At 69.2% G+C, this 56269-nt stretch carries 54 protein-coding genes, 2 tRNA genes and 1 pseudogene (2 of these 57 cut by a window edge); 25 read left to right on the forward strand and 32 right to left on the reverse strand.

The genetic code is table 11. The features are described 5' to 3' along the window. The 3 genes from ACQP06_RS18375 to ACQP06_RS18385 form a co-directional block, all read left to right on the forward strand. Positions 1–417: the 3' portion of a fascin domain-containing protein gene (locus ACQP06_RS18375; protein ID WP_433665770.1), read on the forward strand. Its footprint begins 588 nt before the window's first position; the window shows 417 of its 1005 coding nt (coding positions 589–1005); its start codon lies beyond the left edge, outside the window; the stop codon is at positions 415–417. A gap of 10 nt (positions 418–427) precedes the next feature. Next, complete coding sequence (locus tag ACQP06_RS18380; protein ID WP_433665771.1) at positions 428–997, forward strand: hypothetical protein; 570 nt, start codon at positions 428–430, stop codon at positions 995–997. 344 nt (positions 998–1341) lie between these two features. Then, positions 1342–1512, forward strand: coding sequence for a hypothetical protein (locus ACQP06_RS18385; protein WP_433665772.1), 171 nt, complete (start codon positions 1342–1344; stop codon positions 1510–1512). A gap of 174 nt (positions 1513–1686) precedes the next feature. Here the strand turns inward: ACQP06_RS18385 and ACQP06_RS18390 are convergent, their stop codons facing one another. The 4 genes from ACQP06_RS18390 to ACQP06_RS18405 form a co-directional block, all read right to left on the reverse strand. Continuing rightward, complete coding sequence (locus ACQP06_RS18390) at positions 1687–2097, reverse strand: hypothetical protein (RefSeq protein ID WP_433665773.1); 411 nt, start codon at positions 2095–2097, stop codon at positions 1687–1689. Positions 2098–2235: 138 nt separating this feature from the next. Beyond that, a complete protein-coding gene (locus ACQP06_RS18395) occupies positions 2236–3693 on the reverse strand; it encodes a flavin-containing monooxygenase (RefSeq protein WP_433665774.1) in 1458 nt (485 codons plus the stop codon). Next, positions 3690–5270 carry a GMC family oxidoreductase gene (locus tag ACQP06_RS18400; protein ID WP_433665775.1) on the reverse strand — a complete coding sequence of 527 codons (1581 nt, stop codon included), beginning with the start codon at positions 5268–5270 and terminating at the stop codon, positions 3690–3692. The genes ACQP06_RS18395 and ACQP06_RS18400 overlap by 4 nt, the downstream gene beginning before the upstream one ends. Before the next feature lie 45 nt (positions 5271–5315). Further along, complete coding sequence (locus ACQP06_RS18405; RefSeq protein WP_433665776.1) at positions 5316–5957, reverse strand: TetR/AcrR family transcriptional regulator; 642 nt, start codon at positions 5955–5957, stop codon at positions 5316–5318. Between the two features lie 252 nt (positions 5958–6209). Between ACQP06_RS18405 and ACQP06_RS18410 the strand changes: the two genes are divergently transcribed. Continuing rightward, positions 6210–6875, forward strand: coding sequence for a DUF6891 domain-containing protein (locus ACQP06_RS18410; protein WP_433665777.1), 666 nt, complete (start codon positions 6210–6212; stop codon positions 6873–6875). A 185-nt stretch (positions 6876–7060) separates the two neighbouring features. Here ACQP06_RS18410 and ACQP06_RS18415 read toward each other — a convergent pair. The 3 genes from ACQP06_RS18415 to ACQP06_RS18425 form a co-directional block, all read right to left on the reverse strand. After that, positions 7061–7148 (reverse strand) — tRNA-Leu (locus ACQP06_RS18415). Positions 7149–7241: 93 nt separating this feature from the next. Then, positions 7242–7547, reverse strand: coding sequence for a hypothetical protein (locus ACQP06_RS18420; RefSeq protein WP_433665778.1), 306 nt, complete (start codon positions 7545–7547; stop codon positions 7242–7244). Between the two features lie 150 nt (positions 7548–7697). Next, positions 7698–8525, reverse strand: coding sequence for a tetratricopeptide repeat protein (locus ACQP06_RS18425; protein WP_433665779.1), 828 nt, complete (start codon positions 8523–8525; stop codon positions 7698–7700). A 274-nt stretch (positions 8526–8799) separates the two neighbouring features. Here ACQP06_RS18425 and mihF point away from each other — a divergent pair, with 274 nt between their 5' ends. Both mihF and ACQP06_RS18435 read left to right on the forward strand, forming a co-directional pair. Beyond that, a complete protein-coding gene (gene mihF, locus ACQP06_RS18430; RefSeq protein ID WP_357081650.1) occupies positions 8800–9114 on the forward strand; it encodes an integration host factor, actinobacterial type in 315 nt (104 codons plus the stop codon). A 139-nt stretch (positions 9115–9253) separates the two neighbouring features. Continuing rightward, positions 9254–9341, forward strand: a tRNA-Leu gene (locus tag ACQP06_RS18435). A gap of 54 nt (positions 9342–9395) precedes the next feature. Here ACQP06_RS18435 and ACQP06_RS18440 read toward each other — a convergent pair. The 7 genes from ACQP06_RS18440 to ACQP06_RS18470 form a co-directional block, all read right to left on the reverse strand. Continuing rightward, positions 9396–10844: an amidase gene (locus tag ACQP06_RS18440; protein WP_433665780.1), complete on the reverse strand. Its 1449-nt coding sequence runs from the start codon at positions 10842–10844 to the stop codon at positions 9396–9398. Then, positions 10841–11836 (reverse strand): 1-aminocyclopropane-1-carboxylate deaminase/D-cysteine desulfhydrase, encoded by a 996-nt coding sequence (locus tag ACQP06_RS18445; protein ID WP_433665781.1) that lies wholly within the window; start codon positions 11834–11836, stop codon positions 10841–10843. The genes ACQP06_RS18440 and ACQP06_RS18445 overlap by 4 nt, the downstream gene beginning before the upstream one ends. 2 nt (positions 11837–11838) lie before the next feature. Then, the gene (locus tag ACQP06_RS18450; RefSeq protein WP_433665782.1) at positions 11839–13140 is read right to left on the reverse strand and encodes a D-arabinono-1,4-lactone oxidase; all 1302 of its coding nucleotides are present in this window, start codon (positions 13138–13140) and stop codon (positions 11839–11841) included. 80 nt (positions 13141–13220) lie between these two features. Then, on the reverse strand, positions 13221–14174 hold the full coding sequence (locus ACQP06_RS18455) for a LysR family transcriptional regulator (protein ID WP_433665783.1): 954 nt from the start codon (positions 14172–14174) through the stop codon (positions 13221–13223). A gap of 39 nt (positions 14175–14213) precedes the next feature. Next, positions 14214–16313 carry an amylo-alpha-1,6-glucosidase gene (locus ACQP06_RS18460; RefSeq protein WP_433665784.1) on the reverse strand — a complete coding sequence of 700 codons (2100 nt, stop codon included), beginning with the start codon at positions 16311–16313 and terminating at the stop codon, positions 14214–14216. Then, positions 16310–17551 (reverse strand): glycosyltransferase family 4 protein, encoded by a 1242-nt coding sequence (locus tag ACQP06_RS18465; protein WP_433665785.1) that lies wholly within the window; start codon positions 17549–17551, stop codon positions 16310–16312. Before ACQP06_RS18465 ends, ACQP06_RS18460 begins: the two co-directional genes overlap by 4 nt. A 224-nt stretch (positions 17552–17775) precedes the next feature. Next, on the reverse strand, positions 17776–18855 hold the full coding sequence (locus ACQP06_RS18470) for a hypothetical protein (RefSeq protein WP_433665786.1): 1080 nt from the start codon (positions 18853–18855) through the stop codon (positions 17776–17778). A gap of 151 nt (positions 18856–19006) precedes the next feature. Here ACQP06_RS18470 and ACQP06_RS18475 point away from each other — a divergent pair, with 151 nt between their 5' ends. Then, a complete protein-coding gene (locus ACQP06_RS18475) occupies positions 19007–20209 on the forward strand; it encodes a lipase family protein (protein ID WP_433665787.1) in 1203 nt (400 codons plus the stop codon). Between the two features lie 158 nt (positions 20210–20367). Continuing rightward, a complete protein-coding gene (locus tag ACQP06_RS18480) occupies positions 20368–21342 on the forward strand; it encodes an alpha/beta hydrolase (protein WP_433665788.1) in 975 nt (324 codons plus the stop codon). Between the two features lie 10 nt (positions 21343–21352). Here ACQP06_RS18480 and ACQP06_RS18485 read toward each other — a convergent pair whose 3' ends face one another. Both ACQP06_RS18485 and ACQP06_RS18490 read right to left on the reverse strand, forming a co-directional pair. Continuing rightward, positions 21353–22348: a sigma-70 family RNA polymerase sigma factor gene (locus ACQP06_RS18485; RefSeq protein ID WP_433665789.1), complete on the reverse strand. Its 996-nt coding sequence runs from the start codon at positions 22346–22348 to the stop codon at positions 21353–21355. 132 nt (positions 22349–22480) lie between these two features. Continuing rightward, positions 22481–23485, reverse strand: a complete 1005-nt coding sequence (locus ACQP06_RS18490; protein WP_433665790.1) for an NADPH:quinone oxidoreductase family protein — start codon at positions 23483–23485, stop codon at positions 22481–22483. 162 nt (positions 23486–23647) lie between these two features. Here ACQP06_RS18490 and ACQP06_RS18495 point away from each other — a divergent pair, with 162 nt between their 5' ends. Next, positions 23648–24784, forward strand: a complete 1137-nt coding sequence (locus ACQP06_RS18495) for a hypothetical protein (RefSeq protein ID WP_433665791.1) — start codon at positions 23648–23650, stop codon at positions 24782–24784. A gap of 62 nt (positions 24785–24846) precedes the next feature. Here ACQP06_RS18495 and ACQP06_RS18500 read toward each other — a convergent pair whose 3' ends face one another. Beyond that, positions 24847–25977, reverse strand: coding sequence for a glycosyltransferase (locus tag ACQP06_RS18500; protein WP_433665792.1), 1131 nt, complete (start codon positions 25975–25977; stop codon positions 24847–24849). A 302-nt stretch (positions 25978–26279) separates the two neighbouring features. Here ACQP06_RS18500 and ACQP06_RS18505 point away from each other — a divergent pair, with 302 nt between their 5' ends. Beyond that, entirely contained in the window at positions 26280–26501 is a 222-nt protein-coding gene (locus ACQP06_RS18505; protein WP_379099724.1) for a hypothetical protein, read from the forward strand. A gap of 5 nt (positions 26502–26506) precedes the next feature. Further along, a complete protein-coding gene (locus tag ACQP06_RS18510) occupies positions 26507–27583 on the forward strand; it encodes a hypothetical protein (protein WP_433665793.1) in 1077 nt (358 codons plus the stop codon). 45 nt (positions 27584–27628) lie between these two features. Here ACQP06_RS18510 and ACQP06_RS18515 read toward each other — a convergent pair whose 3' ends face one another. The 4 genes and pseudogenes from ACQP06_RS18515 to ACQP06_RS18530 all read right to left on the reverse strand — a co-directional run bounded on the left by ACQP06_RS18515 (position 27629) and on the right by ACQP06_RS18530 (position 31584). Then, positions 27629–28519: an NAD(P)-dependent oxidoreductase gene (locus ACQP06_RS18515; protein ID WP_433665794.1), complete on the reverse strand. Its 891-nt coding sequence runs from the start codon at positions 28517–28519 to the stop codon at positions 27629–27631. Between the two features lie 224 nt (positions 28520–28743). Further along, a complete protein-coding gene (locus ACQP06_RS18520) occupies positions 28744–30198 on the reverse strand; it encodes an FAD-dependent oxidoreductase (RefSeq protein ID WP_433665795.1) in 1455 nt (484 codons plus the stop codon). A gap of 122 nt (positions 30199–30320) precedes the next feature. Next, positions 30321–30443 (reverse strand): annotated as a pseudogene (locus ACQP06_RS18525) (FAD-dependent monooxygenase); the annotation flags it as partial. Between the two features lie 64 nt (positions 30444–30507). After that, positions 30508–31584 (reverse strand): phospholipid scramblase-related protein, encoded by a 1077-nt coding sequence (locus tag ACQP06_RS18530; protein WP_433665796.1) that lies wholly within the window; start codon positions 31582–31584, stop codon positions 30508–30510. 181 nt (positions 31585–31765) lie between these two features. Between ACQP06_RS18530 and ACQP06_RS18535 the strand changes: the two genes are divergently transcribed. From ACQP06_RS18535 to ACQP06_RS18545, 3 genes are all read left to right on the forward strand, one after another. After that, positions 31766–32983 carry a hypothetical protein gene (locus ACQP06_RS18535; protein ID WP_433665797.1) on the forward strand — a complete coding sequence of 406 codons (1218 nt, stop codon included), beginning with the start codon at positions 31766–31768 and terminating at the stop codon, positions 32981–32983. A 120-nt stretch (positions 32984–33103) separates the two neighbouring features. Beyond that, positions 33104–34453, forward strand: a complete 1350-nt coding sequence (locus ACQP06_RS18540) for a M20/M25/M40 family metallo-hydrolase (RefSeq protein WP_433665798.1) — start codon at positions 33104–33106, stop codon at positions 34451–34453. Positions 34454–34472: 19 nt separating this feature from the next. Then, positions 34473–35015: a YbhB/YbcL family Raf kinase inhibitor-like protein gene (locus ACQP06_RS18545; RefSeq protein ID WP_379273245.1), complete on the forward strand. Its 543-nt coding sequence runs from the start codon at positions 34473–34475 to the stop codon at positions 35013–35015. 80 nt (positions 35016–35095) lie between these two features. On the opposite strand, the gene ACQP06_RS18550 is transcribed toward ACQP06_RS18545, so the two are convergent. Further along, the gene (locus tag ACQP06_RS18550; RefSeq protein ID WP_433665799.1) at positions 35096–35644 is read right to left on the reverse strand and encodes a TetR/AcrR family transcriptional regulator; all 549 of its coding nucleotides are present in this window, start codon (positions 35642–35644) and stop codon (positions 35096–35098) included. 131 nt (positions 35645–35775) lie between these two features. On the opposite strand from ACQP06_RS18550, the gene ACQP06_RS18555 reads away from it, so the two are divergent. Then, positions 35776–37077 carry a phthiocerol/phthiodiolone dimycocerosyl transferase family protein gene (locus ACQP06_RS18555; RefSeq protein WP_433665800.1) on the forward strand — a complete coding sequence of 434 codons (1302 nt, stop codon included), beginning with the start codon at positions 35776–35778 and terminating at the stop codon, positions 37075–37077. An 86-nt stretch (positions 37078–37163) separates the two neighbouring features. Here the strand turns inward: ACQP06_RS18555 and ACQP06_RS18560 are convergent, their stop codons facing one another. After that, on the reverse strand, positions 37164–38993 hold the full coding sequence (locus ACQP06_RS18560) for an AMP-dependent synthetase/ligase (RefSeq protein ID WP_433665801.1): 1830 nt from the start codon (positions 38991–38993) through the stop codon (positions 37164–37166). Between the two features lie 247 nt (positions 38994–39240). Next, complete coding sequence (locus ACQP06_RS18565) at positions 39241–40113, reverse strand: GTP cyclohydrolase II (RefSeq protein WP_433665802.1); 873 nt, start codon at positions 40111–40113, stop codon at positions 39241–39243. A 276-nt stretch (positions 40114–40389) separates the two neighbouring features. On the opposite strand from ACQP06_RS18565, the gene ribA reads away from it, so the two are divergent. Next, a complete protein-coding gene (ribA, locus tag ACQP06_RS18570; RefSeq protein ID WP_433665803.1) occupies positions 40390–41043 on the forward strand; it encodes a GTP cyclohydrolase II RibA in 654 nt (217 codons plus the stop codon). Here the strand turns inward: ribA and ACQP06_RS18575 are convergent. After that, positions 41040–42536 (reverse strand): carbohydrate kinase family protein, encoded by a 1497-nt coding sequence (locus ACQP06_RS18575; protein WP_433665804.1) that lies wholly within the window; start codon positions 42534–42536, stop codon positions 41040–41042. The two genes, ribA and ACQP06_RS18575, sit on opposite strands and share 4 nt — an antisense overlap. A 337-nt stretch (positions 42537–42873) precedes the next feature. Here ACQP06_RS18575 and ACQP06_RS18580 point away from each other — a divergent pair, with 337 nt between their 5' ends. The 3 genes from ACQP06_RS18580 to ACQP06_RS18590 all read left to right on the forward strand — a co-directional run bounded on the left by ACQP06_RS18580 (position 42874) and on the right by ACQP06_RS18590 (position 43996). Next, entirely contained in the window at positions 42874–43164 is a 291-nt protein-coding gene (locus tag ACQP06_RS18580; RefSeq protein WP_433665805.1) for a hypothetical protein, read from the forward strand. Then, positions 43161–43448, forward strand: a complete 288-nt coding sequence (locus ACQP06_RS18585) for a hypothetical protein (RefSeq protein WP_433665806.1) — start codon at positions 43161–43163, stop codon at positions 43446–43448. Before ACQP06_RS18580 ends, ACQP06_RS18585 begins: the two co-directional genes overlap by 4 nt. Positions 43449–43591: 143 nt before the next feature. Beyond that, complete coding sequence (locus ACQP06_RS18590) at positions 43592–43996, forward strand: hypothetical protein (RefSeq protein WP_433665807.1); 405 nt, start codon at positions 43592–43594, stop codon at positions 43994–43996. Between the two features lie 62 nt (positions 43997–44058). On the opposite strand, the gene ACQP06_RS18595 is transcribed toward ACQP06_RS18590, so the two are convergent. The 3 genes from ACQP06_RS18595 to ACQP06_RS18605 are packed head-to-tail and all read right to left on the reverse strand — an operon-like array spanning position 44059 to position 46430. Further along, the gene (locus tag ACQP06_RS18595; RefSeq protein WP_433673358.1) at positions 44059–45138 is read right to left on the reverse strand and encodes a quinone-dependent dihydroorotate dehydrogenase; all 1080 of its coding nucleotides are present in this window, start codon (positions 45136–45138) and stop codon (positions 44059–44061) included. Positions 45139–45156: 18 nt separating this feature from the next. Then, positions 45157–45423 (reverse strand): DUF5703 family protein, encoded by a 267-nt coding sequence (locus ACQP06_RS18600; protein WP_213555396.1) that lies wholly within the window; start codon positions 45421–45423, stop codon positions 45157–45159. After that, positions 45423–46430, reverse strand: a complete 1008-nt coding sequence (locus ACQP06_RS18605; RefSeq protein ID WP_433665808.1) for a YncE family protein — start codon at positions 46428–46430, stop codon at positions 45423–45425. Before ACQP06_RS18605 ends, ACQP06_RS18600 begins: the two co-directional genes overlap by 1 nt. Positions 46431–46647: 217 nt before the next feature. Here ACQP06_RS18605 and ACQP06_RS18610 point away from each other — a divergent pair, with 217 nt between their 5' ends. The 4 genes from ACQP06_RS18610 to ACQP06_RS18625 all read left to right on the forward strand — a co-directional run bounded on the left by ACQP06_RS18610 (position 46648) and on the right by ACQP06_RS18625 (position 50091). Next, the gene (locus ACQP06_RS18610) at positions 46648–47004 is read left to right on the forward strand and encodes a hypothetical protein (RefSeq protein WP_433665809.1); all 357 of its coding nucleotides are present in this window, start codon (positions 46648–46650) and stop codon (positions 47002–47004) included. A 101-nt stretch (positions 47005–47105) separates the two neighbouring features. After that, positions 47106–47642 (forward strand): hypothetical protein, encoded by a 537-nt coding sequence (locus ACQP06_RS18615; protein ID WP_433665810.1) that lies wholly within the window; start codon positions 47106–47108, stop codon positions 47640–47642. Beyond that, positions 47594–49744, forward strand: coding sequence for an MMPL family transporter (locus ACQP06_RS18620; protein ID WP_433665811.1), 2151 nt, complete (start codon positions 47594–47596; stop codon positions 49742–49744). The genes ACQP06_RS18615 and ACQP06_RS18620 overlap by 49 nt, the downstream gene beginning before the upstream one ends. After that, positions 49741–50091: a YrdB family protein gene (locus ACQP06_RS18625; protein WP_433665812.1), complete on the forward strand. Its 351-nt coding sequence runs from the start codon at positions 49741–49743 to the stop codon at positions 50089–50091. Before ACQP06_RS18620 ends, ACQP06_RS18625 begins: the two co-directional genes overlap by 4 nt. A 10-nt stretch (positions 50092–50101) precedes the next feature. Here the strand turns inward: ACQP06_RS18625 and ACQP06_RS18630 are convergent, their stop codons facing one another. The 4 genes from ACQP06_RS18630 to ACQP06_RS18645 all read right to left on the reverse strand — a co-directional run bounded on the left by ACQP06_RS18630 (position 50102) and on the right by ACQP06_RS18645 (position 54364). Beyond that, positions 50102–50944 carry a heme ABC transporter ATP-binding protein gene (locus ACQP06_RS18630; protein ID WP_433665813.1) on the reverse strand — a complete coding sequence of 281 codons (843 nt, stop codon included), beginning with the start codon at positions 50942–50944 and terminating at the stop codon, positions 50102–50104. Then, positions 50941–52020: a FecCD family ABC transporter permease gene (locus ACQP06_RS18635; RefSeq protein WP_433673359.1), complete on the reverse strand. Its 1080-nt coding sequence runs from the start codon at positions 52018–52020 to the stop codon at positions 50941–50943. Before ACQP06_RS18635 ends, ACQP06_RS18630 begins: the two co-directional genes overlap by 4 nt. A 326-nt stretch (positions 52021–52346) precedes the next feature. Continuing rightward, a complete protein-coding gene (locus ACQP06_RS18640) occupies positions 52347–53384 on the reverse strand; it encodes a heme/hemin ABC transporter substrate-binding protein (RefSeq protein WP_433665814.1) in 1038 nt (345 codons plus the stop codon). 20 nt (positions 53385–53404) lie between these two features. Continuing rightward, on the reverse strand, positions 53405–54364 hold the full coding sequence (locus ACQP06_RS18645) for an aldo/keto reductase (protein WP_433673360.1): 960 nt from the start codon (positions 54362–54364) through the stop codon (positions 53405–53407). Between the two features lie 263 nt (positions 54365–54627). On the opposite strand from ACQP06_RS18645, the gene ACQP06_RS18650 reads away from it, so the two are divergent. Together ACQP06_RS18650 and ACQP06_RS18655 are read left to right on the forward strand one after the other, a co-directional pair. Beyond that, the gene (locus tag ACQP06_RS18650; RefSeq protein ID WP_433665815.1) at positions 54628–55578 is read left to right on the forward strand and encodes an undecaprenyl-diphosphate phosphatase; all 951 of its coding nucleotides are present in this window, start codon (positions 54628–54630) and stop codon (positions 55576–55578) included. A gap of 16 nt (positions 55579–55594) precedes the next feature. After that, on the forward strand, positions 55595–56269 hold the 5' portion of the coding sequence (locus ACQP06_RS18655) for a histidine phosphatase family protein (RefSeq protein ID WP_433665816.1). The gene runs 66 nt beyond the window's last position; the window shows 675 of its 741 coding nt (coding positions 1–675); its start codon is at positions 55595–55597; its stop codon lies off the right edge, out of view.

A 56269-nucleotide genomic window follows, 5' to 3' on the forward strand; every position in this document is an offset into this window, starting at 1 on the left:
ATCGCGGTCTACTACGAGCCCGGGACCCCATGGACGCAGTGCACGGTGGTGAACGCCGAGGTGGGCCGCAACGACTGTTGCGGAGGCGCCGGATCGGTCGCGCCCTGCAATCAGGCGTGGTGGCTGGATCGGGCGTTGCAGCGGGTCGGGCACTACAACACGATCGTCGGATCCCAGCTGACCACCGCCCAGCTGGGTCTCGAACTCGCGGCCACGCTGCCGGTCGGGACCCGCGTCGGCTGGGCGGGCGGCGGCGGGCATTTCATGGTGTTGCGCGGCCGCTTCGTGTCGAACGGCGTCGAATACGTGAGCGTCGCCGACCCCTGGTACGGCGACTCCGACGTCACCGACGCCACCTACCGCAACGCCTACCAGGGCTCCGGCACCTGGACCCATTCCTACAAGACCAAGCGCTGAGGAGTCCGTCATGCCGTTGCATCTGCCCGAGCCGCCCGCCGACGTCCCCGACAAGGTGAAGGGCCGCCTGCACGCCTTCGCCGACGGCGGCAAGTTCTCCACCAAGGCGCTCAAGGGCGCCCGCAAGGAGAACCTCGACTTGTCCACGCCCCACGAGGTTTTCACCATGGGCCTCGACGACCTCGCCGCCGGCGCCGGCCTCGACCACGCCCAGCCCGTCGGCTGGCGCTACCTCATCACGGACGGCACCCAGATCATCGCCAGCGCCGAAACCGTCCCCGCCCCCGACGGCACCCAGGAGGTCTCCCAGTTCACCGAGGGCCCCTTCGTCCTCGGCACCGACAAAGCGGTCAAAACCCTCCGCAAACTGCCCCAGCTGGAGAAGAAGGGCTACGAACTCCGCCTCCTCCGCATCCCCGCCCTCTACGTGATGGCGTTGTGGCTCCACTCACCGACCGACGACCTCCTCGTCCCACTGGAACCCTCGCCCATCGGCAAGGAAGGCAAACCCGTCCCCACCGCCGACTTCCTCGCCGAACTCTCCGACCTCGCCCGCAACACCACCACCCCACCCGCCTGACCCCCGCCCCGACCGAGAAAGCCGCTGCACCGCAGCGGCTTTCCTCGTGACTGCGCCAACGGCATCACTCGCGAAGGAACTGAACAATTCTGTAGGTGATTTTCCGGCCTACCGGCCCGGCGCTGCGCGAGGTATCGGGCCACTGACGCCGGTGACGCTTCCCGACGCTGGACTACCTCGGCTTTGCCCTGCAGGGTGTTAGCTGACGGCGAGAATGGCGCAATTTGTCATAGGCAAACTGGGCCTATCGGTTTGCTGTCTGATTACCATGCCGCTTGTCGGTTCAGATTGCCAGGGCGCGCAGGTCGGCGCGAACCTGGCACTGGCGGGAAGTGAGCCCGGTGATGGACGTGACCATGAACCTGCTGAGCGAGATCCGGTGCCGGTATGGCAGTTTGGACGAATTTCTCGCGCGACTGCATCGCGCGCTCGACGAACCCACGGTCGAGTTGCCCGCCATGCGCGACACCGGGGCCGCGACCGGAGGGCGGCACCGCATGCGCGCTCGCGTGTGAGGCGTCAACCGACCGCCTTGTCGGACGATACGGCGGCCGGATGGGTGACCGAGAGGACGACGTCACGGCGAGTATCCATGAGCGCCCGCAATGTTCGCCGTCCCCAGGTCCGAAACCCGAACGCGACCACGCGCGTACCGGTTCCCGTCTTTCCTCAGTAGAGGCTGTGCGCCATCACCAGGCCATGTTCGCGTAGCTCGCGAGCATTTCCTCGCTCTCGCGCGAGAGCTTCCAGGTGCCGCCGACGTCCTTCCAGGTCACCGAGAACGGGAAGGCATAGGATCCCAGCCGGCTGTTCAGCGTGGCGGACAGGACGTCACCGTCGACCGAGATCGGCCCCGACACGTCCCAGCTGTACCCCGGAATCCGCTGAATCACCTGATTCACGTTGCCGATCTGGCTCGCGTCGCCGGACTCCAGCTCGGCGGCGGACCCGTTCAGCGCAGCCTGCAGCTTGCCCTGCAGCTCACCCGCGGACGGCGTGGCCGGCGCGGCCACGGCGGCCGGAGCGGTCGCGACGACGGCGACGGCCGGCGCCAACAAGCTGGCGGACAGCATCGAGGCCACGACGAACTTGCGAATCATGAGCAGATCTCCTTCAGGTCAGGTTAGGCTAACCATAGCCTATGGCTGAGGGGTTGTGTCCACTCCTTCGTCGGAGAACGGTCTGTCCGAACGGGATTCGCCAGCTTCGATCAGCGGGTCGCGGCTCGAGCAAAGCCCTCACGACTGCGTCACGACGTAGTCCGCTGGGTCGAAGCGGGCGGTCACCCGACGGAGCCGACGCGCCGACCAGGGCCAGGAGAAGCCGTTGCGGCCGTTCTTGTCGAAGTAGTAGCTGCGGCATCCGCCCGAGTTGTAGACCGTGTTCTGCAGCGCGACCTGGACGTCGTCGTTGAACTGCCGCATCACGTAATCGCGGACCTCGAGCGACACGGCGCCGCTGCGCCGCAGATGAGCCAGTGCCTGAACCACCTGCTGCAACTGGGATTCGATGATCAGGAACCCCGAAGCGACTGCCGAGACGTTCGGCCCGAAGAGGATGTAGAGGTTCGGGAAGCCGTGCACGGTGGTCCCGAGGTAGGCCTGTGGGCTGCCGTCCCAGTGCTCGGCCAGACTGCGTCCGTCGATGCCCCTGACCCTGCCCGCGATCGGCATGTCGAGGATCTTGAACCCGGTCGCCATGATCACGACATCGACCTCGGTCTTGGAGCCGTCTTCACCGATGAGGGTGTTCCCGCGGACCTCCGTCAGGCCGGTCGAGACGACAGAGACATTCGGGCGCGCCAGCGCGGGGTAGTACTCACTCGACATCAGCAGCCGTTTGCAGCCGACGGACCACTCGGGCGTGAGGGCCGCACGCAGTTCGGGATCATCGATGGCCGCGTGCAGGTTCTGCCGTCCGATCCACTTGAAGGCAGCCTGCCCCCAGGGACGGTTGAACGCGATGTTGGTGAGTTCGAGGAGCAGTTCCTCACGCCAACGGTTGAAGCGATGGACCGACCCGAGTCGATGCAGACCCAGGCGGCGGACGACCCGGGATGGCCTGGGCTCCGCCTTGGGCACGACCCACTGCGGGGTCCGTTGCAGGACATGGAGTTCGGCCACCTGCTCGGCGATGCTCGGCACCACCTGGATCGCCGAGGCACCGGTTCCGACGATCGCCACCCGCCGTCCGGTCAGATCGACGTCGTGATCCCAGCGCGATGTGTGGAACACCGGCCCGGGAAAGGCGTCGAGGCCCTCGATCTCGGGCAGGCTCGGCTCGTGCCAGGGGCCCGCGGCGGCAACGAGCGAGCGCGCACGGATCTCGCCGCCGCTGGTGTCCAAGACCCAGCAGCGCTCCACGCTGTCCCAACTCGCATCGAACACCTCGACCCCGAGACGGAGATGCTGACCGACGCGGAAGCGATCGGCGGTCTCGCGCAGATAGGACAGGATCTCCGGCTGCGGGGCGAATTTGCGACTCCAACGGTCGTGGGGCGCAAAAGAATATGAGTAGGCGACCGAGGGGATGTCGACCGCGCAACCCGGATAAGTGTTGTCCCGCCAGACACCGCCGACGCTGTCGGCCTTCTCCAGAATCACGAAGTCGGTGATCCCCGCCTCGCGCAGCTTGATCGCGGTGCCGAGGCCGGAGATGCCGGCGCCGATCACAGCGACCTCATGGATCGGGGTCATGCGTTCTCCAGAACGAGTTGGGCGGCGCGCTCGCCGATCATCATCGAGGGTGCGTTGGTGTTGCCGCCGGGGATGGACGGCATCACCGAGGCGTCGGCGACGCGCAGACGCTCGATGCCGCGCACCTTCAGGTTGGGGTCGACCACGGCTCGCTCATCGACGCCCATCCGACACGTGCCGGTCGGGTGGTATACGCTTGAAATCCGTTGGCGCACATCTTCTCTGACGGCCTCGGGGGTGGTTGCGGCTCGGCCGGGCGCCACTTCGGCGCGGACGTAGGAGGAGGCCCGCGGGTGTGCCATCGCCTCGCGAACGAACTCCACGCCCGACATCAGCACGTCGAGATCCGCGGATGCGCTCAAGTAGCGAGGATCGATCACCGGCGCCACGTGCGGATCGCGCGAGGCCAGCCGGACTGTTCCCGAGCTCTTCGGATAGAGCAGCACGACGTAGACCGTGAAGCAGGCGCCGTCGATGTCGGGGTGAACTCCCGGGATCGTGGCATCGGCGCCTCGGCGACCGAGCGGAGTCGCGAAGAACTGCAGATCTGGAACGGCGTCGGCGTACTCCGACCTGAGGTGGGCTACACCCTCCATGTAGGAGCCGGCCAAGAAGGTCGAGCTCGGCCGGATGCGCTCCTTCGCCATCGCGGTCAGAAGCTTCGCCGGACCGAGAACGGGACCTCGGGTCACGTTGTAGACCACGGGAACAACGGGGTGGTCCTGCAGGCCTTCGCCGACCGGGAGGTCACTGAGTGTCGGGATCCCGTGTCCGGCAAGGTGTTCGGCGGGTCCGATTCCGGAGAGCATGAGGAGCTGAGCACTGCGGAACGAGCCGGCGCTCACGATGACTTCCTGGTGCGCGATGAGCCGCTCCGTGCCTCGCTTGGTGGCGACTTCGACGCCGACGGCGGTGCCCTTGTCGATAATGATCCGTGTGACCTGCGCACCCGTACGCACATGCAGGTTCGGCGGCGCATCGCGCAGGTACGCCTCGGCCGAGCTCTGACGACGACCGCCGGCCGCATTCCACTGGGCGACCGAGACGCCCTCCTGCTCGGCGGCGTTGTAGTCGGCGTTGTGGGCGACTCCCGCGGTCGTGGCGAGTGTGTCGAGGAAGGCTGTCGTCACCTCGGCGAGATCGCGCGCCCGGGTGACACCGATCGGGCCTGAGCCGCCGCGGTATTCGTTCGCGCCGTCCTCGAACGCCTCCATGCGCTTGAAGATCGGGAGAACGTCGGGGTGACTCCAGCCGGCGCAACCGGCGGCCGCCCAGTCGTCGTAGTTCTTGTGGTGCCCACGCGACCAGATCATCCCGTTGACAGCGCCCCCTCCGCCCAGCCCGCGCCCGTGCATCTGCGATACCCGGCGTCCCGCGGCATCCGGCTGGGGGCTGGTGCGAGGCTGCCAGGTGACACTGCGTTGCAGGCGGCCGACCCCGTGCATCGGCCCGACCATGCCCGGAACCCGGACGAGCTGGGAGTCGTTGCGACCGCCGGCTTCGAGCAGCAGGACCTCGGCGCCGGCATCGGCGATCCGACGTGCTGCGGCCGCTCCGGCGCTGCCACCACCGACCACGATGTAATCCGCGGATGTTTCGGGCGGGAAACCTCTAGCCATGGGTCATTTCTCCTTGTCGAGTCGCTCGACGGCGACGGACGGGTAGTCGCGGCGAAGCTCGACAAGGGCATTGATCAGCTCGGTCGCCGCTTTCAAACGGGCGTCTTCGAGTTCGGGTCGCGGGTAGACCTCTCGGAGGACGGCCTCTCCGTCGAACATGTGCACCAGCGACGTGCCCATCAACTGAAGCAACGCGGGAGCGACTCCTGCGCCCGACGACGGCACCACGGCGAGCTCGTCGATGGCGGCGTAGAGCCGGCTCGCCACCGGAGCGAGTTGCTCGCGCAACTCGGCGTCCGTGCGAGCGGCGACCAGCAACTCGAACCAGACCGCGTTGATCTGCGCTCGCGACTGGCTTCGCGTCAACGCGAGCATGTCGCCGACGGGCGCGTCGCCGAGCGCGCGAAAGCCCGCGAGGTTCCGGCGACCGACCTCTTCGGCGGCCTCGACGACCAGTGCGAGTCGCGAGTCGAAGTGGCGGAACAGTCCACCTTTGGATACGCCCGCCCGTGCGCAGATCTCTCCGGCGGAAGCACGGTGGTAGCCGATCTCGGCGATGGTCTCGATCGTCGCGTCCACCAGCGCTGCCTTCGTGGATGCGGTGCGCTCCGCCTGGGTGCGGCGCACACGTGGGTTCTCGGTCACACCGAAGATTGCAACCAATCGGTCGCTAAATGTCAATAGCGCCGATGGGCCGCGGACCGCGAAGCTCACGGCGATGCCCAGGCACCCACGCGCTGATCGAAGTCCAACTGCTGCAACGACATATGTCCCGCCAGCTGCTCGTCGCCGCCCTGGCAGCCGCGCTGCAATCGGGTGCGCTCACGGATCGGCGGAAGCTAGCATCGCCAACGCGGGTGATTCGCACGGTTTCGCTCGTTGTCTGGAGGTTTCGCTGTGAGCGCGTTGTCGAACCCGAACACGTTGCCGCCCTACGCCACACTGCCCGACCTGCCTCTCGATGCGGCCGGTCGCGAAGAGCTGGCCGGGCAGATCTGGGATCAGCTGATCGCCGGCCGAGGCGACGCCGACGATTTCGTGGACAGCTACGGCGAGGACTACGACCTCACCGACGAGCAGCTCGGGGCGGCTTTCGCCGCTCTCCGTGCCGCGCGGCTGCTCCAGCAGGCGGAGATCGGCGCGCACACCTCTCGCACGATCGCCGCGTTCGAGGAGCTCAATGCCAACGGCGTGGTCGCGCGAGCGGACTTCTCCTGCTGCGGCACTTGCGCGTCCGGCGAGATCTGGGACGAACGCGACGACAGCCGCCACTGGAAGGGCTACGTCTACTTCCATCAGCAGGACACCAGCCGTCTCCTCGAGGACGGCGCGACGTACATCGGCTACGGCGCGTTCCCGCCCGAGGACTTCGACGAGGCCGGCTACGACGCGCTCAGCGATGACGCGAAGGCAGACCTCTACACCGCCGATGTGACCCGGCTGCTCGACGACGTGGTGTTTCCGATCTTCCGGCGCCACGGCATCGAGCCGGAATGGGACCGCGACCTGGGCACGAGGGTGCTGCTCGAGAACGCCGACTGGTACGCCCCGATCGAGGCGTAGCGCCCGGCCGATTGGCCCGGTCGATGCGGGATACTGCTGACTTCTCGTGACTGGCAAGCAATCCCGGGGACGGGATCGGCGGCGCCGCTCGCCGCGGCGCTGCCCGCGACCCGATTCCCGGCAAGCTCGGTGGCTGAAACAAGGAACACCCGAATGCTGTGTGGTGCACAGCATTCGGGTGTTCATGGTGTCCGGAGGGGGACTTGAACCCCCACGCCCTAATACGGGCACTAGCACCTCAAGCTAGCGCGTCTGCCATTCCGCCACCCGGACCGGTGGTGCGGGACAAGATTAGCGGAGGGGTTGGCGGAAACGGAAATCGGGGCTGGGCCAGGCGAAATGGGGTGCGCGGGGGAGGGTTTGGGGCTAGTGGAGGATGCCGAGGAGGTTGGCGTTCTTGATGGGGGTGTCCTTGTTGGCCTGGATCTGGCAGAGGCTCTGGACCGCCGCCATGGAGAGGTCGACCTGGGTGCCGGAGGGTTCGTTCTGGGTGCCCTGCTGCTTGATGAACTTGGTGATGGTGACGCGCTGGGTGTCGGCGCTCTGGATCAGGTAGTCGCTGCACTTGGTGTCGCCGCCCTGGTTGAGCGCCTTCTCGACATCCGAGCAACCCGAGAGCAGGGTTACGGCCAGTGCGGCGGCCGCCACGGCCGTCCATCGCGCGGTGTTCATCATGCGTTCCTCGTGGGTCGTGCGCGGGGCCGAGGCGGCCGCGCGATCGACCGCCACTGTAGATGGGCGCGACCGCCCCGCAATCGGGGGCGGACCCGGAGATTCAACTCCGGGTCGGGTGAATTGCGTCACAGCACACGCCGGGAGTCCTCAGCGGTAGTCGGTGGCGCCGGCCGTGCGCCAGGCCTGCGCCTCACCGGGGCTGCCGCGGCGACCGCGCAACTCGGCCAGGCCCGCCATCGCGCGCGGGTCACCGTGGGTGGCGGCCGTGCGCCACCAATGTTCGGCTTCCGGGTAGTCGCCGCGGCGGTAGCGGACCACACCCAGGTCGTAGGCCGCGCCCACATGCCCGAATTCGGCTGCCTGCGCCCATAGTTGGCAGGCCTGCTCCTCGTCGCCGCGGCTCTGCATCGCCACACCCAGCTCGTAGAGCGCGTTCTGGTAGCGACTGGCCTCGGCGGGCAGATCGGGACGCGGCGGTTTCCTGGTGGTGGTGAGCTCGACGACGAGTTCTCCGAAATCGGGCGGTCCGACACCGGTGGAACAGTGCAGGACGGTCATGGCCGGTTCGCGGGTGATGAGCATCCCGTAATTGCCGACCCAGGAGACGGTCGCGCCGCTGTCGTCGACCCAGACGGGGGTCAGCGTGATCGCGGCGTCGGTGTCGGTGGGGCACACCTCGAGGTCGATCCCGCCGTCCATCGCGTCACTCCAGACGTCAACCCCCCTGATCTGGCGGCCACCCAGCAACACATTCCCCCGGTCCACGGCCAGCCCGATGCCGAGGCTGTGCACCCCCACCCGCGCGACGGCCGTCCGCAGGGTCAGCCGGACGGTCGCGGGGGCGTCCCCGAGAGTCTCCGAGTGCAGCGGGTAGACCTGCGCTCCGTTCCAGGTCACGGGGTCCGCGCTGGCGTATCGATCGGCCAGGGACGGCACGGTCGCGGCGGGTTCGGCGTACGGATACGACCCCTGCATCTGCCCCGCCTTTCGCCGGTGCCCGGTGATGTTCGCGCCCACCGTAGTACCGATGCCCGGCGTGGGGTCGGGTATTTGCCAGCTACGTCCGTCAGCAAACTTCTGGTCAGTCGACCGGTGTCGTGGGAGGCTCGAGACGGGCCTCCCGTGTCCAAATTTCGCCGGTCGGTCGACGTGTCGGCCACGTCCACGCGGTGTGTCGTACTTGCGGAGGGCCCACTGTCCTGTTGAATCGTCGGCGAAATACCAGCGAACGAGTGAAAGGTAAGGACATATGGCTCTGCCCACCATGACCCCCGAACAACGCTCCGAGGCGCTGGCGAAGGCCGCGGCGGTTCGTAAGGCCCGCTCGGAACTCATCGCGCAGGTCAAGAAGGGGTCTGTCAGTCTCGCCGAGGTGCTCAAGCGCGCCGACGCGGAGGACTTGGTCAAGAAGACGAAGGTGGCGGCGGTCATCAAGGCGCTGCCGGGTATCGGCCCGGTCAAGGCGGCCAAGCTGATGGACGAGGCCGAGATCCCCGCCGACCGCCGCATCGGCGGCCTGGGCTCCCGGCAGCGCGCCGCGCTGCTGGAGGCGCTGAAGGCTTGAGATCGGGGGGTGGCCTGCCGGGCCGGCATCCGGCCCGGCGGCAACCACTCCCACCGCCTCCTCTTGCTCGGCAAACACGCACTACATCGACCGATTTGGTCCGCGCGGCCCGATCCGATAACCTTGCTGAGCACCACCGGTCCGGGTGGCGGAATGGCAGACGCGCTAGCTTGAGGTGCTAGTGCCCGTATTAGGGCGTGGGGGTTCAAGTCCCCCTCCGGACACCATCACGAGAAGAGCCCTCCCAGCATATGGGAGGGCTCTTCTCGTATGTCGCCACACTATCGACGCAGCCACCACGGATCCGGACGTACCAGGTCCCAGCGCAGCTCCGATTCCAGTTGCGCCGCCGTCGAAATCAGCAGGGGCTCGGAGTTCGCCGGGCCCAGGAGTTGGGCGCCGATCGGTAGGCCCGCGTCGGTGAAGCCCGCGGGTACGTTCACCGCCGGCCAGCCCAGCACATTCCAGGTCCAGGCGTAGGGGCAGCAGCCGGCGATCAAGTGGTCGGTGGCGAAGCTGCCCAGGTCGTCGGGGGAGTGCACCGGGATCGGCGGGGTGGCGGTGGTGGGCGCGAGTACCAGGTCGAATTCGCCGAACATCGCGCCGATCCGGCGGTGCAACAGCGGTTCGGCTCGGCGGGCGGCGGTGAGTGGCGGGCCCGCCAGCAGCCGCCCGGTGCGGACATTGGCCAGGGTGCGGCGGCCGACCCGGGCCGATGGGGGCATCCGTTCGTGCCAGGCCGCTATTCCGGCCAGTGAGCGCGGGAGGAAGGCGGCGGTCAGCAGTGTGCTGTAGGGCAGGTCGGCCTCGACCACCGCGTGCCCCGCCGCGCGCAGCCGGGCCGCGATGCGCTGTGTCGCGGCGTGGATCTCGGGATCGAGCCGGGTCGGAAACCCGGTGAATGGCGCGCGCAGCGACACCGCGACACGCAATCTGCCGGGGTCGCGGCCCACCGCCTCGACGGCTCGGATCGCGGGCGGGCGGTGCAGCTCATCGGGGTGGTTCCCGGCGCACGCGTCGAGCAGCAACGCGGCATCGGCGACCGTGCGGGCCAGTGGGCCGTTCACGGTCAGACCGTTGAACGCCTCCGGCTCCGGCCAGGTCGACACCCGCCCGCGCTGGGGCTTGATACCCACCAGATTCGTCCACGCCGAAGGGATCCGGATCGAGCCGGCCCCGTCCGAGCCCAGCGCCGCGGGCACCAGTCCGCCCGCGACGGCCGCCGCGCTGCCACCCGAGGATCCACCCGGGGTGTGCCCGGCGCTCCACGGATTGCGGGTGTGCCCGAAGGCTTCGCCGCTGGTGAACGGATATTGGCCCAGTTCACAGGTATTCGTCTTGCCGACGATGACCGCACCGGCGGCCCGGAGTCGGCGGACCGCCTCGGCGTCGGCGGAGGCGGGCGGGTGCTCGCCGCCGCAGCCGAATGCGGTTGGCTCGCCGGCGATATCGGTGTCGTCCTTGACCGCGATCGGCACCCCCAGTAGCGGCAACCGCTCTCCCGCGGCGATCCGCGCGTCCGCGGCGGCGGCCTCGACGAGCGCACGGTCGCGGCGGACCAGGCGGAAGGCATTGAGGTCGGGCTGAGCCGCGTCGATGCGACCGAGGGCCGCGGTGACCGCGGTGACCGCGCTGATGCGCCCGTCGCCGATAGCGCGCGCGAGCTCACCGAGTCCGAGTTCGGTTGTCTCCATCGGTGTCTTCTCGTCCCGATCATGTGAACCGGTCATCGCGCGCCGTCCGTGTGCAGGTAGACGATCGGCCCTCCGGCCAACGCACCCCGCCGGTCGAGATCCAGCACCGCGGCCATGGCCTTGGCGGTGTAGACCGGCTCGAGCTCGAGCCCGGCCTGGTCGTGGGCCAGTTGCTGTGCGGCCCGGCCGGATTCGGTGGCATGGCCGTAGCCGGCGCCGAGCTGATCGCGCACCAGCAGCAGCCGGTCCGGGGTGAGGTCCAGCTCGGGCAGTCGTGCGCCGCGGGCCCGCAGCAGGTGTTCGGTGCGCCGGGCCGCGCGCAGCAGACCCGGTTCGTCCAGGCGCAGTTTGTCATTGACCACCACGCCCACCACGCGCGTGCGCAGGCCGGCCATGGTCAGGCCCAGGACGAGCCCGGCGGCGGTGCCGCCGGACCCGATGGCGGTGACGATATGCGACGGTTCGGGCATGGTCCGGTCCGCGACCTGGGCCGCGAGTTCCAGCGCCACCTCGACATAGCCGAGCAGACCGACACGCGACGATCCGCCGGCGGGCAGGAAATAGGGCGGGGTCGTCCCGCTGCTGTGGCGTGCCAGCAGCCACGGCAGGCTCAGCGCGGTGCGCGCCACGGTGTGCGTGAAATGCACCGTGGCGCCGGAGTTCCGGATCCGTTCCAGTTGGGCGCGCACATGCTCGTCCACGGGCTGGTCGACCAGCGCCAGCGCGGTGGCGAACCCGTGTGCCCGCCCGTACAGGGCGGTGGCGAGCCCCCAATTGGTGCCCAGCCCGCCGACGGTGAGGATGGTGCGCCGGCCCCGGCGCAGCGCGTCGGGCAGGAGCCATTCGAGTTTGCGGACCTTGTTGCCGCCCCAGCCACCGTCGCCGAACGCGCCCTCGTCCTTGATCCAGATCTCGGTACCGGCAGCCGGGAGTAGGGGAATCCGGCGCAGCGGGGTCGGGGTCGCGCCCAGGGCCAGGTGCGGCAGAGTGTCACGCAGGGCCGGGTAGTGCTGGTGGAGTAGAGGCACGCTCACTCCCCCAGTACGCGCGAGACATAGGCGTTGGTGAAACGCCGCTGCGGGTCCAGCCGGTCGCGGACCGCTGCGAATTGATCCCAGTGCGGGTATTCGGGAGCCAGGTCGGCTGCGGTGCGGAAATGCCGCTTCCCCCAATGCGGTCGCCCGCCGTAACCGATCATGATGTCCTCGACGGCGCGGAAATACGGCTCCCACTCCATCTTCTCGAATTGATGCACCGCGATATAGCAGCTGGGACGGCCACCGGCGGGGCTGAGGAAGGCGTCGTCGGGCGCCACGAACCGCACCTCGATCGGTACCGGGACATCGAATCGCGATTCCTCGGCCAATGCCAGTACGCGCCGCACCGCGTCCGCGGCGTGCTCACGTGGAATGGCGTATTCCATCTCGGTGATGGGTACGCGGCGGGGCGTGGCGAAGACCCGATAGGAGCGATCGACGGTGCGCGTGGTGCCCGACAGCCTGCTGCACAGTCGATTCAGGGCCGGAATCCATTGCGGCCGGGCGCGTCCCATGCGGCACACCGCCCAGAAGGCGTAGTTGGTGAGCAGTTCCTCGTGAATCCACTCGGCGGATTTCGACCGCGGTCGGGGCGGCTCGGTGGTCCGGTTCCAGGTCTTGGTCATCACCAGGGGGCTGTGCGTGAAGGCGAAGAACCCGAAATGATCGTTGCCGTCGGCCAGTTCGTCGATCCTGTCGAGCACCTCGGCGCGCGAGGCCAGCGTGTCCACGCCCGAGAGCGTGAACGCCGGCACCGCCTGCAGGGTGACCGCGCTGACCACGCCGAGCGCGCCCAGGCTCACTCGCGCGGCCCGATAGGTCTGCGGATCATTGCCGGCGTCGACTTCGATCCGGCTGCCGTCGGCGAGCGTCAACTCGATCGAGCGCAGGCTCGCCGACAGATTCGGCAGGCCTGTGCCCGCGCCGTGGGTGCCGGTCGCGGTGGCGCCCGCGATCGACTGCACGTCGATGTCGCCGAGGTTGGCGAAGGCGAGTCCGCGGTCCCACATCGCGGCGCTCAACGCGCCCAGGGAGATTCCGGCCTCGCACCGCACCAGTCCCGAGCCGCGGTCGATGTCGAGTACCCGGTTCATCCGATTCAAGGTGACGAGGGTGCCGTCGGTGAGCACCGCGTCGTTGAACGAATGCCCCGACCCCGCTACCCGCACGATGTCGCCGTGCTTGTCGGCGCGTTCGAGCACCGCGCTCAATTCCGCAGCGCTGCCCGGGTATTCGATGGCACGTGGGTGGCACACCTGATCGCCCGCGAAGTTCCGCCACATTGATCGACTCATGCGGGCAAACGCTATTGCCCCCGGCAGACGCCGGGGAAACACTCAAAACCCGCTGTTCGACAAAATCAGGTTGTGAATCCTCAGCCGAGCATCGAGGGCGGGGTGCGGTCGGTGAAGTCGGGTTCGGCCAATGCCCGCACCAGATCGGGGCGGTCGTCACGAACCGCCCGCGACAGGTCCACGAACGATCGCACCAAGGCCGAGGCCCGGCCGCGCCGCCAGGCCACCGCCACCCGGCTGGGTGCGGCGTCGGCGATCGGCACGAGCGTCACGCCGGGGAAGGTCAGCCAACGGCAGGCGGCGGCGGTGACCACGAACCCGACCCCGGTCAGCACCTTGTGCATCTCCTCGAGCAAGGTGGTGGAGCGTGACACCACCGGCGCGGGACGTCCGGCGCGGTGGGATTCGAGTTCCCAGAAACCGTTCCAGGTCCGGTCGGCGCAGGCCGAACCCAGAATCGGTTCGTCGAGCAGATCGCTGACCGAGACCGAAGGCCGGGCCGCGAGCCGATGCCCCGACGGCAACGCCGCGACCACGGGCTCACTGAACAGCGGCTCGACCTCGATGTCGGGCGTCGATATCGGCCGCCGGACGAAGGCGACGTCCGTGGTGCCGTCGGCGAGTCCGGCCGAGGGATCGTCGTAGCCGAACTGCCGCAGTTCCAGCTGTACTCCCGGATGCCGCTGCCGGAATGCCGAGAGGATGGGGTCGGTGAGGGTCAATGCCGCGCCCTCGAGGAACCCCAGGGTCAGCCGCTCGTGTTCACCGGCTTGAATCGTCCGTGCACGGTCCACCGCGGCGTCCGCGTCGGCCAGCAGGGCCCGCGCGTCGGCCAGGAACACCGTCCCGGCTGCGGTCAATTCCACGCTGCGCGTGCTGCGCACGAGCAACGTCACCCCCGCGGCCTGCTCGAGCTGCTTGATCTGCGCGCTCAACGCCTGCTGCGCGATGTGCAGGCGGTGGGCGGCGCGAGTGAAGTTCAGTTCCTCGGCCACCGCCACGAAGTAGCGCAGGTGTCGCATGTGCAGGTCCACCGGGAGAGTGTAGGCACTGCCCAGCGGGTCCGCGGTCCGCTATTTCCGGTTCAGCTGCCAGTCCGGCGGCAGGCCTTCGACCCGCGCGTCCATGCCGCAGGCCTCGAGGGTGATCGTGGCCGGGCCCAGCCGCAGGTCCGTCAGCCGGATCGTGCCCGCGCGGTCGGGCAGGCGGGGCGCGATGGTGAGGCTGCGGTTGGGGACGTCGGGCGCGAGGCCCAGGAACGATCGCATGAGCAGCAGTGGCGCCGCGCTCGCCCACGCCTGCGGCGAGCAGGAGGTGGGATAGGGCACCGGGGAACGGAATTCGTCACGCGCGAAGCCGCAGAACAGTTCCGGTGGGCGGGCGCCGAACTCCTGGATGGCCTCGAGCAGTCCGCTCGCCAGTTTCACGCTCAGGTCGAGGGCGCCGGGGATGTGGCCGTAGCGCATGAGGCCGGCCACCGCGATGGCCGTGTCGTGCGGCCACACCGAACCGGTGTGGTAGCCCATGGGATTGAACCGGCGCGCGGTGGAAGACAGGGTGCGCAAACCGAATCCGCTGTTCAGGTCGGCCGCGCCGAGCCGCTCGATCAGTTCGGCGGCGCGCTCGTCGGGCACGATGCCGGTCCACAGGCAGTGGCCGGGATTGCTGGATCCGACGTCGACCGGCTGCTTGGCGCCGTCGAGGGCCATCGCGTAGCAGCCGCTCTTCGGCATCCAGAAGGCCTCGTCGAAACGGGCTTTCAGGTCGGCGGCCTGGGCGCGCAGCCGTTCGGCGAGCGGGTGGTCGCCGGACTCGTCGGCCAGTTCGGCGCGGCCGATGCGGGCGGCGTAGACGTAGCCCTGCACCTCGCACAGCGCGATCGGCGGGTCGGCGAGGCGGCCGTCGGCGAAGCTGATGGCGTCCCAGCTGTCCTTCCACCCCTGGTTGGCCAGACCGCGGTCGGTCTTGCGCCGGTACTCGACGAAGCCGTCACCGTCGAGGTCGGCGTCGGTGTCGATCCACCCCAACGCCGCGTCGGCGGCCGGGATCAGTTCGCGTACGGCCGCGTCGCCGACACCCCAGCGATGGCATTCGGCCAGCAGCATCACGAACAGCGGGCTGGCGTCGGCGGTGCCGTAGTAGACGGTGCCGCCGAGCACCCGATCGCTGCCGGGCCCGTGCCGCCGCTCGTGCATGATGCGGCCGGGTTCCTCCTCGGTGATCGGATTGGTCTCGGTGCCTTGCAGTTTCGCCAGCTGGCGCAGCGTGCCCACGGCCAGGTCCGAATCCAGCAGCAGCGCCATCCAGGAGGTGAGCAGGCTGTCGCGGCCGAACAGCGCCATGAACCAGGGCGCGCCGGCGGCCACGTAGGAGGTGCCGTCGGCGGGATCGTCCAGGCGCAGCGCGCCCAGGTCGGTCTCGGTGCGCTGCAGGATGGTGTTGAGGCCCGCGCCGCTGGCGGTGAGCGTGGTGGTGCTGGCGCGCCAGCGGCGGATCTTGTCCTCGGGACCGTCCTCGTGGCCGTCGTCGAAGTTCATCGGGACGGCCCGGTGGTCCTCGATGGGCTGACAGCGCACCACCGTCTGCCAATTGCTGTGGGCGGGGATCAGGGTCCGCCAGGTCAGCGACCCGGATTGGATCTCGGGCTCCTCGGTGGCGGTGATGACCACGCCACGGCCCTGCAGCGCGCGGTCGGTGATGCGCAGGCCGTGCTCGGTGGCGGTCGTTTCACCGCCACCACTGCCCACGCGGCCCTCCTTGACCGCGAACAGGTCGGCGAAATCGGCCTCGGCGTCGAGGACGATCGTCAGCGCGGTGTCCTCGTCGCCGAGGTTGAGCACGCTGATGATCTCCTGCATGCCCTCGCCGACGATGCGACGGCGCTGGATCAGCACCGTCGCGTCGGCCACCCCGTGCGGTGGCGGTTTGCGCGCCACGAACCGGGCCCGGAACGGCTCGCGCACGACCACCGAAAGCTGTTCCGGTGGAAGACCGTCCACGCGCAGCTCCCAGCGGGTCAGGATGCGCGTGTCCCGGTAGAACAAGCCGTGCGCGGTGCCCGGGTGGATATCGCCGAGCTGATCGGACAGGCAGAAGGTGCCGGCCTCGACGAGGGTGACGACGCCCGCGCCACCCTCGATGAGCACCGGCGGACCGGCGTTGAAAACACTCACGCGCGACCACCCGGCACGTGGGTGCTGAGGATCCGCGGGTCACCGGGCAGTCGCACCCGGACCGAGCCGGCGATCGTGCGGGACTTCGCGAGTTCGATCGCCTTGCGGTAGGCCGCTTCGTAGCCTTGCGCGAACAGCCCGGTGGAGAACAGTCTTTCGACCCGTTCCCGGCAGGCGTAGGGATCGATCTCGTGGGCGCGCGCGATCGCGCCGGGCAGTTCGGCCGGATCGTCTAGAACGAATCCGGTCACGCCGTGTTCGACGACCTCTTCCACCGCGCCGCCGCGCAGTGCGATCACCGGGGTGCCACAGACCATGGCTTCGATCATGACAATCCCGAAGGGTTCTTCCCACCGAATCGGGAACAAAAGGCAGCGCGCCCCGGCCAACAGCTGGCGTTTCGCGGCGGCGTCGGCCTCGCCGAAGACATCGTCGGACTCGGTGAGCCGCGGGGTGATGTACTCGTTGAAGAACTCGTGCTCGGGCGGCTCGTTCAACTTGCCCGCCAGCACCAGCCGCACGCCCGCGGCGTGCGCGGCCTCGAGCGCCAGGTGCGGCCCCTTGTACGGCGCATAGCGGCCCAGGAACAGCGCGTAGTCGAGCTTCTCGGTGCGGAACGGCCACTCCGAGGGGCGAATCGCATTGTGCACGCGGCCGATCCAGTTCAGGTCCGGCGCCAGCTCACGCTGCCGGTCGCTGATCGCCACCAGCTTCACGCAGCGGTCCAGGGACCGGTAGTACTCGTCCATCTGGGCGTCGACCGGGCCGTGCACGGTGACGACGGTGGGGATCCCGAGCATCTTGTACGCGGGCGCGTTCCCCGGACCGGCGAAGGTGTGGTCGTGGATGATGTCGATCGGGTCCGACGCGTGCAGCGACTCGATGATCTGCCAGGCCTTCATGGCGTTGACGATCTCCGGGTACGGCTCACCCAAGCGCTTGGTCTGGACCTCGTCCCACACCCGGATGAAGTCCGCCTTGGTCCCGGCCCGGCCCGCGCCGAGCAGGGTCACGCGGTGGCCCTGGTCGACCAGCTCGTCGGCCAGGCTTGCTACGACCGCCTCGATGCCGCCGTACCCGACCGGCGGAATGTCGAAATACGGGGGAGCGACCAGAACGATATGCAGAGATCGGTTCCGCGAATTTTTCCCACCGTGTACGGCGGAATTGTCGGTCTGAACCTGCAGAAAGTCGAAAGCGTTCCCGAGCGACGCGTCGTAAGAAAGGTTGTTCCTCATTTCCAAACTCCTCGTTGTGAGTTGAACTGAGTCAAACCGTCGTATACGGTGCCACGAACGCCGCTGGTCGGCAAGAAGTTCTGGGTGTCGCAATTCAAAAGTTACGGCAATGTTCTGTCAACCGGACTTACGAGTATTCCGAGCGACCCGTCGACAATGAAACATATTTGAATCCTTACTTATTCGCCCAGGTCGGCAATTATTCGCCCAGGTCGGCGGCGTTTTCATAGGGTGTACAGCCATAGTCCGGTGTGCTCGGCGCCGGTTCCGGCCACCAGTAGTCCCACCGGCAGGGTGGCCATGCGTGCCTGATCGGCGGGCGCAGGGAGCGAGATCTGTTGCCAGTCGGTGCAATTCGAGGAAACCGACACCAGGCTGGCACGGTGGTCGAACGCGATGAGGGCCAGCATTCGGGAAGGCGTCGGAACCACCTGCTGGACATCGACGTTGCGCGCGGCAGGCCCCGGCAGGGGCCCGGTATCAGGCATGGGCCAGCACAGGACGTGCGGGTCGGCGCCGACGGATTGGCCGAAGACCGCGCAGGTGGCCACGCAGCCGATGCCGCTGGCGACGGCGTTCGTGCCGGGCAGTTCACGGCGCTGCCATCGGCTGCCGTCGGGAGAGGTCCATTCCACCGGATGAATAATGTTGTCCCGCAGCGTTTCCCCGACTATCACAAAGCCCGGGGAACCGGTGCCGATAGCGGCCGCCCCGGTCTGTTCGCCGGGTGCGGACGACAGCGCCGGGTCGTCGGCGTGACGCTCCCAGTTCGCACCGTCGACCGAGATCCAATAGGCGGCGCCGTACCGGCCGGTCGGGCCGTCCCAGTCGCCCACGAGCAGGTCGACGCCGCCGAGCGCCGCCGCGGCGCTCACGGCGATGGCGTGCGAGCCGCCGAACATCTCGAAGGCCTGCTCGTGTTCGGTCAGGCCGTGGGTGCCGCCGCTCCAGACACTCATACGCGGATTGCTGTGCGCGCCACCAAAAGCCCGTCCCAGGATCACGGTGTGATCGCCGGCGCCCGCCGAAATCAATTCCGCCCGTGCGCCGTACGGGGTTTCCGGGTGGACTGGGACGGGGATCCAGTGGGTGCCGTCCGTGGTCGACCAGGCGGCGGCGGCCCGGACGTCGGCGGCGGGGATCGAGCCGAGGGCCAGCACGCCGCCGCCGGGCGTGGGAGCGAAGGCGAGGATCCGCGCGCCGGGCTGGGGGAGCGGCAGTTCCCGCCACGGTGAGTCCGGGGTTCGGTCGACGCAGCCGACCGCGAGGGTCAGCACCGCCACCAGGACGATTGACCATCTCATGGGGACAGCGTGCCAGAACCCGCCGGTCGCGGTGCGGTTCCGGGATTCCGGCCCGCACGGGACCCGCCGCACCGAGCCAAATCCGGTGGTCCGGGCCGTTTCCGTGTGAGGATTCCTGGCCGTGGCAACTCGCCGGTCAACACGGATCCTGATGCTCGCAGCGCTGGTTACGACGCTGCTGCCGCTACACGCGCAAGCCGACCCGTTCTCGGAGCTAATCAGCCCGAGCCATGATCTGGCGAGCGTGCTGCCGACGCCGCCCGCCGACCCGTTCTTCACGCCCCCGCCGGGCTTCGAGAACACGTCGCCGGGCACCGTGCTCAGCGCACGCCCGACCGGCGGCATGTTCTTCACCGCCGACGCCTACGAGCTGCTGGTGCGGTCCACCGATTCCCACGGTCAACCGGTCGCCATCACCACGACCCTGCTGCTGCCGCGCGCCGCCTGGACGGGGCCGGGGCCCCGACCGCTGGTCTCCTACAACATTCCGATCTCGTCGATGGGGTATTCGTGTGCGCCCTCGACGGAATTGAAGAAGGGCGTGTCGGCCGACGTCGTCGCCATCTCACTGCTGCTGGCCAAGAACTTCGCGGTGGTCGTGCCCGATCATCAGGGACCGAAGCAGGCGTACGCGGCCGGGCTGATGGGTGGGCACGCGGTGCTCGATTCCATTCGCGCGGTGACCCATTGGACGTCACCGGAGCTCAACCCGGACACGCCGGTGGTGATGACGGGCTACTCCGGCGGTTCCATCGCGACCAGCTGGGCCGCGCAGCTCGCGTCGACGTATGCGCCCGAGATCCGATTGGCGGGCACCATCATCGGCGGCGAACCCGCGGATTACGACATGCTGATGCCGGCCATGAACGGCAACTGGGGTACGGGTGTGATGCTGGCGGCCGCGCTGGGGCTGGCCCGTGAATACCCCGAACTGCTGAGCATTCTGAACGACAACGGCTGGCGGATCGCCCATATGTTCCGCGACATCTGCATCTCGCAGGAGACGATGCTCGGGATCATCGCGCCCCTGCGGGTCGAAGATCTGACCGTGGTCCCGGATCCGCTGAAACTGCCCATGGTGCAACAGATTCTGAACGAGAACCGTCCCGGCGGAATGGCGCCCGCCGCGCCGGTCTACCTGTTCCACGGCGTCAACGAGATCTTCGTGCCGTTCGAGGGCGCGAAGGAGCTTTTCGACGACTGGTGCGGGCTCGGCGCGCGGGTTCGGTTGCAGCCGTTTCCCGGTGAGCACTTCGTCGCGGGCGCGCTATCGATTCCGTTGACCACGAAATGGGTCGAGGAGCTGCTCACCGGCGAGCTGGTGCCGCAGGGATGCACCGGGCCGGGGCACTGAGAAACGATGCAGGGGAGTGGTGATGTATCCGACAGCCGGCGAGATCGGTGCGGCGTCGCTACCGCTGGATCACCTACGTTTCACTTAGCATTCGAGTAGCCCGTCCCGGGCGCTCCCATCGTTTCCGATTCAATGCCGCGCCCGATGAATGGACATCGATGAATGCAAATTTTCGTGCCGCCGCGGCCGCGGCCATCACCTTCGTCACAATTCTGATCTCCGGAACCGGTGCGGCCCACGCCGAACCGGCCGGGGAATCCACCATTCTGAGCGCCACCGACGCCGATCCCTCGCGCACCAGGATCTCGGTGTACTCCGCGGCGATGGACCGCGCGGTGACCGTGGACGTGCTGCATCCCGCCGATGATCAGCCGCGACCCTCCTATTACCTGCTCGACGGTGTCGATTCCGGTGCGATGGAGACGAATTGGACGCAGAAGACCGATATCGTGTCGTTCTTCGCCGACAAACGGGTCAATGTGGTGCTGCCGGTGGGCGGCAAGGGCAGTTTCTATTCCGATTGGGAGCGACCCGATCCCGTACTCGGCGGGGTGCAGATGTGGGAGACGTTCCTGACCCAGGAACTGCCGCCCTTGATCGATCAGCGGTTCCACGGCAGCGGGCGCAATGCGATCGCCGGGCTGTCGATGGGCGCGCTGTCGGCGGCGGCGCTCACCACCCGGTATCCGGAGCTGTATCGCGGATTCGCGGCGTTCAGCGGCTGTCTGGACACCATGAGCACCAATGCCAAACTCGCCATCCGGAATTCGGTGAGCTGGGTCGGCGGTAATCCCGAGAACATGTGGGGACCCGACGGCGACCCGGACTGGGCGGCCCACGATCCACTCACCAACGCTGACGCGTTGCGCGGTAAAGCGGTGTACGTGTCGACCGGCAACGGCACACCGGGGCCGGAATCGCTGACCGATCCGCTGATGCCGCAGGCGGTGACTTTCGGTGCGGTGCTGGAGTATCTCGTGCGCGGCTGCACCGAATCGTTCCGGCGGCGGCTCCAGGAGATCGATATTCCGGCGACCTTCGTCTTCCATCCGCGCGGCACGCATTCGTGGCCGTATTGGCAGCAGGATCTGCACGACTCGTGGCCTCTGATGGAAGAGGCGCTGGCGGAGTAGCGCCGCGTGGTCAGCCGGGGAGACTATCCGCGAAACCGAAGAGGGCTATCAGCGCGGGATCGTGGAACGCGATCACGCGGGAGACGCCCGTCGGCGTGGGAGACAGCACGACCACCCCACCCGCCCGAAGAGTTCCGTCCGAATCGCGCCGGTAGAGGGCGGCGGCGGGTTGTCCGTTGGCGGTGGTGGCGGTGAGCCGCCATTCGCCGGGCGCGTCCAGGACCTGCGAGTCGAGCATCCGGATACAGTTCGCCAGCCCCGACTGCCAATCGCGGAACGGGGTCGCCTCCAACGTGGCGTCGGTGCGCAGGACCTGTTCGAGCAGGCTCGCATCGGCGCGTTCGAAGGCCGCGATGTAGCCGTCGAGCAGGGCGCGAGCCCGTGGATCAGCGGGTTCGAGCAGTTCCGCCGGCTCGGGTTCGAGTTCGTGCAGGCGGGCGCGGGCCCGTTGCAGACCGCTCTTGACCGCGGCCGTCGTGGTGCCGAGGATGGCGGCGGTCTCCGGTGCGGAGAAGGCCAGCACGTCGCGCAGCAGCAGGATGGCGCGCTGGCGGGCGGGCAGGTGCTGGAGGCTCGCGATGAGGGCCAGCCGCAGGGATTCCCGTGCGACGACGACCGCTGCCGGATCGCCGGCGGCCGGGGCGATCCATTCGTCGGGGAACGGCTCGAGCCATGAGACCTCGCCCGGAGCAATCGGATTCGATCCGTGTTCGGGACCGGAGGCCGGGCCGTCCAGTCCCGAGGGCAGGATCCGGATCCTGCGTTGCCGCAAGGTGGTCAGGCAGACGTTGGTGGCGATGGTGTAGAGCCAGGAGCGGATCGAGGAGCGACCCTCGAAGGACGGGTAGGCGCGCCAGGCCCGCAGGTAGGTGTCCTGCACCAGGTCCTCGGCATCGTGCGCGGAGCCGACCAGGCGGTAGCAGTGGGCCAGCAGCTCGCGGCGGAACCGCTCGGTATCGGCGACGAAGCGGTCCCGGTCGGCCGCCTGCCGCAGCTGCGCCGTCATGTCGTGAGTGTAGGACTCGGGGGTGTCGCCGATCGATCGGTCATGGGCTGCTCCTCGCGCGGGTGGGTCCCGCCGGTCGAGACCCTCACCCATGACGACCGCCGGGCCGCGGCAAAGGAATCTAATACCTGGTCAGAGGGCATCAGGGTGGGGGAGCAGGGCCAGCTTGCCGACGGTGGCCCGGGCTTCCAGTTCGGCGAGCGCCTTGGGGCCGTCGGCCAGGTCGTAGGCGGTGCTGACGCCCGGCTTCAGTACCCCGGCGGCGATGAGCGCGAACAGGTCGCCCATGATTTCGCCGAACAGCTGCGGGGCCGCGTCGATGAGGACGCCGATATTGAGTCCGATCAGCTGGATCTGATGCTTGTAGACCAAGTCCCGGTTGGTGATCGACGCTTCCCCGCCCGCCAGGCCGAAGACGACCACCCGGCCGGTGACCCGCTTGGCGGCGGCCAGGCTGTGTTCGAAGGTGGATCCGCCCGCGGACTCCAGCACCAGGTCGACACCCGTACCCCCGGTCAAGCGCTTGACCTGGACGGCGAGATCGGTTGCGCGCGAATCGAGTACGTGGTCCGCGCCCAATCCGAGCACGGTCGCGTGTTTGCCCGGTGAGGCCGTGCCGATGACCGTCGCGCCGTAATGCTTGGCGAGGATCGTCGCGGCCTGCCCGGTCGCGCCGGCGGCGGCGTGGATCAGCACGGTCTGTCCGGCGGCGAGGCCGCCGAGTTTCAGGGCGGCGAGGGCGGTCGGCAGGTTCACCAGGAGACCGAGTGCCTGTTGGGAGGTCCAGCCGTCCGGGACCGGCACCGCCGCGGCAGCGGGCAGCGGCATGTAGTCGGCGAACGCGCCGTCGCCTATCCCGACCACCCGTGCGCCCAGGGCGGGACCTACGACCGACTCGCCCAGTGCCACGACCTCTCCGGCGGCTTCGAAACCCGCGGTGTAGGGCGGCTGCGGACCGTCGCGGAACGTTCCGTGCGATTTCGACAGATCCGCGAAGTTGATTCCGGCGGCCGCGACCCGGATGAGTACCTCGCCCGGGCCCGGTCGCGGCACCGGCGCGTCGGTGATCAGGGACATGTCCTGCGGGCCGCGCAGGGAGTGCTGGCGCAGCGCGCGCATCGTGGCGGGAACGGTCATCGCTGAGGTCCTTTCGTTTGTTCAGGTAGACCTCGGGCGCGGGCCAAAGGAATCGGCCGGGTGCCGCCGGGCCTTCACAGCGAGGGCTACGCCGAGAGTGAAACGATCACGCACGCGCGGTTTTTCGCGGTGACAATGGGTCGCGGGCCGTCCGGTCCCCTGATGCTGTGGAGGCTGTGGGAGATGGAAGAGGTGCTGCTCACGCCGCCGGATGCCGCCGAGGTGCGGTTCCTGGCGCGGGGCGTGGTGAGTGCGGCGACCTGCGATCTAGGGCTCACGCCCCTGCAGGAGTTGCTGATTCCGGCGCTGTTCCTGTCGATGACGGGGCATCCGGTGGAGTTGGCCGAGGTGACGCCGATCGGGGCGGCGGAGTTCGCGGCGGGGATGGCGCGGCGCAATCGGATCTTCCGGGAGCGGATCGTGCAGACCATGCTGCTGTCCGCGCTGGTGGTGCGACCGCTGCCGGCGGCGACCGGGAACAAGTTGCGGGAGTTCGCCGACGCGCTCGGTGTCGACGACGACATGATCGCGGTGGCTCAGCGCTACGCCGAGGGCGCGGTGGATCTGGCCGCGGTCGATTTCACCCGCAATGGATATCTGGGCAATACGGACACGCTGCGGCTGGACGCCCTGCACACCGCCGGACTGGACAGTTCGTGGAGCGCGGTCACCGACGACACGGGCCTGGCCGGGCGCTGGGCCGAGCTGTGGGAGCTGCCGGTCGGCACCCTGGGTCGCGGTGTCGCCGACTTCTACCGGGACCGCGGCTTCGTCACCCCCGGCCTGCCCGGGTCCGCGCCGCCGCTGCTGGCCCAGCACGATTGGGTGCACGTACTCGCCGGGTACGGCACCACCCTCGAGAACGAGATCGAGGTGTTCGCGTTCATGGCCCGCGCCAATGACGATCCGCGGGCCTTCAGCCTGCTGGCCATGGTCATCTCGCTGTTCGAGACCGGCTACCTGCGGGCGGGCGCGGGCCTGTTCGAGGCCGATGCCGGGCACCTGAGCACCTCGGGCATGGCCACTCGGCTCGGTGACGCCATGCGCCGGGGCGCGCTCACCCGCGGCAGCCACGACTTCCTCGACCTGGACTGGTTCAGCCTCGCCGACCGCCCGATCACGGTGGTGCGCGACGAGATCGGGCTGGTCGCCAAGGATGGGTCGGCGGTGGCGGCGGGCTCGGCGGGGCCGTGGCAGCCCGGCGGAATCACGCCGTATCAGCTGAATTCGTCGAAGAACGCGGCCGTGGCGGACGGACGGGACTACGTCCCGTGGCAGCCGGACCCGACGCGCGACTGACCGCTGTCCACGAGCTTTGCGGGCGGCAACGTCCAGCGCCGCCTTGCGGGTGGGGTCAGGTTTCAGCTCGGACCCAGCAGGTCGAGCATCCCGGAAACAGCTGCGGGCCAAGTGAATTGCTCGGCACGACTGCGGGCGGCGCGGCGGCGTTCGGCGCGCGGGCGGGCCAGGACGTCGGTGACGGCGGTGGCGAAGGCGCGCGGGTGGTCGGCGGCGACCGCGCCCGCTTCGGCAGTCACGATGTCGGCCAGCGCCGAGGAGCGGCTCGCCACCACCGGGGTGCCCGCGGCCAGGGCCTCGAGCGCGGCCAGGCCGAAGGTTTCGTGCGGGCCCGGGGCCAGGGAGACGTCCGCGGTGGCCAGCAGGGTCGCCAGAGTCGTTCGGTCGTCGATGAATCCGGTGAAGTGGACGGCGGGCCGGCCGTCGGGCAGCGGGGGGATCAGGCGGGCGCGGCGTTCCAGGGCCTCGCGGCGCGGTCCGTCGCCGGCCACCACCAGGCGCGCGTCCAGGCCGCCGCGGCGCAGTGCCCCGACCGCGGCGATGCTGCGGTCGACGCGCTTCTCGACCGAGAGACGGCCGCAGTGGACCAGCAGCGGGTAGCCGTCCGCGCCGAGGTCGGTGCGCAGGCGGTGGTCGTGGCGGTCGGGCCGGAACATATCCAGGTCCACGCCGAGGGGGACCAGTTCGACATTGGCGGCGTCGATGCGCTGGAATTCCTCGCGCGCGAACTCGGTGGTGCAGACGACGACGTCATAGGTCTGGGCGGTGCGCCGGTTGGCGGCGTCGGCGGCGCGGCGGGCCAGCGGGCCGGGCAGCACCTGGCCCAGCAGACGGTCGAGGCGCTCGTGGGAGATCATCACGCCCGCGATGTCGCGGCGGCGCGCCCAGCGGCCGAAGCCGCGCAGCGTCAACCGGTCCGACACTTCCAGCACGTCGGGCCGCAATCCGGTGAGGGTGTCGGCGACGCGGCGGGGGTCTGCCGCGCGGTAGCCGCCGGTCCACGGAATCTCCGGTGCGGGCAGCGTGATTCGCAGGACTCCGGTGGCGAGCACCTCCTCGGCGCGCCGGGTACCGGGCACCACCAGCACCACCTCGTGTCCGGCGGCGGCATAGCCCGCGCCGAGGTGATGCAGTGCGGTTCGCAACCCACCCGAGCGCGGACCGTAGAAGTTCGCCAGCTGAACGATGCGCACGAGGCCGATCGTGCAGGGTACCGGGTTACCTTCGGCACCTCCGACGCCAACATCACGTGAACACCCGCGAAAGACCCGGCCAACCGGGCATGGTCGGCATCGTGCGTCCGCCCGGACCGGTTCTCGCACGGTGCATTCCACACCACGTGCGGACCCGCGCCCCACCGAACTGCATGCAGTCGACCTCAATTGGTGTGCGCGGATTCCCCCGCAGGTCTGGCGCAGTGCCATCGATCTTGGTAGAGATTGGTGTACGAACGATCGGGGTGATTCGAGTCATTCCGGGGGATGGGGATGAATCAATGAGCGCCAGAGCCGAACTGGAGCGGGAACTGGGCGGGCCGCTGCCCGCGCTCGACCTGCTGAACGAGGCCGAGACGGCCGACCTGCTGGCGGTGTTCCAGCAGGCGCAGCGCACCGAGAACCTCGCCATGGTGGAGGCCGTCGACAAGACTGTCGGCGCGCTGCCGTGGCCATTGCGCACCGCGGCCAAGAAGATCATGTTCGGCAATAAGCTCGGGTAGGGGCAATGAGCGATCTGGTGACCCGCGCACAGATCACCCTGCTGTCGCGGACGCTGCACGTACCCGAGGAGAAACTGGCCCACCTCGAGAAGCTGGGCGCCGCCAACTTGCACGAACTGCAAGAACGCATGGCGAAGGTGATGTTCGCCGAACACAACGCGATCTTCTCCAGGCTGTCGTTGCTGGTGCCGATCATTCCGTTCAGCATCTCGATCCCACTGGTGCAGCGCATGGTGCCGCCGGTGATGGCCGGGCGCGCGGCCGGCGCTATCGGAGTGGATCATCCGAAGAAGTCCGCCGAGGCCGTCGCCCTGTTCGATCCCGGTTACGCCGCCCAGGCCGCGCCCTACATGGACCCGCACGCCGTGGGCCAGCTGGCCGACATCGCTCCGCCCGGACCGGTCATGGCCATCATCAACGAGCTACTGCGCCTGCGGGACTACGTCACCGCGGGCCCGTTCCTGGCCTATGCCACACCGACATTGGTACAGGCGGTCGAACGCGATGTGCACGACGACGAGGGCATGATCCGGTCGGCGTCGTTCGCGTACTCCGGGGAGAACATCAGCGTCATTCTGCGCCACCTGCTGTCCGGTGAGGGCAAGCGCATCCCGAAACTGGTGGACACCATCCTGTCCGGGTCCGAGGAGCTGCGGCTGGCCGCGCTGTCGGTCTTCGCGCGCTGCGACGACGACGTGATCCCGGCGATCGGCGACATCCTGTTCGATCAGGGTTCACCCGAGCAGATCGCGGATCTGATCCGCACCTTCCTCGACGCGGGAGCTGTCGGGGAGACGCTGCGTTTCGTCGCCGGGTTGAGCCCGGAGGCCTTGGATCGGCTGGCCGCCAATCCCGTTGTGGCCGAACCCGACACTCTCGCCGCGCTCACCGATGCGGTCGACGGGTCCACCGATCCCGCGGTGTGGCAGGGTCTGCTGTCACTGACCAGCCGCACCGAACCTGCCGTGACCAGTGAGTTCGCCGCCGTGATCGCGCTGTTCGATCCGGCGACGCTGGAGCAGGTCGCCGAATTGGGGCTGGGCGAGGAGTTGACCACGCTCACCGCGCAGTCGAAGGAGTAGCGCACCGCAGGAGTGCGGGCCGGGGATTCCGGCCCGCACCAACGGTTATCGCCGCGCGGGCGCGCCCCGCAGCTCCTCGATGGTCCGCTCGAACGCCGCGGTGCCGTGGCCCGCGTCGACCTGCCGGTCCACGAGGGCGGCCAGCCCGCCGAGGGGTTCGTCGGTGATTCCGGCGTCTGCCGCCGCGCCACGCAAGGCGTCCAAGGCGGATTTGGTGAACACCAGGTCCTGGAAGACATCGGCCGTGTAGTCGCCGCCGTCGATGATCTTGGCGTAGGCGGGCAGGGTGTTGGTCATGGCGGTGAGCCACCCGGCGGCGCGGGTGGCGAACTCCGAGGCCGTCACTCCGGCCGAACCGACCAGCGCCGCGCCCTGGAAGAAGCCGCCGAACATCGTGTACATGGCGGTCAGCAGCGCGAAGTCCCACAGCGCGGCCAGGCCCGGGTCGGCTCCGAGATAGTCGGCGGCGCCCAGCGATTCGAGGGCCGGGCGCCACGCTTCGAAGACGGTGGCCGAGCCGCTGTAGAGGATGCTCGCACCGGGGCCGCCGATCATGTCGGGGACCGCCATGATGCCGCCGTCGAGGAATTCGATGCCGTGCGTGGCCGCCCACGCGGCGAGCTCTCGGGACTGCTCGGGTGTGGTGCTGGTCAGATTGAGCCACTGCTTGCCGGTCAGGTCCGCGGCGATGGGATCGAGGGTCTCGCGCACCGAGGCGTGGTCGAGCAGGACCGTGATGATCAGTTCGCCGCCGCGCACGGCGGCTCCGGCGGTCGCTGACGCCACCGCACCCGCGGCGACGACATCGGCGTCCCGGCCCGGCGTGCGGTTCCACACCGTGGCCGGGATTCCGGCGTGCACGAGTCGGGTGGCCAGCGCGCGGCCCATCGCCCCGAGCCCCAGTACGGTGACCGGGCTGTGCTGGGTGTTCGTCATTGCGGGACAACTCCTTCTGGCAGGGTCGAGGACTTTCGGCGCGCGCTGTATCGAGGTTGCCGGGCTCCTGGCCGGGCGACAAGTACGCACTAATTCCTCAGACACTGACCGGAAGGTATGTGTCCAGCTCGCAGGCGGCGACGGCATCGCACGCACATTTGCACCGAGTGCAGAATTCGGCCTGTTTGCCGAATTCCGTGCGGGCGAGGCGATCGCGGCGTGGGTTACCGCCTGTCGGTGGTGCGGGCGGCGGCCCGGGATCCGGCGACACGGCCGAAGGCGAGGGCGTCGGCGATGTGGAAGCCACCGTCCTTGCACCAGGAGTAGGTGGAGCTGACATTGCCCGCCGCGTAAAGGCCGGGGATGGTCGCGCCGAAGGGGTCGAGCACTTCGGCGTGCTCGTTGCGGCGGGGGCCGCCATTGCTCCAGGCCAGGATGGGGGCGCTGGTGAAGGCGTAATAGGGCGGCTCCGAGATCGGGGCCAGAGTCTTTGCGGGGCGGCCGAACTGGTCGTCGGATCCGGCGGCGCAGGCCGCGTTGTAGCGGTCCAGGGTGGCGCGCAGGACCTTCGGGTCGACGTGGATCAGCTCGGCCAGTTCCTGGACGGTGTCGGCGCGGTGGATCCAGCCCTTGCCGATCTCGGCGCTGTTGTCGGAGCTCCACTCGTAGCCTTCGATGAGGCTGGCCCAGCCGACGGCGAGGCGTTCGCGCCCGGGAACGATCGGGCCCGCGCGGCGGGCGGACTCGTCGAAGACGATGTGCATCGGGATGGTCGGGAACAGCTGGTAGCTGCCGTTGATGCGGGCGTGGCCGTGACCCAGGGCGACGCGCTCGTTGCACAGGCGGCGGCCGTCGAATCCGAGGTAGACGAAGGCGTTGGTGGCGGGGAAGGCGGTGTAGAAGCCGGCTTCGTAGCCGGGGGCGCGCAGGCCGGGCAGGGTCATCATGTTGGACATGTGCCACAGGTCGGCTCCGGCCTTGACGGCCATGCGCAGGCCGTCACCGGTGGCGGCGGGGGTGCCCCACACGACGGGGTCGGTCAGGCGCAGGTGGTCGCGGACCAGGTCGGGGTTGGCCTCGAAACCGCCGGTGGCCAGGACGACTCCGCGCGCGGCCCGGATTCGCAGGGTGGTTCCGTCGGCGGTTTCGGCGAGTACGCCGAGGACCGTGCGGTCGTCGGTGACGAGTTCGCGGGCCGGGGTGCCCAGACGAACCTCGATGCCGCGGGCGCGGACCGCATCGGACAGGGCCGCCCACAGCAGTCCGTCGCCCATGCGGCCCTCGACGCCGATCCAGCCGCGCATGACGTCGCTGCCCTCGAGGTCGGGGAACTCCGCGGGCGGCGCGACCGCCAGACCGATCGGGATGCCGAGGCCTTCCATCCAGGCGCTGTTGCGGGCGGTCTCGTGCGCCCACACCTCGATCACCGGTTCGGGGATGGGCCGTCCGGCGCTGAGACTGCGCAGGTAGACGGCGGCCCGCTCGGGGTCCTGGTTGTCGAACCACACCGCGCCCGAGACCCGGGTGCTGCCGCCGGCGCGGGCGCCGGACTCCTTGTCCAGCACCAGTACTCGGGCCCCGGCGTCGTGGGCGCTGATGGCGGCCGCGCACCCGGCCCCGCCGAAGCCCACGACCACCACATCGGTCTCGACATCCCACGACATTCCCGCGTCGACCACGACCGCACCGTCCTTCCGTCTCGTCCATCGCGAACGGTCCCAGCACCGCGCGCGGACCGAAAACGCCTGTCCCACTCACCGGGTGCCGACGCCGGAGACCGGATGCCGCGCCCGGGGTGCGGTCGATCGGGTGCGGCCAGTCGTTCGACGACCAGGACGTCCACGCCCGCCAGCCGCAGTTCGCACGCCAGCATGAGTCCGACCGGTCCGGCCCCGGCCACCACCACTTCTCGTGTCTCGTTCATGGGAATCACTGTGGTGGTGGCCGATTGCCGGAGTCTTGCGTCGGCTTGCGTGCGGCTTACGCGGTCAGTTCCAGCCGCGCTGGTCCTGCTTGAGGGCGGTGTCGATGGCCAGTCCGGACGCGACCACCATCGACAGCAGCGGCTGGGGCAGCTGGCGGTGGATCTGCACGACGTAGTTGTCGGCGGAGGTGAACATGGTCTTGAGCAGGCCCTCCCACGTCTTGGTGATGCGGGCGACCTCCTGACCGGTGTGGTCGTGGATGGCGAAGTTCCAGGCCCGCCAGTTCTCGGCACGGATGCCGCCGATCTGCTGACCGTTGACCATGAAGGCGAAGTTGATCTTGCCGATCATGTTCTCCTGGATGATCTCACCGATCGGCGCGCCATTGCCGTGCTCGAGCAGGAACTTCGACTTGAACACCTTGGCGGGCCGGGTGATCCGCATCAGGCACTGGCCGTGGGCGTCGCGGATCTCCAGTTTGTGGGTCATGAACTGGTCGTAGCTGGACAGGAAGCGCACGGCCTTCTTCAGCGCCGACTGCCCGACCTCGGCGACCGCGCCGATCTGACGGCCGTGCTGGTCGAACACGCTGTACTCGTTGACCATTTCGATCAACTTGACCTTCTGGTTCACCACGAGCACGGGCTCGGTGAACACGGTCCCGCCGCCGTTCTGGGCCGGCGCGACCCCGGCCTGCTGCTGCACCTGGCGCTGGATGTCGCCGGGGTTGTTCGCGCTGCCGACCTCGATCTCCCAGGGGCTGGCCTCACCGCGCGGGGCGAACTGCTGGGGCTGCTGCGGGGCGTAACCCTGCTGGGCGTGGGGCTGTTGGGGCGCGCCTTGCTGAGGGAACTGCTGGTGAGGTGCACTCTGCTGCGAGTATTGCTGCTGGGGCGCGCTCTGCTGCGCGAAATGCTGCGGGCCCGTGCCTTGTTGCGCGTATTGCTGCTGGCCGGTGCCCTGCTGGTGATGCTGGGGAGCGTATTGCTGCTGTTGCGGCTGCTGCGGCCGGCTGGGTTGCTGGGCCGGGGGTGCGGGTTGCTGTTGGGGCTGCGTGTGATTGGTCCATTGGCTGCCGTCCCACCAGCGCAGAACTGGGGATCCGGGACGCTCGGGGTACCACCCCGCGGGTTGACTCATGGCCCGAATCCTATCGTCGTACAGGGAGTCTGCACTTTTTGCACTTTTTGCCGGGTAGTCACCTCTATGATGGGCGCTCGACATCGGGAAGCCGGGTCCACGCCACTCGAGGAAACGGGGAAAACATGTCCGCCACAGTCGAATTCGCGGGTTGCCGGGCGGACACGGAGCGGACGCGATTATGACCGACCTGGTGACGCGAGCCCAGCTCGTCCTGCTGGCCCGGACCCTGCACGTGCCGGTGCAGCGGCTCGCCCACCTCGAACACCTCGGCCCGCACCGGCTGCACGAGCTGCAGCAGCGCATGGCGGCCGACCTCTTCGACCGGCACGCGTCCGTCTTCGACCGCATCGCCAAGCTGGTCCCGATCATTCCGCTGGCCATCTCGCTGCCGATCGTGCAGAAACTGGTGCCGCCCACCATGACCGGTCGCGCGGCCGGCGCGATCGGGGTGCAGTATCCGGCCAAGGCCATCGAGGCCCTGTTGCGCATGGATGTCGGCTACGCCGCGGACTGCGCGCCGTATCTGGACCCACGCACGGTCGGCCAGCTCGCCGACGACGCTCCGCCCGAACCGGTGGTGGCGATCGTGAACGAGTTGCTCGCGCGCCGCGACTACATCACCGCGGGACCGTTCCTGGCCTATGCCACACCGGAGTTGATTCGTGCCGTCGAACAGGGCGTTCCCGACGACGAGGGACTGATCCAGTCGGCGGCCTTCGCCTATTCCTCGGAGTCGATCAGCGCCGTGATGCGGCAACTGCTGGCGGGCGAGGCACGGCGGGTGCCGCGGCTGCTGGGCGCGGTCATCAACGGTTCCAAGGAGTTACGGCTGGCGGCGCTGTCGGTGTTCGCGCGCTGCACTCCCGATGTGATCGCCGCGGTCGGCGACATCCTGTTCGAGGTGGCGCCGCCCTCGGCGGTGGCCGATCTGCTGTCGACGTTCATCGCCGCCGACGCCACCGACGACATGCTGCGGTTCGTGGGCCGGCTCAGTCCGCACGCGCTGACCCGGCTGGCATTGAACCCGGTGCTGCCCGAGATCGCCGACGCCCTGGTCGACGCGGTCGACGGCAGCAGCGATGTCGGGGTGTGGCGCGGGGTGCTGGAATCGCTGGCTCGCACGCCCGACGACGTGCGCCGCCGCGCCGGACTGCGGCTGGCCCGCCTCGACGCGGCCACCCTGCTCACGCTGCCCGCGCTGGCCCAGGCCGCGCGACTGTGGCCGCCACTGCTGTGGGTGCTGGCCGCCACCGATGTCGATGTGCAGTCGCGCATCGGGGAGCTGTGGGCCACCGCGAGCCGCCTGGACCTCGACGTTCTCGAACGTCGAATCGCCGATCAGCGCCTGGATTCGCTGCTTGCCACCCTCACCACCACGATCCGGGTGCTGCGCTGACCCGGGAATCCTTGCGTGATCACTGATTTCAACCGCCGGCGGCGGCCCGACCTGCGGCGCGCCGTGGTGCTGTGGGCGGCGGGCCGACACCCGGGCGCGCGGAGGTGGTAGGAAAGTGACGTGCCCGAAACCGCCGAAACCCACACCCCCCGTGCCGTGTCGGAAGTGGTGAACCTGGTCAGCAAGCTGATCCAGTTCGATACCTCCAACACCGGCGAACTGGAGACCACCAAGGGCGAGCGCGAATGCGCGCAGTGGGTGGCCGAGCAACTCGAGGCCGCCGGGTACGAGACCGAGTACGTCGAATCCGGCGCGCCGGGCCGCGGCAATGTGTTCGCGCGCCTGAAGGGCGCGGACTCCTCGCGCGGGGCGCTGATGATGCACGGGCATCTGGACGTGGTGCCCGCCGAGGCCGCCGACTGGAGTGTGCACCCGTTCTCCGGCGCGGTCCGCGACGGCTACGTGTGGGGTCGCGGGGCCATCGACATGAAGGACATGGTCGGCATGATGCTGGCCGTGGCCCGCCAGTTCAAGATCGAGGGCACGGTGCCGCCGCGCGACATCGTGTGGGCGTTCGTGGCCGACGAGGAGAACGGCGGCCGCTGGGGCTGCCAGTGGCTGGTCGAGAACCGCCCCGACCTGTTCGAGGGCGTCACCGAGGCGGTCGGGGAGGTCGGCGGGTTCTCGCTGACCGTGCCGCGGCCCGACGGCGGTGAGCGGCGACTGTACCTGGTCGAGACCGCGGAGAAGGGTCTGGGCTGGATGCGGTTGCGCGCCAAGGCGCGCGCCGGGCACGGCTCGTTCCTGCACGACGACAACGCGGTGACGATCCTGGCGCAGGCGGTGGCTCGGCTGGGCACCCACACCTTCCCGCTAGTGGTGTCGGATTCGGTGGCGGAGTTCCTGGCCGCGGTGTCGGAGGAGTCGGGGCTCGAATTCGATCCCGCCGCACCGGGTATCGAGGATCAGCTGGCCAAGCTGGGCACCATCTCGCGCATCATCGGCGCGACGCTGCGCGACACCGCCAACCCGACCATGCTGCGCGCGGGCTACAAGGCCAATGTGATTCCCCAGACCGCCGAGGCCGTCGTCGACTGCCGGGTGGTGCCGGGGCGTCAGGCCGAGTTCGAGCGGGAGGTGGACGCGCTCATCGGCCCGGATGTGGAGCGCGAGTGGATCACCAAGCTCGACTCCTACGAGACCACCTTCGACGGGCATCTGGTCGACGCCATGAACGACGCCATCCTGGCCCACGATCCGGCCGGGCGCACCGTGCCCTACATGCTCTCGGGCGGCACCGACGCGAAGGCGTTCGCCAAGCTCGGGATTCGCTGCTTCGGGTTCGCGCCGCTGCGGCTGCCGCCCGAACTGGACTTCTCGGCGCTGTTCCACGGGGTCGACGAGCGGGTTCCGGTGGAGTCGCTCGAATTCGGCGCCCGCGTGCTGGAACACTTCCTGTTGCACAGCTGACGATTCGAAAGGACTGCTCGTGCCCGACTATTCGTACGACCCGTACGCCGCGCTGCCCCAGGTGCCCGGCTTCACCGTCACCTCCGCCGATGTCACCGACGGTCAGCCGTTCGCCAACGACCAGGTGTCGGGGGTGTTCGGGTCGGGTGGCAAGGACATCTCGCCGCAACTGTCGTGGTCCGGATTCCCGCCGGAGACCAAGAGTTTCGCGATCACCGTGTTCGATCCGGACGCCCCGACCGCGTCGGGCTTCTGGCACTGGGCCGTGGCCAACATTCCGGTCTCGGTGACCTCGCTGGCCAGTGGCGCGGGCAGCGAGGGCGGCAGCCTGCCCGCCGGTGCGGTCCAGCTGCGCAATGACGGCGCGTTCGCCGGGTTCGTGGGCGCGTCCCCGCCGGCCGGGCACGGCTACCACCGGTACTTCATCACCGTGCACGCCGTGGATGTGGAGGCGCTCGACATCGACGCCAACGGCACCCCTGCCTACCTGGGCTTCAACCTGTTCTTCCACACGCTGGGGCGTGCGCAGATCGTCGCCACCTACGAGGAACCGGCCAAGTAGCTCTCGAAACCGTTGTGGGCCCGGACGATACGTCCGGGCCCACACGTCGTTTCCGGGGTGGTCTAGCGGCGGACCGGGCGCTACCCGGCCGACTGTTCGGCCAGGCCGCGCAGTCCCGCCGCGAGGTCCTCGGCGGCGGGCGCGTGCTCGGGATCGATGAGGTACTGGACCAGCAGGCCCGCGATGAGGGTTTGCAGCACCGCGCCGACCGCGGGGTCGCCGCCGCCCAGGTCCTGCGACAGACCCGCGCGCGCTTGTTCCTGCGCGGCACCGATTTCCGTGCGCAGGCTGGGGGAGTGCATGGCCTGGGCCATGGATTCGACATTGGCCGCCCAGATCACCCGGTCGCTGGTGAAGGAGTCGATCAGGCGCTGCCAGAAGGTGTTCAGGCGCGCGGCCGGGTCCCCGACGCCGTCGGCGGGCAGGGAGTCGAGGATGTGCGACACCGCCGCGGCGGTCGCCTCGAGCATGGCCTGGTTGAGCAGCCGGTCGCGGGTGCCGAAGTGGTAGTTGATGGCGGCCAGGTTGGCCCCGGACGCGGCGACGATGTCGCGCACGGTGGTGCGGGCGTAGCCGCGTTCGGCCAGGCAGTGCTTGGCGGCGGCCAGCAGGTCTTCTCGGGTTCCCACGCGGGTCAGCCTAACAGCGGGGTGAACGGTTGTTTGTAACGCACGTTTCAAACATTTGTTTTGAACATACGTATGAAACGTGTGTATGGTCGGTGATGGCACGATCCCAACGCACGGAAGACGAGTCCGATATGACCGCACGACCGTTGTCTCCCTTCGAATCCGGATATTTCGCCGCGGACGCCCGGCTGGGCAGCGTGCCCGTCGGCGGGATGCCGCTGTTCATCGGCACCGCCGTGCGCGGCAAGGTCGACGAGCACATCCTGCGGCGGGTGCTGGGCGAGCTCGCCGCCGGACATGTGCTGCTGCGCAGTCGCGTGGACACCGTCGGCGGGGTCGCGCGGTTCGTGGCCGGGGAACCGGTGATGCCGACACTGACCGTGCGCGAGGGTGGCGTGGACGAGTACTGGGAGCTGGTGAACAGTCCGCAGGACTGGGCGGCGGGACTGTTCCGGGCGGTGCTGTTGCGCGGGGTGCGCGAGAGCCGGATCGTGCTGGTCATCCATCACGGGATCAGTGACGGGCGTTCGGCATTCGCGCTGCTCGAGGAGATGTGGCGGCGGTATGCCGCGCACGCGGCGGGTACCGAACCGCCGCTGCATGATTCGGACGACGCACTGCTCGGCGGGGTCGACGAGCTGCTGGCCGCAGTGGTCGGTGAGGCGGAGGTCGACGGGTTCCTGGCACACCTGGCGCAGGAGATCGCCGAGGCCTCGCCGGCGGACGCGCCGCACACGATGCCTCACGACGGGGACGGGGTCGGGGACGCGGGAGGGCGATTGGCGTTGCGGCGCATCGAGTTGTCGCCGGGGCAGACCGCGGAGTTGGTCGAAGTGGCTCGGGGGCGGGGGATCTCGGTCAACAGTGTGCTGGCCGGGGCCGCCTTGGCGGCGGTGCGTGGGGAACTCGCGGGGGACGGTCCGATTCCCTTGATGTGCGGGCATGCCGCGGATCTGCGGCCGGATCTGTCGCCGCCGGTGCCGGTGTCGACGATCCTCAATTGCGCTTCGGGCGCGGGGACTCCGGCGCTGGTCGATCGCGATGCCGATCCGCTGGCGGTGGGCGCGGTCGTCGACGCCACCATGCGGGTGCTGCGCGAGAGCCGGTTCCCGGCCTTGTTCATGCGCGCCGCGCAGCGCCCGCTGGCGCCGCAGGTGGCCGCGATGCTGTCGCAGCCGCCGGCGATCGCGTTGTCGAATATGGGCCGGCTGCCCGCGCATCCGATGCCCGACGGGCTGGAGTTCGTGCGCGACGAGGTGTTCGCGATGGCGGCGGGCATGCCGCCGAAGATGACGATCTTCACCGTCGGCGGGCGGTTGACGGTGCAGGTGGAGTACGACACCGCCGAGCACAGTCACACCCGCATGGGCCGGGTCGCCGAGGCGATGAGTGATCGGCTCGCACGGGTCACCCGGGTCGCGGTGCGCGGCTGAGAGTCACCAGGCCCGGCTGGGAACGGCTGTGGGCCCGGACATCACGTCCGGGCCCACATCGATTCCGGGGGTGCAGCGCCCCGGGATCAGCTCAGGTTGATGACGCCCTCGGGTGCGGGGGTCAGATACAGCGCGGCGATCTCGGTGGCGTACTTGGCCGCGATCGGGTTGCGCTTGAGCTTGAGGGTCGGGGTGAGTTCGTCACCGCCGGGCTCCCAGCCCTGATCCAGGATGGTGAACCGCTTGATCGACTCGACCCGGTTCAGCTTGGCATTGGCCTCGGCGATGGCGCCCTTGATCTCGGCGATGATCTCCGGGTGCGTGGCAAGGGTTTTCAGGTCGGCGTCGGGCATGCCCAGCGCCTTGGCCCGCACCACCGCGATATCGGGGTCCAGCACGATCAACGCGGAGATGAAGGGCTTGGCGTCGCCGATCGCCACCACCTGACCAACCAGCGAGGACGCCGCCTTCACGGTGTTCTCGATATTGGTGGGAGACAGGTTCTTACCCGCCTCGGTGATGATCAGTTCCTTCTTGCGGTCGACGATGGAGACGTAGCCGTCGCCGTCGATGGTGGCCACGTCGCCGGTGTGCAGCCAGCCGTCGGCGTCGATGGCCTCGGCGGTCTTGTCGGGCATCTTGCGGTAGCCGTGGGTGACGATGCCGCCGCGCAGCAGCAGCTCCCCGTCCTCGGCCAGGCGCACCTCGACCCCGCGCAGCGGGATGCCGACGGTGCCCGGCTTCGGCTTGGCCAGCGGCGTGTAGGTGCCGACACCGCTGGTCTCGGACATGCCCCACACCTCGGTCACCGTGAAGCCCAGGCCCAGCAGGTATTCCAGGGTCTCCGGCGGGATGGCGGCCGCGCCGGAGGCGGCCACGCGCAGCTCGTCGAAGCCCAGCGCGTGGCGCAGCTTCGACAGCACCAGCGCGTCGGCCAGCTTGTGCTGCACATCGAGCAGGGCGCCGCGGCCGGTGCCGGCCAGATCGGCGCGCGCGGCCTGCGCACCGACGCCGAGCGCCCAGTTCGCGAGGGCCTTCTTCACCGGGCTGGCCTCGGTGGCCAGCTTGGCGTCGATACCGGCCTTGATCTTCTGCCACACGCGCGGCACACCGAAGAACGCGGTCGGGCGGGCGTCGGGCAGGGCGGCGGCGATCTCGCGCGGGTCGGGCACGCACGTCATCTGGACGCCGGTGAACAGGTTGGCGCAGTGCCCCGAGATCCGGTCGGCCACATGGGCGGCGGGCAGGTAGGACACCGAACGGTCGTCGAGGCCGACGGTCAGCGGGCCGTCGACCAGGCCCACGATCTGGGCGACCACATTGCGGTGGGTCAGCTCCACGCCCTTGGACGGGCCGGTGGTGCCGGAGGTGTAGATCAGCGTCGCCACATCGTCGGGCTGCACGGCCCGCCAGGCGGCGTCGAAGTCGAAATCGGGATGCGGGGCGGCCTCCACCTCGGCCAGCGTCAGCGTGCCCGCGGCCGAACCCTCCACCAGCACAATGTGTTCCATCTCGACGCCGGCGCCGCGCACCACGTCCAGGAACGCCGGTTCGGTGATGACCACCCGGTTCTCGGCATTGGTGAACAGGTGCGCGATCTGCTCCGGGGAGCTGGTGTTGTAGATCGAGAACGGCGTCGCACCCAGGTGCAGCGCCGCGGTGTCGACCAGATTGAACTCGGGCCGGTTGGTGAGCATGATGCCCACCGCGTCCCCGCGCCCCACCCCGAGCGCCGCCAGCCCGGCGGCGATCGCGCGCACCCGCTCCCCGTACTCCCGCCAGGTGACCTGCCGCGTACCCCCCACGGTCCGCAACGCCACCTGCCCCGGCCGCAGCGTCAAGGTTTCCTGGAACGCCTCCGGAATCGTGTGAACGGTCTTGCCCGATGCGTGCGCATACCCGATGTCAGTCGTCATAAGCCCTTTTCCCGATAGCCTCTCGCTTCGCCGTCCACCCGCGCGCCCACCAGCGCGAACCTTCGAAGTCCGAGACCACGACCAACCCGTCACGCGATGGCCACGCGTCACCTGTGGCGCGGCTCACTCATCGTAACCAGACTTTCACGACTGTGTCGCGGGCTACATGGGCCAGAAGCGTGGCCGGAATTGTCAATTGCCTGATCGGTCGACCGTACCGGCGTCCGAACCGCGCCGGGGACGGTGCTCAGATGACGGGGGTGGGGGCGTTGTGTGGACGCTGGGTGAGTTGGCGGCGCCATGCTCGCAGTCGGAGGCGGATGGAGGTGCGGGCGGGGTGCCAGGTTGCGGCGGTTGCGACCAGGGTTATGAAGGCGAGGACCGCGAGTTCGCGTGGGGCCCAGTAGATCGCGACGGCGGTGGCCACTACGCCGAGGGTGAAGCAGGTTTGCTCTATCTTTCGGCCGATTCGGCGGAAGGAGAAGGGGGGCAGGCGATGGCCGCGGTGGATTCGCTTGGCTTCCATGTACTCCCGTGCCCAATGGCTGCGGGGCTCGGTGATGAGGGGCACCCGGGTGACGGTGATGTCGCCTCGTCGCAGGGCGTGCACCTTATCGGGGTTGTTGGTCAGCAGGCTGACCGAGCGCAGGCCGAGCTGGTCGGTGAGGAAGCGGGCGGCGGTGTCGAACTCGCGGTAGTCGGGGTCGAAGCCGAGGGCGCGATAGGCGTCGAAGGTGTTGCGGCCCTCGGTTTGGGTGAGGCGCAGGCCTTCCGCTTTGACTTCGAGGCCCGCGCCCCGGCCTTCCTGTTCGAGATAGAGCAGCACGCCGGCGTCGGCGCGCTGGATCATATCCATGGCCTGGTCGAGTTCGGGGCCGCAGTCGCAGTCGTCGGAGTGCAGGGCGTCGCCGTAGAGGCAGCGGGAGTGGATGCGCACCAGCGGGGCGGGGAAACGACCGATATCGCCGAAGATGAGGGCCTGGCCGCCGTCGCGTCCCGGTATCGAGTGGACCCGCACGCGGATCTCGGCACCCTTGCGGGTGAGTAGATGACTGGTGCAGGCGAGTTTCTGTGAATTCACCAGACCCGCAACAGCAATCGACTCGTCCGCAACGCTCACGTGACCGCCTCGTATCCCCGCGGGCCGCGATCCGCCGCCCGACAGTGTCCGTTGGTGTGTGGTAACCGCCGGTCAGGACGGTGCGCGGGGGCAGCGATCCGACCGTTGCTGCGGAGTTGCCAGGCGGCACACGCAGACGGTGCCGAAGCCTACCCTTTCCCGGCGATCACGGAGCGTATCCGGAGAGAATTATCGGCCACCGATTCCGGCGCGCGCCGCTATGCCCTGTTCAGCGATCCGGACAATCAGGACGGCATCGGGACATACCATTCACTGATGGGTTCTCGGCCGGCGAAAGACGTTAGCCGACAAGCGATATGGGCCAGCCTCGACCACGCCAGCCACTGGATCTCCCGCAAGGGCCAGGAGCTCCGCGTCCGGGTCACCGACCTGCCGACCGACGCCGAAACCGGGCACATTCTGGCCTTCGGGTCCATCGACGACGACTGCCTGGTCCGCATCCACTCGCAGTGTCTCTACGGTGAATCGCTGTCGTTCCAGGACTGCGACTGCGGGCCGCAACTCGAACGCTCCCTCGACCTGATCCAGGCCGCCGGATCAGGGATCCTGGTCTACCTCGAGCAGGAAGGCCGCGGGTACGGGCTCCTGGCGAAGGCGCGCGGCTACGAGATCAGCGAGCGCAACCGCCTCGACACCTACGACAGCTACCGGACTTTGGGGTACAGCGAGGACAAGCGGGACTACACCCACGCCGCGCAGGCGCTGGTCGCACTCGGACTGACCGAGGTGCGGTTGATGACCAACAATCCGCACAAACTGCAGGCCGTGCGCGACGCCGAGATCCACGCCACCGTGATCCCGCTGCGCACCCAGCCGCGGACTCGCCGGGAAGCCGACTATCAGCAGGCCAAACGCCGTCACGGGCACTGGATTCCAACCGACGACCCACCGTGGTCGCCCGACCTCTAGGACGCGTCCAGGGTCGCGTCGATCGCCTCGCGGGTGGGCATGGAGTCGGGGATGCTCGTCTCTTTACTGGCGCGCGCCTGAATCGCCGCGGCGGCCCACACCAGGTTGGCGTGCCCGGCCTGTCGGCGGCGGGCCGGATCGGCGGGCCGGGGCTGGGTCATCAATCGGGCAATGAACGCGGAGGCGAACGCCGATGAGGCCCCGGGCGCTCCCGGGCGATCGGTTTGGATGTCGGCCCACACCGGCTCCGCGGCGGGATCTTCGGCCGAGTACATCGCACAACTGTCGCCATACAGCACCACGACCGACCCGACCCCGTGCTTCACCAATTGCCTGGCGATGTCGGCGGATTCGACCCCGGGTCGCAGCGCGGCGAGCTCGCCGACCGAGGCGATCAGGTAGTCCACCGTCTGGAGGTAGCCGGGCAACAGAGCGGGGAATCGTTTCGGTGGTGGGGTGGCACTGACGAACAGCCACGGCCGCGACTCCCGGTCGGCGATCGCGTCCGCGACCGCCGCGAGCACTTCGACGTTCTGTTCGAAGGTCAACAGCACGGCGTCGGCGTGGACGAGCGCACGCGTGATCGGGATATCGGCGATATCCCTGGCGTCGAAGCGGATCCGATCGTCCTTGCCTGCCACCGAGTAGTTCCCGCCGTCGCGGGCGACAGTCACCGCCGCGGTCGGGGTGGGTCCGCGCCTCGCACGCAACAGGCTGGTATCGACACCGCGCGCACGCAGGTAGTCGACGATCAGCCCGGCTTTGTCGTCGTCACCGACGGCGGCGAACAGACGCGCGTCCACTCCTAGCCTGGCCAAGGCGACCGCGCGGTTCAGTCCTTTGCCTCCGGCGTGCTCGGAGAATTCCCCGTACAGCGAGTCCCCGGCCTGCGGCAGCACATCGACGGTGCAGATACGGTCCCAGGCGGCGTCGCCGATCACCACGGCGCTCGGCCGTATCGTCGCACCGGGAAGGCCTTCGGCGGCAACGGACTCGAGGGTGAGCCCGCGTGCCAGCGCCGTGAACGCGTCCTCTTCCCGCCGACCGCGCAAGGCGCGATTATTGCGCGGCACCTGAGCGACCGGCACGCCCAGATGTTCGTGCAGTGTCATCCAATGCAGGGCGAGACTGTCTCGTCGCTGCCCCAGTTCAGGGCCGTAGAGCTCTTCGGCGATCGATGTCGGCAGCTGGTCGGCGAGCATGGACAGGTTCAGTTCCGCGTCGACGATGAGGCGGTCGGCCGGGTCGAGCGTGCCCGCGATGAACCGCAGCGCTTCGGGCAGTGCCGCTTTCGGGTCGCGGCCGGTGAGGTGAGCGACGCGGCGGACGATGACCAGGCCGAGTAGCGCGCCGAGGTCGACCGAGCGGTCGCGGTCACCGCCCATGGCCCAGCGCTTGCGCAGTTGCAGCAGGGTGTCACGCACGGCGCGCACGTCGTTGTCCTGCGCGGCCGTGTCGGCGCCACTGCTTCCCAGGTTCGGCTGCATCATCATTCGCCCCAACCATAAGACCGTCCACGTTTGAACGTCGGCGGAAACGGCAATCCAATTGTGACAGCGTCAAACTGCGATTCGGAAGTGCCAAATGCCATCCTGGAATTGGCAAATGAGCGCCGCCCGACCAGATATACCGGGAGGTTCCCGATGACCGGACTACCCACGATCCGGCGGATCCAGCGGCGCGCGCCCCGCGCCTGTGGTGCGGCCGATCCCGAACTCCGGGCGAACATCCAAGTGCGATAGGCGAATTCGCCCGTCCAGGTCGCCTCGGCCCTGCTCCGCGTCACACTCGATCCGGCGGTGACGCCTCCTCGTCTCATCGGAGGCCATCATGATTTACCCGAGTGCCAGCTCGATCACCAGCAGCATCACCGGCGAGTGCGCCGAACGGCTGCCCCGCCACCCGGAACCTGCCTGGCAGCTCAGCTGGCGGCAGTCGCCGCTGCTGACGCGGGAGGAAGCGCTCGCGGCCATGGAACTGACCGAGCTCCTGCGGCGGGAGCCGGGTCATCACGGCGCGGCCTGGGAGCGCGCGTGCGCCCTCGGCGCCGCCCTGGGCATCGATCTCGAGGATGCCCGCATCGTCTTGCGCGCGCGTCGCAGGGAACGGGGAGAGTCATGACCATCTACACCACCGACGACTGGGCGATGACCAGCGATCTGACCGAGGAGAGCGCGGTCCGGGTGGCCGACCGCTGGACGCTGGCGTGGCGGTGCAGCTGGATGCCGGATCGGTTGCTGACCCGCGCGCAGGCGCTGGCCGCGATGGTGCTGGCCGAGGTGGTGGCCGTCGACCCGTATCCGCGCGGGGAGGCCGCACAGGGGCGGATGGTCGCCGCGGCGGGCGAGTTGGGGATTCCGTTGGAGCAGGCGGTGTTTCTGCTGCTGCGACGGCGGACGGCTTGAGGTACCGACCGATCGGATCCGAGGGGTGGGGCAGAGTCGATGAGGGGATGGCAGGGCCCGCGGCGGCGACCGGTCGCGGCGGGCCGAAGACGGTGGACGGACGGAGATCCCGTGGCGTGCGCCGATGGCCTTGGGAGGTCCTGATGACGATCGATATCACGACGCGGGCGATGACCAGTGACATCAGCCCCGAATACGCGCTGCGCGAATACCGGCGCGGAGAGGTGGTGTGGCGGTTGAGTTGGCTTCCGGCACAGCACCTCACCCACGATCAGGCCCGGGCGGGGATGGAGCTCGACGAGGTGCTCTCCGATCCGGAGGTCGTCTACGACGAGGCCGCACACCTGTGGGCCGCCGATCTGGCGACCCGGCTGGGGATCGGGGTCGAGCGCGCCGTGATTCTGCTGGCACAGCGATTGGCCGAACGCCTGCACCGGGAGCTGCTCGACGAGGAGCCCGGGCCGCCGGCGGCGATGCTGTCGGGTTGGGGCACCGCCGCGCACGGGGCGGCGTCGACGGGGGCCCGCTCCCAGCATCTGTGGGGCTGACCGCACGACCAACCGGCCGTGCGGTCTCCCGGGCGATTCGAAAGGTGTTGCCCGCGAACGGGTCAGGCGCGGGCGCGGTGTTCGGCGCCGACGGCTTCGGAGAGGTTGGTGTAGCCGTGTTCGCGGAGTTTGGCGGCGAGGCCGTGGTGGATGTGTTTGGCCCAGAGGGGGCCGCCGTAGATGAAGCCGGTGTAGCCCTGCAGGAGGGAGGCGCCGGCGAGGATGCGGGACCAGGCCTGGTCGGGGGTTTCGATGCCGCCGACGGAGATGAGGGCCAGTTTGTCGCCGACTCGGGTGTAGAGGCGGCGCAGGACCTCGAGGGAGCGGTCGGCGACCGGGGGGCCCGAGAGGCCGCCGGCGCCGATGGGGTCGACGGTGGCGGCGGGGGTGGCCAGGCCGTCGCGGCGGATGGTGGTGTTGGTGGCGACGATGCCGGCGAGACCGAGTTCGACGGCGAGGTCGGCCACGGCGTCGATGTCGTCGTCGGACAGGTCGGGGGCGATCTTCACCAGGACCGGGACCGACACCGAGTCGAGCACGGCCTGCAGGATCGGGCGCAGCGAGGCCACGGCCTGCAGGTCGCGCAGACCGGGGGTGTTGGGGGAGCTGACGTTGACGACCATGAAGTCGGCCAGCGGGCCCAGCAGTTTCGCCGAGATCGCGTAATCGTCGGCGGCGTCCTCGGGTTCGACGACCTTGGTCTTGCCGATATTGGCGCCGATGGGGACGCCGCCGGGCAGCCGGTGCGCGAGATGCTCGGCCGCGGCGTCGGCGCCGAAGTTGTTGAACCCCATGCGGTTGATGAGCGCCCGGTCCGCGGGCAGGCGGAACAGCCGCGGCGCGGGATTGCCGGGCTGGGCCTGGGCGGTGACGGTGCCGATCTCGGCGTAGCCGAAACCGAGCGGGCCCCACGCGTCGACGCCGTCGGCGTTCTTGTCGAAGCCGGCGGCCAGACCCAGCGGCGCGGGGAAGTCCACGCCGAACACGCGGGTGCGCAGGATCGGATCGTCGGCCACCAGGACCTTGCCGGTGAAGGCGCGGCCCGGGGTGAACCGGGTCGCCAGCCTCATCGCGGCGAAGGCCAGATGGTGGATGCGTTCCGGCGGGAGCAGGAACATCAGCTTCAGCAGCAGGGCGTACAGGCGCTCATACATAGGGGGTTACATCACCGCCTCGGGTGTCGGGGATAGCAGGGGAGTGGTCTTGCGGCGGCGCAGTAACACGCGGCGGCTGCCGTCGGTGTAGGCGCGCACCCGCGAGAGTTCCCAGCCGCCGAATTCGGCGTGAATGGACAGTCGCATGGTGGCGGTGACCCTGGTGATGCCGGGTGGCAGCCGCAGGGGCACGTACTCCCATTCGTCGCTGGATTCCTCCCAGCCTTCCGGTAATGTGCGCGATTGGTGCGCCGATCGTGAGGCCCGAGCCATCACTGCCCTCTCTTCCGCTGGTCCGCGCCGATCCGCTGCAGACCGTCGCCGGTCGCGGATCCCACGAACAGGTCACCGGTGCGGGCATCGACGGTGACCGAGTTGGGCTGGCGCACCGTCGGGTAACGCCCCACCTCTACCGGTATACCCGTCGACAGCTCGTAGCCGACGACTTCGTTGCTGCCTGTCAGCGTCACCCACACGGTCTCCGACCGCTGATCGTAGGCGAGTGCGTAGGGCGAAGAGCCTACCGGGAAACGCTGGTGCAGGACCAAAGGATCAGCGGTGTAGACCAGCAGTTCGGCGCCGGCGGTGTCGGTGACCAGGCGTCGGCCGAAGTGGTCGCCGATCATGTTGGTCACCCCGTCACCGGCGCGCAGGGCCAGGCCGAGCTTGTGGGCGTCGAGATCGAGCTCCACGATCGCGGACTGACGGCGGTCCACCACGACCACCCTGCCCTCGCCGGTGTCGATCGCGTCGGCGGCCGACAGGCCCGTAATGGTGTGGCGCACAGTGCCGTCCGCGTCGAGCAGCAGCACCCGGCCGTCGGCCAGCCCCGCCACCAGCGACCCGTCGGGGCGCAGACCCACCGAGTGCAGGTCGCCGTCGACGGCGACCGTGGTCAGCGCGCCGCTGGCGACGTCGACGCGAACGATCTTGCCGGGCACCGCGATCAGCACCTCGCCGGGCTTGCCCGCGACCAGGGCGGCGGCCTTGCCGGGCAGGGTGACCGGGCGGGTGACGCCCTTGTCGATCAGGTTCAAGGTGGTGCCGGAGTCCACGACCGCGGCCAGGATGCCGGTGGCAGGTTCGTCGAGCAGCAGCGCGATGGGCGCGCTCGCGCTCACCTGCCCCGCCGGGGCGGGGGTGGCGGTGGGCGCGGCGGCCGGGGTCGCCGGGTCGCGGGTGGCGTTGTTCGCGTTGTCCGGCTGGTCCGAACATCCGGTCAGCAGGGTCACCACGGTCACACCCGCGAGGGCTGAACCGATCCAGCCGCGACGGCGCATGCAGCGAACTCCTTACTGACCGAACTGACCGACGAAATCATGCGTGCTCTCTAATCTGACCATGTCCCGGGTTCCAACCGTGTGACCGGGGGTCCGCGTGCCGATCTCCCGCGTGCATCCGGCGCCGACTTGCATGATGTGACATGGGGATTCGGTGGCGGTGTCGGGGCATGCGGTTACCGTGGAGTGCAAAAGCGGTCTGTATCAGGGAGATCTGTTGGTTGCCGACCAGAGCGCGGGGTTCACCGTCGAGGACGTGACCGTCGGGCGCTACGCGCACGGCTTCGGTGTCACCGGGGACGGGCGGTCTTTCGCCTTCCGAACCCATCGATCCACCCTCACCGTGGAGATCTACCGCCCGGGCGTGACCACCGCGGTTCCGGCGGCGGAGGACGTCGAGGCGATCGCGGTGGCTCCGGTCACCGATATCGATCTCGACGACGAACGCAGCGTGGTGGCCCTGGTCCGCGACCTGATCCCGCAGGCCGTGCCGGTCCCGGCCGCCCAGCCGCGGGAGGCGACGACGGTGCGTGCGCTGCTGGGCCGGTTGGGCGCGGTGATCGAGGGCCGCTGACGCCCGTGGGCGGCGCTGTCTGTGACACAGAGATCACTTCCGGGCGCGGGCCGTGCCAAACTAACGGCACACAACCGCAGTTCGAACTCCCGAGGATGTTGATGCGACTTCGACGACCGGCCGCCACCGCGCTGCTGCTGACCGTGCTGGGCGCATCGCTCGCCGCGTGCGGCGGCTCCGACGACGAATCGAAGATCGCCGAAGCGCGGTCCTCGGCGTACGCGGCGTTGAGTTCGTCCTCGCAGGCCGCCGCCGCGCAGAGCAGCGTCAACCGCCCCGGGATCCCGAGCGCCGCGGAACTGGACTCGCAGATCAAGCGGGCGCTGGACCCGAACCTGCCCGACAGCGATCGCACCGCGCTGATCGAGGACGGGGAGGCGTTCAAGGACGCGATCCCCGACATGTACAAGGCGCTGGCCGACAATCCGCGCGCGGTGTACGGGGTCAAGGACCCGGTGTTCGACAACCATGACGGCACGCTGACCGCGACGCTGAGCCTCGACAAGGACGGCACCGGCACGAACGTGCGCACCACGGTCGTGCATTTCGTGGCCAAGGACGGGCACTGGAAGATCTCGCGCACGGATCTGTGCGGGATTCTGCGGTCGGCCGACTACAAGACCGCGGCCTGCGGCTGATGCTCGAGGCCGGATCCCTGCGGTGGGGGCGTCTGATCCACCGCTTCCGGTTCCTGGTGTTCGCCGTGTTCGGCCTGGCCGTGCTGGTGTCCGGGTTCTACGGGCGCGACCTGGGCGATCATCTGACCCAGGAGGGCTGGTTCGACGAATCCAGTCAGTCGGTGGCGGCGTCGAAGCTGGCCGACTCCACCTTCGGCCGCGACACCGACGCCGATCTGATCGCGATCTACACCGCCCCGGCGGGGATGACCGTCGACGACGAGCCGGTGCGGTCGGCGGTGGCGGCGGAGTTGACGCGGTTGCGCACCGAGCACGCCGACCGCATCCTCAAGATCGACTCGTATTGGGACGGCGCGCTGATGGGACAGTTCGCCGACGCCTCCCGCACCCACGCCTTCGCCAGTATCGGGTTGCGCGGTGACGGCGGCACCGACACCGTCGACAACTATCTGGCCATCAAGAACGAATTCCATGCCGGCGCAACCGGTTCCGGCCCGGGCGGCACGACGGTGCAGCTGGCGGGCCTGCAGCCGGTGGTGGAGGGCATCAACACCGGCATGCAGCGCGATATCGAGCGCGCGGAGCTGATCGCGCTGCCGCTGGTGGCGATCCTGCTGTATTTCGTGTTCGGCGGCGTGGTGGGGGCGCTGCTGCCCGTGCTGATCGGCGGCATGACGATCCTGGGCAGCCAGGGCATCATGCGGCTGCTGACCAATCATCTGCAGGTCAATGTGTTCGCCTCGGCGGTGGTGACGCTGGTGAGCCTGGGTCTGGCCATCGACTACGGGTTGTTCGCGGTGACCCGGTTCCGCGAGGAGCTGGCGGCGGGGCGCAGCGTGGAGGAGGCGACCGCGCGCACGATCGCCACGGCCGGGCGCACGGTGTTGTTCTCGGCGGCGATCATCGCGGTGAGCCTGGGCGCGTTGTTCATCTACCCGAACGGGGTGCTGCGGTCGGTGCCGTTGGGCGGCATCTCCTCGGTCCTGCTGGCCGCGGTGCTGTCGGTGACGGCATTGCCGGCGGTGTTGTCGATCGTGGGGCCGCGTATCGATCTGTGGGGCTGGCATCGGCTCGCCAGTATCCGCACCGCCGAGCAGATCGATCGCGGATTCTTCTCGCGGCTGGCGGTTTTCGCGATGCGCAAGCCGTGGCTGGTGATCGTGCCGGTGGTGTTGATGCTGCTGGCGTTGATCCTGCCGTTCCGCAGTATCGAGTTCGGTGGGTTGAGCGAGCGGTATCTGGCCGCGGACAATCCGGCGCGGGTGGCACAGCAGGACTTCGACGGGCTGTTCCCGCATTTCCGCACCGAGCCGCTGAAACTGGTGGTGGTGGGCGCCAATCCGCAGCAGCTCTCTGATATCCGCTACGAGGCCAACCAGCTGGTCGGTCCACGCATGACCGGTCCGTTCGATCCCGCCGCGCCGACCAAGGATCAGGTGACGGTACTGGCCAGCGGCCTGTCCGACAAACGCGACGCCGACTCGGTGATCGCGGCGCTGCGCTCGATCCCGCAGCCGGACGGGGTCGCGGTGATGGTGGCGGGAGTGCCCGCGCTGGAACGCGACAGCATCCAGGGGTTGATCAAGGGTCTGCCGTTGCTGGTGCTGATCCTGGTCGCGGCGGCGATCGCGTTGATGTACGCGGCGTTCCGGTCGCTGGTGCTGGCGATCAAGGCGGTGGTGATGAGCGCGCTCAGCCTCGGCGCGACGCTGGGCGTGCTGACCTGGATCTTCGTCGAGGGGCACGGGGCGGGACTGTTCGACTTCACGCCGGGCCCTTTGATGTTCGCGGTGCTGGTGCTGATCGTGACGGTCCTGTTCGGCCTGTCAACCGACTACGAGGTGTTCCTGCAATCGCGCATGGCCGAGGCTCGCGCGTCCGGCGCTGACGCGCCCGAGGCGATCCGGTACGGCATCGCCCACACCGGTGGCGTGATCACCTCGGCGGCCGCGATCCTGATCGTGGTGACCGGTGCGTTCGGGTTCTCGGATCTGGTGCTGATGAAATACATTGCCTACGGCATGATCGCGGCGTTGGTGTTGGACGCCACCGTGATTCGCATGCTGTTGACTCCTGCGGTGTTGAGGTTGGTCTGGCGATGAACGTGCTCGAGGGCGCGAACCTGCTGTTGATGTTCCTGCTGGAACTGGGGGTGCTGGCCGCGGGCGCGTGGTGGGGTTTCACCGTGTCAACGCCGCTGGTGGTGCGGATCGTGGCGGGGCTGGCGGTTCCGGCGGTGTTCATCGTGGTGTGGGCGCTGTTCGGCGCGGCCAAGGACGCGCGGTTCCCGCAGACCGGGTGGCGGCGTATCGCCCTGGAGGTCGTGTGGTTCGGTGCGGCGGCGGTGCTGCTGGGTCTGGCGTGGACGCCGGTGGCCGGGATCGTGTTCTTCGCGATCTGGCTGGCCAACGGCGTCCTGCGGCTGGTGTGGGGTCAGCAGCAGCTCTGACCCCGGGCGCTCAGCCTCTGACGGGCAGTACCAGTTGGGCGCCGGTGACCGGGTGGTCGAACACGTCGACCGGATGCTGGTAGACGCGGGTGAGCAGTTCCGCGGTGAGGATCTCGCGAGGCGGGCCGTCGGCGGCGATATGTCCGGCATCGAGCACGGCGACGCGGTCGGCGTAGGCGGCGGCGACACCCAGATCGTGCAGCACGACCACGACTGCCGCGCCCGCGGTGGCGCGCTCGCGGGCCAGGCGCAGGACCTGTTCCTGGTGGCCGAGATCGAGTGCGGCGGTGGGTTCGTCGAGCAGCAGCGTCGCGGTGTCCTGGGCCAGGACGCGGGCCAGGGCGACACGGGCACGCTCACCGCCGGACAGGGCCGGGAACGGGCGTGCGGCGAAGCGTTCGACGTCGGTGGCGGCCATGGCCGCGGCGATGGCCCGCTCGTCGTCCACCTGACGCGGCGTGCGCGCCCACGGGGAACGACCCATGGCGACGACTTCGCGGGCGCTGAACGGGAATCCGACGGTGTGCGACTGGGGTAGCACCGCGCGGCGGCGGGCCATGTCCAGATGCGTCCAGTGGGTGAGGGCGTGGCCGTCGAGTTCGACACTGCCGCCACTCAATTCGAGCTCCCCGGCCAGTGCGGCCAGCAGCGTCGACTTGCCCGCGCCGTTGGGACCGACCAACGCCACGATCTGCCCGGCGACGACATCGAAGTCGATGCCCTCGAGCACGGTGCGTTCGCCACGTTTGGCGCTGACCTTGCGGGCGCGCAGGGTCGCCGCACCCGGTTCGGGGGTTTCCGGCAGGGCGGGGGTGCGCCCGAAGATGGTGGTGAGCTCGCGTAGGCCGCTCATGCCCAGCCTCCCGATCGTGAGCGGGTGCGGCGCAGCAGCCAGAAGAAGAACGGCCCGCCGACCAGTGAGGTGATCATGCCCAGCGGCAGGTCCGCGTTGTGGACCAGGGCGCGGGCGCCGATGTCGGCGGCCACCAGCACCACCGCGCCGACGATGGCCGACAGCGGGATCAGCACCCGGTGGCCGGGCCCGACCAGCATGCGCACCAGGTGCGGCACGATCAACCCGACGAACAAGATGATGCCGGTGAACGCGACCCCGGCGGTGGCCAGCACCGCGACCACGACGATCACATTGCGCCGCAACCGTTCCACGTCCACGCCCAGATGCCGGGCCGCGGACTCTCCCAGGGCGAGCAGGTCCAGGCGCGGGGCCATCCAGATCGCGGCGGCCAGGCCCAGCAGCGTCAGCGGCCACACCACGTTCACCGACTGCCAGGTGGCGCCGTTGAGACTGCCCATCTGCCAGAACACGATCTGGTCGCGCGCCGCGGGCGAGGCGGAGAACAGCAGGAACGAGATCAGCCCGCCGGCGAAGGCATTGATGGCGACACCGGTCAGCACCAGGGTCACCACTTCGGTGCGGCCGTTTGAGCGGGCCAGCAGATACACCAGCAGGGTGGTGGCCAGTCCGGCGGCGAACGCGCCCGCCGCGACCGACCAGGCGGCCACGAACGCGCCCCCGGCCACGATCACGGTGCCCGCACCGACCGCCGCGCCCGCGGACACGCCGATCACGCCGGGTTCGGCGAGCGGATTGGCGAACACGCCCTGCAGCAGGGCGCCGGCGGTGGCCAGGGCCGCGCCGACGAGCATGCCGAGCACGACGCGCGGGAACCGCACCTCCCACAGGGTCACGTATCCGGCGGGGTGGGCGGGCATGGGACCCCAGTCCAGCCCGATGCGGTGCAGGAACGCGCCCGCGACCTCGGCGGGACTGGTGGGCACCTGGCCGATGGCGGCGGAGATCAGCGCGAGCACCACCAGCGCGGCCAGCGCGCCGGTGAAGATGACCGCGTTGCGCGACCACTTGCGGCGTGCGCTGGGCAGCGCCTTGACCGCCGACTCCGCGGTCATCGCCTCGTCGCCGCTGATCGGTGCGCTGGACCCAGCCGGCGTCTTCGCCGCCGCATCCGTTGCCTGTTCGGCACTCCCGCCGGACGAGCGCTCGGCCGAGCCGTCCTGCGCGCGGGCAGCCGGGCCGCCGTGCTCCGGATCGGCGGGACCGCCCTGTCCCGCATCGGCGGGACCATCGTGTGCTGAGTCGGCGGGCGCATCGTGTGCCGGGTCGCCGGGGCCGAGCGCGGTGGCAGCGCCGTTGTGCGCTGCGGTGCGGTCGTCGTGTGTGTTGCTCGGTGAATCCATGTGGGGGCCTTGGTTGTCGGCCGCTCCGGGGCGCTTGCTCATGCGGCGGCGGGGCCGTAGACGGCCTTCACGAGGGCCGACAGCACGCGGCCGGTGTTGGGGCCGAAGGACAGCAGGATGGCGTCGGACATGTCGATGACGCGGCGGTCGCGTCCGGCGGGGGTCTGGGCGATGCCGGGGACCTTCTCGAGGCCGTCGACGCCGCCGACCGAGGCCAGGCCGTCGCTCATGAGCAGCAGGGCGTCGGGGGCGGCGGCGATCATGGCCTCGCTGGTGATGGGCAGGAAGTCCTTGGTGATGCCCGACGCGGTTCCGGCGTCGATGCCGCCGATCGCGGTGATCAGCGAGTCGGCGCCCGAGCCGGGTCCGGCGATCATGGTGATCGCGGCGCTGCGCAGGTACAGGAAAGCGATCTTGGGTTTGGCGTCCTGATGCGGCACCGAGGCGATGGCGGCGTCGATCTCGGTGCGGGTGCGCTGCCCCAGCGCCTTGCCCGCGTCGGGCACACCGAGCGCGGCGCCGACGGCCTCGATCTGCGGGACGACTCCGGCCATGGTGCGTCCGGTGTCGAAGTAGACGACGGTGATGCCCAGGGCGCGCAGCTGGTCGCGCAGCGCGGGGGTGACGGTGGTGGTGTCGGTGAGGAACACCGTGGGCCGCAGTGCCGCAACAGCTTCCACGCTCAGGGTGCCGCTGCCCGAGGACACGGTGGGCAGGTCTCGCACGGCGGGGAACGCCGCGGAGTTGGAGCGCCCGATCAGCTTCGAGCGCAGCCCCAGGGCGACGACGGTTTGGGCGAGGGTGCCGTAGCGGTCGGCGGCGATGATGCGGGAGGTGTCGGTGACGGTGACCGGGGTGCCGTCGAAGGAGGTGACCGTGACCGGCAGCGTGGCAACCGGTTCGGGACCCAGCGTGACCGGGTCGAGGTCGCCGATCTCGGCGGTGACGGGTCCGCGGCCGCCGGTGCTCGTGGTGGTGCCCGAGCCGCAGGCGGTGACCCCGGCGACGAGACCGACACCGAGCAGCAGGATCACCAGCGTGCGGGCGGCGGTGCGGGCATTCACGAGACACCTCATGCAGGCAAGGCTAGCCTGGCTCATTCTGTGCGTGCGCTCACGTCTCCGAGGGCCGCGGCGATGGCGCGGGGCAGTTCGAGGGTCTCGGCGGCCAGAATGCCGGTGAGCTGCCCGATGTCGCGGGCCCCGACCAGCATCGAGGCGACCGCGGGCTGGTCTCGGATCCACGCCAGCGCCACCGCCAGCGGCGAGGTCCCCAGCCCGTCGGCGGCCGTGACGACCGCGTCGACCACCCGCACCGCCCGGTCGTCGAGATGGGCGGTGATCTCCGCGGCCGTGGACTCGTCGGCGCCGCGGGAATCGGCGGGCACCCCGTCGCGGTATTTGCCGGTGAGGATCCCCCCGGCCAAGGGTGCGGTGGCGATGACGCCGATGCCGTGATGCTGTGCGGCGGGCACGAATTCGTGCTCGACGCCGCGCGCCAGCAGCGAGTAGGGGGTCTTGGCGGCGGTCAGCGGCGCGGCGGCGGCGAGGGTGGCCAGCTGCCAGCCGTCGTAGCCGCGCGCTCCGGCGTAGCGAACGCGTCCCGAGCGCACCGCCCACGACAAGGTGTCGGCGATCTCCTCCAGGGGGGTGTGCGGGTCCCACGCGGCGACTGTCCACAGGTCGAGGTGGTCGGTGCCGAGCTGGGTGAGGGTGTGGTCGAGCTGGCGGCGCATGGTGCGCCGGGAGGCGTCGACGGTCCAGCGCACGGCGGCGGGCGCGGCGGCGGCGGCGTCGCTGAGTATCGGTGTGTATCCGGCACTTCCGGACAGCACCAGGTCCTCGCGGCCGACTTCGGCGATCAGCTCGCCGAGGATGTGCTGGGCGGCGCCGTCACCGTAGGCCGGGGAGGTGTCGACGAGGTTGCCGCCGGCTTCGACGAACGCCAGCAGCTGGGCCGCGGCGTCCTCGGCGTCGGTCTCCCTGCCCCAGGTGTGGGTGGCCAGCCCGAGCCTCGACACCCGCAGTCCGCTGCGGCCGACCGTCCGTTGTTGCATCACCGCGCTTGCCCTTTCGTCACACGCGTCAGCCTAGGCGCACCGACGGCCCGCGCCCGGCTACGGCCCGCGCCGAGCGCGGCGAATTCCGGCGCGCGCGAGCCGGAACCCGATTTCACCCGGGGGTATCGGGCGCGCCATCACGGCCCGGTAGGGTCGCAGCGTTGCGGCGGGGCGCGAACGCCGCGCCGGTGGCGGCCCGGGGCATCGAAATGCTCACCGGGAGCTGATGATTCGGGACTGGAGGCTGCGTGGGCGAGTCGATGACGTGGGTGCAGGCATTGGTACTGGGCCTGGTACAGGGTCTGACGGAATTTCTGCCGATCTCTTCCTCGGCGCATCTGCGGATCGTCTCGGCGGTGTTCTTCGGCGATGACGCGGGCGCGTCGTTCACCGCGGTCACCCAGCTGGGCACCGAGGCGGCGGTGCTGGTGTATTTCGCCAAGGACATCTGGCGGATCCTGGTGGCCTGGTGCACCACGGTGTGGATGAAGGTCGCTGGGCGTCAACGCGATTCGGTGCCGCTGCACGAGCGCGCCACCACGCAGCTGCCGGTACTGACCGAGGACGGCTCCTTCGCCTACGGCCCCGATCCCGACACCCAGCGCGAATTGGACTACCGGGTCGGCTGGTATGTGATCATCGCCACCATCCCGATCGGGGTGCTGGGTCTGCTGTTCAAGGACCAGATCCGTACCGGCGCACGGAATCTGTGGCTGATCTCGATCATGCTGATCGTGTTCGCGCTGGTGATCGCGGCGGCGGAGTACTACTCGGGCAAGACCTACGGGCGCGCGCGCCGCCCGATCGAACTGCTCACCACCCGCGACGGCCTGATCATGGGCCTGGCCCAGTGCCTGGCCCTCATCCCGGGCGTGTCGCGTTCGGGCGCGACGAGCTCGGCGGGCCTGTTCTGCGGTCTGACTCGTGAGGCGGCGGTGCGGTTCTCGTTCCTGCTGGCCATTCCCGCGGTGCTGGCCTCGGGCCTGTTCAGCCTCCCCGATGCCTTCGAACCCGCTGGTGAGGGCCTCAATGCGTCGGGACCGCAGCTGCTGGTGGCCACGGTGCTGTCGTTCGCGGTCGGCTACGCGTCGGTGGCGTGGCTGTTGAAGTTCGTGGCGCGCCATTCGCTGGACTGGTTCGTGGGCTACCGCATCGTGCTGGGGTTGACGGTGATCGCGCTGCTGGCGACCGGCGTCGTGTCGGCGACCTAGTCGGTAGGCTGTCCCGGTGACGGTGATCCTGTTGCGGCACGGCGTGTCCACGTCGAACATTGCCCGCACCCTGGCCGGGCGCAGCGCCGGCGTCGATCTGACCGACCGTGGCCGTGAGCAGGCCGCGAGCCTGGTTCAGCGGCTGGGATCGCTGCCGATCGAGCACATCGTGTGCTCGCCGCTGCTGCGCTGCCAGCGCACCGTCGCCCCCCTCGCGGACAAGCTGGGCATCGAGGCCGACCCGGACGAGCGGCTGCTCGAGGTCGACTACGGCGACTGGACGGGCAAGGCGCTCGCCGACCTGGTTACCGAGCCGTTGTGGAAGGTGGTGCAGCGGCAGGCGTCGGCGGCACGGTTCCCCTCGGGTGAGTCGCTGGCGGAGGTGCAGTTCCGTGCCGTGTCCGCTGTGCGCGAACGGGATCGGCAGTTCGCCGAGCGGCATGGTAGCGATGTGTTGTGGATTGCGTGCACGCACGGCGATGTCATCAAGTCGGTGCTGGCCGACGCGTTCGGCCTTCACCTCGACGGCTTCCAGCGGATCGTGGTGGAACCGGCGTCGATCAGCGTCGTCCGCTACACCCCGAACGCCCCTTATGTGTGGCGGCTCAATGACACGGGTACCGATCTGTCCGGGTTGGCGGCGATTTCACCGCGAACTGGCGGCGAATCGCGCTCGGGGCCGGTTCCCGGC

Source organism: Nocardia sp. CA-136227 (assembly GCF_050955695.1).
GTDB lineage: Bacteria > Actinomycetota > Actinomycetes > Mycobacteriales > Mycobacteriaceae > Nocardia.

Bases quoted from the DNA above. Each gene is read 5' to 3' on its own strand.
- ACQP06_RS18380 (WP_433665771.1), top strand. From the start codon at position 428: ATGCCGTTGCATCTGCCCGAGCCGCCCGCCGACGTCCCCGACAAGGTG.
- ACQP06_RS18385 (WP_433665772.1), top strand. From the start codon at position 1,342: ATGGACGTGACCATGAACCTGCTGAGCGAGATCCGGTGCCGGTATGGC.
- ACQP06_RS18390 (WP_433665773.1), bottom strand. From the start codon at position 2,097: ATGATTCGCAAGTTCGTCGTGGCCTCGATGCTGTCCGCCAGCTTGTTG.
- ACQP06_RS18395 (WP_433665774.1), bottom strand. From the start codon at position 3,693: ATGACCCCGATCCATGAGGTCGCTGTGATCGGCGCCGGCATCTCCGGC.
- ACQP06_RS18420 (WP_433665778.1), bottom strand. From the start codon at position 7,547: ATGAACACCGCGCGATGGACGGCCGTGGCGGCCGCCGCACTGGCCGTA.
- ACQP06_RS18425 (WP_433665779.1), bottom strand. From the start codon at position 8,525: ATGCAGGGGTCGTATCCGTACGCCGAACCCGCCGCGACCGTGCCGTCC.
- mihF (WP_357081650.1), top strand. From the start codon at position 8,800: ATGGCTCTGCCCACCATGACCCCCGAACAACGCTCCGAGGCGCTGGCG.
- ACQP06_RS18440 (WP_433665780.1), bottom strand. From the start codon at position 10,844: ATGACCGGTTCACATGATCGGGACGAGAAGACACCGATGGAGACAACC.
- ACQP06_RS18450 (WP_433665782.1), bottom strand. From the start codon at position 13,140: ATGAGTCGATCAATGTGGCGGAACTTCGCGGGCGATCAGGTGTGCCAC.
- ACQP06_RS18465 (WP_433665785.1), bottom strand. From the start codon at position 17,551: ATGAGGAACAACCTTTCTTACGACGCGTCGCTCGGGAACGCTTTCGAC.
- ACQP06_RS18470 (WP_433665786.1), bottom strand. From the start codon at position 18,855: ATGAGATGGTCAATCGTCCTGGTGGCGGTGCTGACCCTCGCGGTCGGC.
- ACQP06_RS18475 (WP_433665787.1), top strand. From the start codon at position 19,007: ATGCTCGCAGCGCTGGTTACGACGCTGCTGCCGCTACACGCGCAAGCC.
- ACQP06_RS18480 (WP_433665788.1), top strand. From the start codon at position 20,368: ATGAATGCAAATTTTCGTGCCGCCGCGGCCGCGGCCATCACCTTCGTC.
- ACQP06_RS18485 (WP_433665789.1), bottom strand. From the start codon at position 22,348: ATGACGGCGCAGCTGCGGCAGGCGGCCGACCGGGACCGCTTCGTCGCC.
- ACQP06_RS18490 (WP_433665790.1), bottom strand. From the start codon at position 23,485: ATGACCGTTCCCGCCACGATGCGCGCGCTGCGCCAGCACTCCCTGCGC.
- ACQP06_RS18495 (WP_433665791.1), top strand. From the start codon at position 23,648: ATGCTGTGGAGGCTGTGGGAGATGGAAGAGGTGCTGCTCACGCCGCCG.
- ACQP06_RS18505 (WP_379099724.1), top strand. From the start codon at position 26,280: ATGAGCGCCAGAGCCGAACTGGAGCGGGAACTGGGCGGGCCGCTGCCC.
- ACQP06_RS18510 (WP_433665793.1), top strand. From the start codon at position 26,507: ATGAGCGATCTGGTGACCCGCGCACAGATCACCCTGCTGTCGCGGACG.
- ACQP06_RS18515 (WP_433665794.1), bottom strand. From the start codon at position 28,519: ATGACGAACACCCAGCACAGCCCGGTCACCGTACTGGGGCTCGGGGCG.
- ACQP06_RS18530 (WP_433665796.1), bottom strand. From the start codon at position 31,584: ATGAGTCAACCCGCGGGGTGGTACCCCGAGCGTCCCGGATCCCCAGTT.
- ACQP06_RS18535 (WP_433665797.1), top strand. From the start codon at position 31,766: ATGACCGACCTGGTGACGCGAGCCCAGCTCGTCCTGCTGGCCCGGACC.
- ACQP06_RS18555 (WP_433665800.1), top strand. From the start codon at position 35,776: ATGACCGCACGACCGTTGTCTCCCTTCGAATCCGGATATTTCGCCGCG.
- ACQP06_RS18560 (WP_433665801.1), bottom strand. From the start codon at position 38,993: ATGACGACTGACATCGGGTATGCGCACGCATCGGGCAAGACCGTTCAC.
- ribA (WP_433665803.1), top strand. From the start codon at position 40,390: ATGGGTTCTCGGCCGGCGAAAGACGTTAGCCGACAAGCGATATGGGCC.
- ACQP06_RS18575 (WP_433665804.1), bottom strand. From the start codon at position 42,536: ATGATGATGCAGCCGAACCTGGGAAGCAGTGGCGCCGACACGGCCGCG.
- ACQP06_RS18580 (WP_433665805.1), top strand. From the start codon at position 42,874: ATGATTTACCCGAGTGCCAGCTCGATCACCAGCAGCATCACCGGCGAG.
- ACQP06_RS18585 (WP_433665806.1), top strand. From the start codon at position 43,161: ATGACCATCTACACCACCGACGACTGGGCGATGACCAGCGATCTGACC.
- ACQP06_RS18590 (WP_433665807.1), top strand. From the start codon at position 43,592: ATGACGATCGATATCACGACGCGGGCGATGACCAGTGACATCAGCCCC.
- ACQP06_RS18600 (WP_213555396.1), bottom strand. From the start codon at position 45,423: ATGGCTCGGGCCTCACGATCGGCGCACCAATCGCGCACATTACCGGAA.
- ACQP06_RS18605 (WP_433665808.1), bottom strand. From the start codon at position 46,430: ATGCGCCGTCGCGGCTGGATCGGTTCAGCCCTCGCGGGTGTGACCGTG.
- ACQP06_RS18615 (WP_433665810.1), top strand. From the start codon at position 47,106: ATGCGACTTCGACGACCGGCCGCCACCGCGCTGCTGCTGACCGTGCTG.
- ACQP06_RS18625 (WP_433665812.1), top strand. From the start codon at position 49,741: ATGAACGTGCTCGAGGGCGCGAACCTGCTGTTGATGTTCCTGCTGGAA.
- ACQP06_RS18630 (WP_433665813.1), bottom strand. From the start codon at position 50,944: ATGAGCGGCCTACGCGAGCTCACCACCATCTTCGGGCGCACCCCCGCC.
- ACQP06_RS18635 (WP_433673359.1), bottom strand. From the start codon at position 52,020: ATGACCGCGGAGTCGGCGGTCAAGGCGCTGCCCAGCGCACGCCGCAAG.
- ACQP06_RS18640 (WP_433665814.1), bottom strand. From the start codon at position 53,384: ATGAGGTGTCTCGTGAATGCCCGCACCGCCGCCCGCACGCTGGTGATC.
- ACQP06_RS18645 (WP_433673360.1), bottom strand. From the start codon at position 54,364: ATGCAACAACGGACGGTCGGCCGCAGCGGACTGCGGGTGTCGAGGCTC.
- ACQP06_RS18650 (WP_433665815.1), top strand. From the start codon at position 54,628: ATGACGTGGGTGCAGGCATTGGTACTGGGCCTGGTACAGGGTCTGACG.